This is a genomic window from Planctomyces sp. SH-PL62 (assembly GCF_001610895.1).
Taxonomy (GTDB): Bacteria; Planctomycetota; Planctomycetia; order Isosphaerales; family Isosphaeraceae; genus Paludisphaera.
In genome coordinates this window covers 1,959,964-2,017,634 of sequence record NZ_CP011273.1, presented here as the reverse complement: position 1 = coordinate 2,017,634, position 57,671 = coordinate 1,959,964, and the positions used below count along the sequence as shown (strand labels likewise).

Here is a 57,671-nt window from a genome sequence, read left to right as displayed (position 1 = left end):
GGGAAGACGACGCTGGCGAGGCTGGTCGCGGGGCCGAGCGGGGCGCGGTTCGTGCAACTTTCGGCCGTGCTCTCCGGCGTGAAGGAGCTGCGCGAGGCCGTCGCCGAGGCCCGCGCCCGACGTTCGCGAGGGGTCCGCACGGTCCTCTTCATCGACGAGATCCATCGCTACAACAAGTCGCAGCAGGACGCCCTCTTGCAGGCCGTCGAGGACGGGACCGTGATCCTGATCGGCGCGACGACCGAAAACCCGTCGTTCGAGGTCAATTCGGCGTTGCTTTCGCGGTCTCGGGTCGTGACGCTGAACCCGCTCACTCCCGAGGACGTGGCCGCGATCCTCCGCCGCGCGCTGACCGACCCCGAACGCGGGCTGGGCTCGCTGAGGCCCACGCTGGACGACGCTGAGCTGGAGCGGCTGGCGAAGGCTTCGGGGGGGGACGCGCGGGTCGCGCTGACGGCCCTGGAGACGGCGGTGCTGGCCACGCCGACGGCCGCCGACGGCACGCGCCCCGTCGAGGCCGAGACCCTGGCGGAAGCCCTCGGCCGCGCCCGGTACGCCTACGACAAGGGGGGCGAGGATCATTACAACCTGGCGTCAGCCCTGATCAAGAGCCTGCGCAACTCGGACGCGGACGCCGCACTCTACTGGCTCGCCAGGCTGATCGAAGGGGGGGCCGATCCGGTCTTCATCGCCCGCCGCCTCTGCATCCTGGCGTCGGAGGACGTGGGCCTGGCCGATCCCCAGGCGATCGTGCAGGCCTCGGCCGCGGCGCAGATCGTCCAGATGATCGGGCTGCCGGAAGGCCTGTATCCGCTCTCCCAGGCGACGATCTATCTGGCCCACGCGCCCAAATCGAACGCGATCAAGCGGGCCTACTTCGCCGCGGCGGCCGACGCCGCCGCCACGGCTCGCGAGCCGGTCCCGCTCCACCTCCGCAACGCCGTCACGTCGCTGATGAAGGCCTCGGGCTACGGCCAGGGATATCGCTACGTCCACGACGATCCGAACGCCAGGGGGGAGATGGCCTGCCTCCCCGAATCGCTCGCGGGCCGGGTCTACATCGAGCCCGGTGAAGCCCGAAACGCCCGCGACCGTTCCTAAAGCCGCCCGAGTGCCAGGGGCGAATCGGCCGCCCTCGGCGTGGGGGGCGGAGGACCCGACAGGCGGCCGCTCACCGCAGACGATCGGTCGGGTCGTTCGTCCCTTCCATCCGCTCGGTTCGGCCTGACGCTCCCCGAGCCGAGCAGAAGACTCCTCGGCTCGGGAATCGCCTGATGGATCGTGGGGGATGTCCGTCGAGGTGCGGCGTCAGAACGAGTCGGAGCCGACGACCTCGCCCCCCGCGACGGTGCCGAGCGCCCGCCACGTCGGCCCGGCGATCCCGTCTTTGATGAACCGGACGCTGCCGTCGCCGAACAAGGCGTTGACGCCGCCGGCGTGATGGCTCCGCGCGGTGATGGCGGCGAACGTCGGCCCCCCCTTCTTCTCCCTCTGACCGGTGATGTCGAGGTCGACCGGCTCGCCCGAAGGGGAGGATCCGACGGTCTTCTTGTTCGGCGTCCAGGCCGTCGTGAACCCCGTGTGGTGGGCCTGCCCATCGGACCACTCCGAATGGCCGGTCTTGAACTCGCAGCCGCCGCCCCCGTACTCCGGGACGACGTCGAGGGGGGCCTGTTCGGGGCCCGGGATCGCGGACGGATTCTTCACGAGCGAGAGGCCGCCGCAGTCCCGGTAGAGCGGCTGCTTGGCCTTGCCTTCGGCGGCGACGAGGGTGTTGCTCGCGCCGTCGACGAAGTCGCTCCACCGCCGACTGCGATTCGGGCCGAAGGCGCTGCGGTTCTCCGGTCCCTGGAAGCCGCCCCACACGAACCAGTCCCCCATGCAGAAGCCGTAATTCGTGACGTTGGAGATTCCCACGTTCGCGGTGGCCGGCCGGGCGTCGGGCTCGCTGGGACAGAGGAAGGCGGCGATGCTCAAGGCGGCCACCGTGATATTCTGCGGGCTCTCACCCGAATGATCGAAGTTGATGGCGTTGAAGGTCGCCCCGTTCTCCATCAGCGGCAGGATGCGCCCGTGGACGCTCCAGCCGATCCAGGTGGTCACGACGTTCCCCTTGCCGCTCAGGACCCCTGCGGGGGGGAGCGCCGCGGCGATGCTCTCGTAATTGTGGAGCCCCAGCCCCAGTTGCTTCAGGTTGTTCGTGCACTGGATGCGGCGGGCGGCCTCCCGGGCGGCCTGGACGGCGGGGAGCAGCAGGGCGATCAGCACCGCGATGATCGCGATGACGACCAGCAACTCGATCAGCGTGAAACCCGGACGAGCCGGACGGTTCTTTGTGGAATGAAGGTCGATCAGCGGAACATCCTCGGCTTGATGGTTGCGACTGGAGCACACCGAAGAAGGTCAGGATAACTCGTCACTCCCAGGATTTCATGAATCGGCCGGGAAGGTCGCGAGAAGCTCGGTGGCCGCCTGCCTCCGGTCCTTCGACTCGTCCCTTTGAATGAAGCCCCGGCTCAAGACTCGGACTGGGAACCGATTCAAACCATCGCGCACGAATTTGACCAGGGGGGATTTCGGGGATAGGTTCTACTTCGAGTCCACGTCGCCTCCTCGGCGGGTTGAGACTCCCACCCTGACGAGCCCCTCCGATCGACCCTCGGGAGCCCGCGCCCATGAATCCCCGCCTCCCCTGCCTGGTCGTCGGTCTCGCCCTCGCGGCCTCGTCGGCGACGAGCGGGCAGGCTGTGTCGAACCTCAGGCACAGCCGGATCGGGGATTCCTCCTGGGTCCGGCTCGACTGGACGGCCCAGGACGCCGGCGAGGAAGGTTACGAGATATGGCGACAGGTTCGGAAGCCGAATCAGGCCGTCCGCAAGGAACTCGTCGGCCGTACTTCCAGCAGCCGGCCGGACTCCCGCGTCTTTGTCGACCAGAGCGCGAAGGAGAAAGGGGTCAGCTATTTCTACACCGTCCGCGGCCTGCACGCCTCGGAGGAATCGGAGCCCCGCAAGGTCGAGTTGACTAGCATCCCGAGCAGCCGGCTGATCCGCTTCGAGGACTTTGACGCGGGAAGGCTGATGGAGCCCTTCGAGCCGCGCGAGATCCGGCTCGAAGCGGGAGCGACATCCGCGTGGGCCGTCCGCGACGGGAGGTTGGATTGGCTGCACGTCCCCAAGCTCTCCGACTCCTCCCGAATCTTCCTCGACGCAGACGGCTCGGCGACCCAGGTCACGGCCCGCATCGCCCTCCTCGAGTCCTCCGACGTCGCCGACCGCAAAGACGCGAAGGTAGGGATCGGGATCGCCTCGGCCGACGGCCTGCGCGTGTACTCGATCGTGGTCCGTGAGCGGCAGTCGGGCGAGTTCAAGGTCTCCCTCTTCGACGAGGATTTCACTGCGGGGGACGCCCCCGATCAACGCGCCTCCGTGGAGGTTCAGGAGGATCCTTCCGCCGTCGATCTGGTCGCCGCGTCCCCCCCCGTGCGATGGATCTGGCTCAAGCTCGCGATCACCGGCGATGGGAAGCTTCTGGGCAAATTCTGGATGGACTCGGAATCGGAAGACCCGTCCAACTGGCAGCTCGTCGATGAGGCGATCAACCTGACCGGATGGTCCCGGGGACGGGCCGTCCTGATCGGCGGCGGTCGCGGGATGCGGGCCGGCTTCGGCGAGGTGTACGTCGAGCAACACGGGACGCCCGTGCCGGCCGCCGAAACGCAGCCGGCGGCCCCCGCATCGCCATCGGCCCCCGCGCGGACCGAGCTCGCCTCGACGGACGACGAGAAGTGCAAGGTCCCCCTGGGGACGGCCTTTCAAGACCTCCCGACTGTGATCCGCCTGGTGCGCCGGGGGTCCTTAAGGCCTGACGAATCGACCGATTCGGATCACGAGGAGTTCCCCTATCTCGAACAGTGCGACACCTCGGCCCGGCCCTTCGATTTCGCCAAGCCCGCCCGGTTCGCGGTGCCGCGTTTCGACGCCTCAGGGTGCGAATTCGAGGATGAAGGCGCGGTGATCTATGAGGGGATGCGGTTCGTCGTCGCCCCCAGCGGGGCATATGAGCTGCGTTTCGTCGTCTCGACGCCCGCGATGCCCGTGACGCTCCGTCTTCAGTTGCACGTCCCCTGCTGGGATGGGACCGAGCACACCGTCACCATCCCCGCCATCGACCTCCCCCCCCACGCCAACGCACGGGGCCAGTTCGAACCCGCCGTCTGGAAGGTCCGTCACATCGGCGTCTCCCAGGTGCTCGTCAGGCCTGAACCGCGGCTGGGGGAATCGCTGGGGATCTGGGCGATGCGCACCCTCGTGAATCGATCCCGATCGTCCTTCTCGCAGCATTTCCCTCAGGAAGTCTACGACGGGCCGTTTGCGATCCGCCGCACCGGCACCGCCCGGTTCGGCTCCTACCCCCTCGTGGCCTACTGATCCGCCTCGGCCGTTTTCACGGCTCGCCTTGTGCTTTCCCTGGATCCCGCAAAATCGTCGATTTCGTTGAGGCCGGCAAAAACGTTTGAGCCCGATGGAGTAAGAGAACGCTTCGGTCGATAAACGGGATATTCGTGCGCTTGCGCCGTGCGATGTCCAGGCCCCTCTCGATCCCGGAGCGACCCGATGACAAGGATGTCTCGGCCTGATTCTGTAATAAAGCCGATCCTCTTTGTTTTCATGGCGTGTTGCCTGGTCGCCGGCTACTGGAAGTCGACGGGCGTTGTGGATTCGCGGAAGGCGACCGAGCCCATCCTGACGCAGTCGCCCGACCCGAAGCGCGACGAGGCCGTGACGCCGGCCGGCGGCATCGCTCCGGCGTTCCTGTCGGCCGCCGTGGTCGGAGAGCAGGGCTCGCCCGCGACCGAGGTTGAGGCGCGGACGTTCAAGGTCACCGGTCTACCGCCGAACGCGGACTCGGGTCTAGACGTCACGGTGACGCTGAAGACCGACGAGGGGCGTGCAATCGACCCGGCGGAGTACGAGTTCGAGCGCACCACTCCCCCGAGGCTGCCGGTCGCGATGGGAACGGCCTCGGGCGATTCCTTCACTGCGACCCTGCCTTCGAGCGGGAAGTACACGGTTCGTCGGCTCGGTCAAGCGACCCCCGATCAGCTTGTGATCCAGGTCGCGCCGATTCGGACCGTGCGGAAACCACGCATCGCAGGTTTCCAGGAGAAGATCCAGGGACCTGCGCTCTATCAGACGAGGTTGCCCATTCCGGGGGGCGGGGAGTTCCGCAACAATCCGGCCGCGATCCTCTCCGTCATCGTGACGGGACATGGAGGACGGCAACTTGTCGTGCTCGACGACGCCGACGACGTGCTGGGAAGTCTGCCCGCCGAGGATCCAGCCACCGCCCCTGCCGAAGTCGTGATTCCCCTGGATGCGAACGCCGGTGGAAGGCGACGGATCCGGGTCGTCGACGCCTGGGACTTGACCTCGGGCGACGGGACCGGCGTCCGCGTCCTGCTGCAGGATCCGCGTGGGGTCACCGCTCGGCCGACCGTTCGACGGGCCTCCCAAAACCTGTTCATCGAGCCGGTCGGGCCGATCTCCGGTTCCGACCCGATCGAGTCGGTCGATGGCTACCTGCGGCTCGCCGGTGCCACGGGCTCGGCCGAGACGCTGAAATTCGCCGTCTTCAACCCGACCGGAGACCAGGACGTCTTCATCAGGCGGGCCGACGACGCCAGGGCGAGGACGTGGCGGCGGTCCAGCAAGGGCGATTGGGACGTGGATCTCGACTTCGACGCGGGTGCTCCCCAGCCGGATCAGGTGACGTCCCACCTCTTCGCGATCGACGAGAGGCCCGACGGGCAGGCGTTCTCGCTGGCCGTGCCGGTGGAACGGACGGCGCTGGGCGACCCGGACCGAGTCCCGCCCACGCTGTCGAGCGTCGAGCCCGAGCCCACGTCCTCGGCAGGCTCCGACGGCGGGACTGCGGACCCCAGACACATCTTCACCGCGTCGAAGCGCGTCAAGATCGCGGGGGCGGGCGTGCCCGAGGCGGCCGTTCAGGCCGGGGCGGTCGTGGCGGTCTTCCACCAGGACTCCCAGGTGCCGATTGGCGTGACGGCCCCCGAGGACGACGGAACGTGGACCCTGACGACCGGCGACCTACCCGAGGGGGATTTCCTCCTCCGCGCTGAGATCATCCAGGGGGCCACGCGAAGCGACTTCCAGCGCACGCCGCGGACCGATGCCACCAAGCCCTACCAGCTCTCGATCCGCCGAAGCGGGCCGGTCATCCAGGAGTACGTCCCCTACGACTTCGGCGTCGTGGCCGGCGAGCAGACGCTCACGATCCGATTCCGGGGGAACAAACTACTCAAGTCGGCCGTCGAGGAGCCCACGAATTACAGCATCAGCCTCGCCGGGGCCGGAGGGAAGTACGCGCCGGTCGACCCCAGCAAGTACACCGTGAGTTATGAAGAACCGACGAACTCGATCCTGATCAAAATCTCGGATCTTATCGCGGGCAATTACCGCGTCGAGTTGACCGCCAGCGTGGCCGCGCTGCGAGACGTCTACGGCAATCCGATCCAGGGAGTCCAGGGCGATTCGGAACGGGGCCTGATCCGGATGTTCGAGCGTACGGCCGGAGGCGGCGCGGGGGGGACGTCTCGCGATCGGCTCGCCGCGCTGGAGCTGGCGCCGATCCCGCCGGCTCGCCAGGCGCCCTTCGTGGCTTACCCCGAATTCGTCTCGCCCCGGGACCCGACCAACGGGTTCAATCCGTCCGACAAGGTGGAGACCCGCGTCGTCCGGCTCTACTACAACCGCGATGCGCATCGAGTGGCGCAGATCGTCAACCGGCACGTCGAGTCGTACAACCGGGTGGCCGTCGATACCCGTCGCCGGCTGGCCACGGAGACCCGCCGCGAGGCCGACCGCCTGACGGACACCCGACGCATCCAGGAGATGACCGCCATCAAGGCCGCCGAGGAGGCCCGCGCCGCCGAGCGCGAGCTGGAGCAGGCCCAGCAAGCCCTGGGGACGATCCAGGCCCGGGGCGCGCAGGCCGTCGGCCGCATCCCCAGGCTTCGCGCGGATCTCACCGCCGCCCAGAACGAACTGACTGCGGCGAAGGCCGCCGATCCGGTCGGCACGGCCGAGCGGACCCTCCAGGCGCAGGCCCAGGTCGACGGCCTGAACATCGCCCTAGAGAAAGCGACCCGCGACGAGACAGAATCGGTCGACGGTCTGAGCGGGGCCCAGGACCGAGTCACCGCCGCTCGCAACCTCGTCCAGTCCCGTCGCGAGGCCGAGGCCGCCGCCCGGATCGAGTCCGCCCGCGAAGGGTTCGACGAGGACCGCGCCCGCGAGCAGCAGTTCCGCCTGGAGGTCGCCGCCGCCCACGAGGACCCGGACACCTTCGCCCCCGGCAACCCGAGGTCGATCGACCCCGTCGAACAGGTGTCGGTCGCCGTCGTCGGCGAGGCCCTCATCCAGCTTCGCGGGCCGATGAAGGGGGTCAACATCGTCCGCAAGATGATCAACGAGCTGGACGGCCCGGCCGGCCAGGTCCGCATCGCCATCCACACCGTCCAGATCAACGGCGAGCACGGCGACCGCATGGAGAAGGTGGCCTCGCGGATCAAGGATTACATCGACCACTCCCGCTTCCTGACGATGCAGTCCGGCCAGTACCTCCGCAACGCCGTGGTCAAGGTCGCCGCGCGTCGCGCGGTCGAGGCCGCCGCCGAGTGCCCCGAGGGGGCGAGCCAGGAGACCCGCGACCAGAAGTACATCGCCGCCTTCTTCGGCGAGGACTTCCTCCGCGAGCTGATCGAAATCGACAGCGAGTTCCTCAAATCCGGCAACAAGGTCCTCTCGCTGCACTCGATGGATTCCACCAGCCTCGCCTCGGCCCTGTTCCTGATGGCCCTCGCCAAGAACGAGACCCGCGTCGAGATTCTCGACGAGTTCCGCGCCAGCCTCGCCGCCGAACTCCCCGCCGCCGAGATGAACTACTACGAGGCCGGCGGCGACCGCGACCCCAAGAAGAAGCACGCCCATCCCCACAAGAAGAACGACGACTTCGTCTTCCTCGCGAACAACGCACGGTTCCAGTCGCTGATCGGCTACTTCGACCACCAGCTCGACGGCAACGACACTCTCAATCCCATCCAGCGCGAGTTCATCCGCCTCGCCCAGATCTTCAAGAGCCGCCTCGTCACCGAGATGCAGTTCAACCAGCGCGTCAAGGAACGCGCCATCATCGAGGAACGCTTGGGCAACCGCCTGGAAGAACTCCAGAAACAGAAGGACCGCCAGGAAGCCGCCGAGAAGGCCCTCGCCACCCAGCTCGAAGCCCTGAACCAGCAGCGGACCCGGATCCTCGCCGCGTTCGCCCCGCTCAGCGCCCAGATCGCGGGGATTCAAAATCGTATCGGCGAGAGCCAGGAGCTTTATGCGCAACTGGAGAACATCCGAATCCTGGCGAATGTCGACGACGCGCGTCGCATTAGGGCGGATGTGAATAACCAGGTCGCGCGTTACAGGGCGGCTTCGCCGGACGCAAGTTCCTCCAGGACCATACTTCGGGACCTTGAGAAGGCGCTCGAACAATATAAATCGGTGGTCAAGAAGTCCGAATCGAATATCAATATTCCCGAAATGAAGGATTTGATGAGCCAGGACGGCTTCTTGAATGCTCCTGATCAGAAGAACGATCAGCCATCCGAGGAGTTCACCGTCTCAGTTGGCAGGGCCAAGGTGAGGTTCCATTTCGTAGGAGATCTTCTGGAACTCGAGCCGGTCGGGGAGGTCGATGGCGATCAGGTCCTGGCCGAAGTCGGCGTGATGTTCGGCAAGTGGGTCGACCTTGCGGGGAATATGAACGACGCCCTGTTCAGTGAGTTCGCGCTCGATCCCTCGATGAATGCGAGGGTCAAGTCACAGGTCGAGACGTTGCGGAAATTAAGGGAGGTGCGGCCGGGCGAGAAGCTGAACTTTACACATTTCAGCCAATTGCATGCGCTCCTCTTCGCCTACAGGCCTGTGCTCGAACACATTCAGGCCGAGATGCAAGGCTTTATCGCCAAGTTCAATACGTTGAACGCGAATCTGGGCGACAGCGAGGTGGATCCGAAGGCGCTCCATCGTGAGGTGCAGCTCATCCGGGCGATCGTCGAGAACTGGGTGCAAGGCAGCCTCCGCGCCACGTCAGACGTCATCTTCAACGAGATCGAATTGAGCTTCCGGCCGCTGATGGAAGCCAACCTCCGCCGACAGTTCGCCGACAAGGCCCTCCGCGAGGCGCGCTCCGCCTTCGACCACAAGAAGCTGCTGGAGATGCACATCGACGACATGGAGGACAAGTACATCGAATTGCTGGAGGGGACGCGCTCGCACATCGCGGTGATGGACGGCTTCATCAAGGCGCTGGCGACGGCCCTGGACGACGACTTCAACACCCAGTATTACGACCCGGCCTTCCGCCGGATTCGCGAGGCCAGCCGGTTCTGGGACGTGCAGCTCGCGCAGATCGAGAAGACCAGCGTCCTGACCAACAACCGAGGCTTCGGAAAGGTCGACCCCACCGCGACGATGGAGTTCGACCTCCCCAAGCGCGACATCCTCATCACCGAGGCCATGAACGGCGCCAAGGCGCTGGTCGATGAGTACGGCGCGCTGCTGAACGACCCCACGTTCCTGTCGCTGACGAAGCTCCGCAGCGGCCAGCCGACCAGCTCTCTGGCCCAGGGGACGCTGGGGGGCGGCGCGAGCGCCGTGCGGAGCGTGCTGCCGGAACTGTCTCGCAACGACGACGAGGAGGTGCTCCGCCAGGCCGGCCCCGGACGCCGCGAGTTCGGGTCGGCCCTGGAGGCCCTCATCCCCGACCCGGCCGTCTACAAGTTCGAGACCGGAACCGGCTACGAGGTCCGCCCGGTCCTCCAGCCCGACGGCCAGGCCGTGACGTTCGATTTCAATTATATGTACACGACGAACGTCCGCGAGCCCGTCCGGGCCGACGAGAAGCACCTGGGTCGCGTCAAGCGCCACTTCATCCACACCCCCGTCCAGCTCACGAACTACGAGCTGCGCGAGGTGAGTACCTATCAGGTCGCGCTCAAGGCGTCGCGGACGAGTCGCGGGGTACCCCTCTTGGAGGATGTGCCGGGTCTCGGCGTACTCTTTCGGCCGCTACCGAACGCGGAATCGTCGCTCCAGGAGAACATCGTCATGGCCCACAGCGCCATCTTCCCGACGCTGTTCGACCTGATGGGCCTGCGCTGGGCGCCGGCCGTGGCCGATCTGGATACGCTCCGGCTCCGCAACGACGACTTCGTCGTCCGGGGCCGTCAGCGCGAGGTCTCCAACCGGGCGTTCGACAGCTCGTCGTCGCGCGTCGACGATTTCATCCGTACCCCGGCGGCCGAACGTCGGACCGATCTCTATCGCAGCCAGGAGACGATCCCGGACGTCCATCCCAACGGCTATCGCGGCCCCGGCCTGAACCTCAAGGACAGCCCGCTCCGCGAGGGATACGACCCCGAGGCCATGAACCCGCCGACCCCCTACGTCCCCAGCTCGTCGTCCAGCGACCTGGGCCTCCCCGCGGGCGACGTCGGCCTCCCCGTGGGCCCGGCGGAGGCTCTCATGCCGGAAGGGCGCCCTCTGGGAGGAGCCCCGATCATGCCGGAGCATGGGGGTCCCCCCCACGCAGGAGTCGCTCCTCCGAATCCACCCTTGCGAGGCTTCGATCGGCCCGACGCGGCAGAGCCCAGCCGGAGGAAACCGCCGCCGGGAGGAACCTCGCGGCTCCAGAACGAGGATTTGAAACCTGCACCGACGAGCGAGCGTTCGCCCTTTGAGAACGATGATCTGAAGTCCGCACCGCTCGACGAGCGTTCGCCGTTCACCCTCGATCCCTTGCCCGACGCGGCCCCGGCCCCGGCGCTCGTCCCGCCGGGCTCGGACGAGGGGGCCGCGCAGCGGACCCCGGCGGGGGGCGTCCCCACCAACTGGCGACGGCCGCCGGTCGCCCCGGCTCGCGCCGCATCAGACGCCCGGCCGAGCCCCGCCGCGACCCGAGCCGCGACGACACCCCCGGCTCGATCGCCGGCCTCGGCGCCTCGTCCGGCCTCGATCCCGCCGTCCGCCGCCCCGAGGACCTCCTCGATCCCCCGCCCCACGACGATCGTCGACCCGGCCGTGCGCCAGGCCTCGGCCGCGACGCTCGCCCCCGCGAATTCGGCGGGCGATGCATCCCCCGGCCCCCGCAAGAGCCTCCTCTCGCGGCTCCGGGGACGGTGAAGCGTCGAATGGGTATGTAGAAGAGTCAAACAGTGATTTTTCGGTCGATCCGGGCGAGGAGGTGACGGATGAGGCGCAGAGAGTGGATCACGATCTCGGCGGCCGGCCTGACGGTCGGGCTCGCCGCAGCGGCCGACGACCGCGTGCGGCTCCGCACTCGCGTGAAGTGCGTGCCCGGAATCCCGGCGCGGGATTATCAGTATCGCGACTTCTCGGCCACGGCCTTCGCCGTGAGCGCGGCGGCCGTCGCGCTCGCCCCTTTCCCGGCGGTCGCCCGGCTCCGGGCGTTCGAGTCCCGCGTGGTCGCCGCGAAGGGAGAGCCGTTCGTCGTGTCGGGCCTGGAGGCGGCCTCGGAGGCCTTCCCGGCCGTGCCGACACCCGGCGTCCGTGCGAACATGTTCCAGTTCATTGATCCGACCTCGCTCCGGATCGACCACTGCATGATCTCCGAGATGGCGGCGGTGATCGACGAGGAGGGCCAGTGGGTGGTCAGCCTCCGCGCCGACCAGAACCCGATCCTGGTCCGTCGCCGCGAGGGCCTCATCGATCAGGTCGTGGTGGACGACGTTCGCGAGTCGGTCCTCCAGACCAACCAGTTCCTTCGGAATCTGTTCCACGTTCGCGTCTTCGGCTACGCCGCGCCGGCGTCTCGCGCGGCGACCCCCGCCGTGGGCGTGACCGACCCGGCCGTGTTCGAGGCGACGATCCCCCCCTTCTGGGTCCAGCGAGGCCGCCCGCGTCGGATGCGCTGGACGGGCTCGATGGATGCGGTCCAGGCCGCGCGGGCTTACGGGCTGGTAGATCGGATCGGCGTCGAATTCTCCTATCAGATGCAGCCGGGACTCCGGGCGGATCGTCCTTGAGTCGGGTCGCGCGGGATCGTCGTCCCGGGAGGGAGCTCGTCATGGCTCGTCGCACGCTGGTCTGCGCCTTGTCGATCGCCTGCTGGTGGGGCGCGGCGTCGGGAGCGTCGGCGCAGTCGTTGCTCCGATCGTCGCTCGGGTCCGCCGGCCACGGCCCGCCGCGATCGGCCCCGGTGCCGCCCGGGCAGGAGATCGAGATGCTCGACCCCAACGCCGACCCGGTGGGGAATCCGGCCGTCGAGCTGACGCCTGGGCCGGACGGGCGCATGCTCGTCGACGTCCCGCGCCTGGTGCTGGTGCATCGCTACTACTATTCGGGCGACCGATCGTTCCAGTTCAAGATGATGCCGGGCGGCCCCTGCATCCTCGTCGTGAACCACCCGAGGACCGGCGAGCGGCTCTACCTTGAGGCCACCTTGCCGCCGGGCGCGCCTCGCGTCTATTACGACGCCGGCTCGATCGAGTACGACTATGGCCCGCAAGGGATCAAGATCTTCTTCGGCACGGGCAAGCACGGCCCGCCGAAGATCGTCTATCGCCAGGGGGCGAGGGGGGGCGTGATCGGCCGCCTGAGCGAAAGCGGCGCGACGCGGATGAAGGAGGCGGGCGCTCGCCAGCGGGACGAGGCCAACGGCGTGAACCGCATCGAGGGGGCCCCAGAGCCCGATCGTCGGCTGGGCGATCGGAGCCGTCGCCTCCTCGCCGGCGCGAGGCAGGGCCTCCGCGAAGCCCGTCGCACCGCGACCGACGGCGCCTCGCGGGCACTCCGCGCCACCCCGCTGGGCAGCCTCGCCGAGCAGGCCCACCAGGAGGGAGCCGCGCAGACCCAGGCCCGAGCCGAGGAGGCGAGGCTCACCGAACCTGCCGCCCTCGACGCGCAGCCGACCGTCCAACGGGAGAATTGAGCCGACCTCAACCCCGGCCGGCGAATCGCGGCGGCGCCGCCCGTCGGGGCTGAGGCCTGGCCTTCTGGTTGTTGATGAGCTTGGCGATGAAGTTGCCCCCGGGGACCCCGTCGCCCGACGGCAAGGCCCCGGTGAATTCGCCATCAAGCGCGTTCCCCGCCCGATCCACGACCCCTCCGGAACGGACCTGGAACATGTAGCGCCCGCGCGACCAACGTCGGCCCTCGCCACCGCCGAAGTCGAGCTGGATCGTGTACGCCGAGGCGTCGCTGTAGAATCCCGAAATCGCCGGCGACTGGAACGGATTCTGCCCTCCCCCGCGGCCCGGATGCACGCCGATGATCGTCGACGGTGGGATCACGGTGTAATTGGTCGGATCCTGCGCCGAGGACTCGTCCAGCCCGGCCCCGACGTCGCTTATGACGGTCGTGATCGTGCCGTTCTTGGGGTTGAACGCCAGTCCGTGGACCCTCGGACCGATCGTGTCGATCGTCAAGGAGTCGACCAGCACGACCGGCTGGCTCGGCGAGCCCTTGGAGGGGGTCTGCACGGCCGTCACCGAATAGACGCCGTCGGGCAGGAACGCCGAAGTGAGCGACCACGTCCCGTCGCCGCCGGCGATCGCCTGGCCGAGCAGCCGCGTCTCCGTGGGCCAGGACGACGCCCGCACGGCGTAAAGCTGCACGACCGCCCAGGGCGTCGACGAGCCCAGGAAGGTCGGCCTGCTGACGTTCGTCACCCCGTCCGAACCGGAAACGCCGCTGTCGCTGGACGGAGCCAGGCCGCCCGTCAACGGGGCGACGAGCCGGCCCACGCCGGCCGTCGCGAGCGAGACGACCGTCTGCTTGCGGATGCCGTCCTCGATGGTCACCCGGACGGGGAACTCCCCCGCGACGGCGTAGGTATGCGTGTCCTTGACCTCGAAGCTCCCCCCTTCAACCTCCTGGACCACGCCGTTCGTCTGGGCCGTCCCGTCGCCCCAATCGATCGTGGCGGTGAAGTCGGCGGCCTTCGCGCCGGGGGCCGTCGAGGTGAACCGGGCTACCGCCGGGGTCGCCGGTACGCCCGGCTGCGCGGCGAACGACGAGGCGGTCAGGCTGATCGAGGGGGTGCCGATCGTGGCGGTGGCGAGAACCCTGGCCGAGGTGTTGCGGACGTGGTCCACCACCGTCGTCGTAACGGGGTAGGAGCCGGCGACGGGATAGGTGTGAAAGCCGAGCACCTGGAAGCCCGAATCGCCGGCCGGCTGCACCACGGCCTCCTGAGTCGTCCCGTCGCCCCAATCGATCAGAGCGGTGAAATTCCCCGCCTGGACCTCGGCCGGAGGCGCGGTGGACTTGAAGGTGGCGACCGTGTCGTTGAACAAGCCGCCGGGCTCGGCGGTAATCGCCAAAGCGACGACCTCGATGGGCTGAGCGGCGATGGTCGCCGTGGCGAGCGAGGCCCCTGATATCCCAGTGCCGCCCGACACGGTCGTCCTGATTGCGTAGGAACCGGGGCCGGAATAGGAGTACGCGCCGACGACCTCGAATTCCCCGCCATCCGCCGCCCGGACGACGGCGTTGGTGGTCGTTCCGGGGCCCCAGTCGATCGTGGCGGTGAAGTCCGCGGCCCTGGCTTCGGGGTCGCTCGATTGGAACGTCGCGACCACGCCGTTGAACAGCCCTCCGGCCTTGGTGGAGACGTCCAGGCCCGTCACGCTGATCGTCGAGGAGGGGTCGAGGGCCGGGATGGCCCGGGGGAGCGCGACCCTCTCGACGACGCCGTGGGCGACGAGCCCGAACGCGGCCAGGAGCTCTCGACGCTCGACGCGTTCGGCGGTCGGCCGGAACCGCCGCGATCGTCGGCCTCGCCCCCCGCTCCGGCGAGCGGACGTGGCGGCGGCGCTGGCGGAATCGTTCGATCCGTCGTGACCGGAATGCATGGCGGCGTCTCCCTACGCGAACTCCAGGTGATCGCGCGCGCCGTCGCGCCCGGATCGAGGGGCCGGATCGTCGGCGGGCCGCTCCTCGGCGGTCGGCCCTCGGCGCCTCGTCGCAAATCTATCTCATGAACGCCGACGCCGACGGTCGAAAACCAGGAACGGGCGTCGCGATGCGCGGGTCGTGCGGAAAAGCATGACTCTGTGTGGATGCGGCCCGTGGGATGGATCGGGAACGTTCTGAGGAGGATGAGATGCGACGGACGCACCGACTGACCCCCACGCTCACGGAACCGCTCGAACCTCGGGTGGTCCTCAGCGGGGGGATCGCCATCGCGCCGGCGGCCGTCGCGCCCCTGAACCTCTCGGGGCGCGTGAGCAAGTTGAACGTGGCCGCCATCGAGCGGGTGAATCAGGCGTACGACTCGTTCGCGCAGGACTACCTCTCGGCCCTCGGCGCCTACTTCGACGACGGCTCCGGCGCGAACCCGGCCGAGGGTGGGGCCCTGGGCGCGACCTATTTCCGCCGCCTGGTCGAGCAGCGGATCAGCCTGCTCTCCGAGCAGTTGACCCAGGTTTTCGTCCAGCTGCCCAGGGCCACCAAGCAGGTCTCCTCGGGGGCGCCGCAAGGCTCGATCGCCCTCCAGTCGTTCCTCCGCTCTCGGGTCTCCGGGAACGGCGTCAGCTCCCTCCAGCGCAACCTCGTCGGCCCTCCGAATTCCACCAACGTGATCCCGCCCGCCGACTCGCCCCAGAACGTCGCCACCCTCTACACGGCCAGCTCCCTGAACGCGATCGAGACCGCTCGCGCGGCGACGGTCAACGCGACGGGCTACCTGATCCGCGGGACCTTCTCGCACGGCCGACGCTGATCCAGATTCCGCATCGGACGGGCGCAGCGACGAGGCCGGTGGGGCGTCGGGCAACGCATCCCACCGGCCTTCGATCGAAAGGGTTCCGCGATCACGGCCTGCGCTCAGCGCGGGGCGTTGCGGAGGGCCCGGTAGGCGATCGCTCGCCTCACGGCCGGGGGCTGGGGAGCGTCCGCGCCCTTGACGGCGTGCCAGAGGATCTCGTTCAGCTCGAAGTCGTCGATCCGGTCGTACTCGCTGAAGTCCATCTTCGACGACCGCTCGGCCCCGTAGGCGAGGGGCGAGTTCCGGGCTTCGAGGTCGATCCGGGCCGGCAGGTGGTCGTAAGGCGTGAGGTCGGCGACGTCGGTGAACGACTCGAACATCGGCCGCGCGGCCGCGTCGAACTGGCTCAGCGGGGGCAGGCCCAGGATCAGCTCCATGGTCCGGATCATGCTGACCGTCTGGTACTGGGTGCTGTCCAGGTGCTGGCGCTTGGTGTAGGGGCTGACGACCAGGCCGACGGTGCGGTGGGCGTCGACGTGGTCGGGGCCGTTCTGCGCGTCGTCCTCGATGACGAAGATGGCCGTCTCCTTCCAGTACCTCGACTTGCTCACCGCGTCGACGAGCCGGCCGAGGGCCAGGTCGTTGCTGGCCACGCAGGCCTCCGGCGTGAACGCGCCGGGGGTGGTCCCCGAGGTGTGATCCTCGCCCAGGCTCATGACGATGAACCGGGGTAGGCTGTCGTTCTTCTCGAACTCGCGGAATTCGCGGAGGAACTCCTCGACGTTGTCGGTGTCGCGGGCGCGGCCGCCCGGTTCCTTGGGGATGCCGAAATTGGGGGCCATGTGGCCGACGAGGCCCGGCACGGAGGCCTCGATCTTGACGGTCCCGTCCGGCTCGCTCACCCGCCGACCGGCTTCCCGATAGCTGCGATAAGTCAGCCCCGCGCGGGCGCAGGCGTCCCAGATGTAGCCCGAGGGGGCCTTCGTCAGGTTGCCCTCGTCGTCGTCGTCGATCCCCTCGCGGCGCGAGTAGGTGAGCATCCAGTCGCGGGCGACGTAGTCGGTGTTGTAGGCCATCGTCGACCAGGGGTGGCCGTCGCGCGAGACCTGGCCGTTGCAGTAGAGGTTGTCCAGCAGGACGAACTCCTCGGCCAGCTTGTGGTGGTTGGGTGTGACCTCGCGGCCGAACATCACCAGGTTGGGGTCGCCGTTGCCCTTCTCGATGTCGCCGAAGACCTGGTCGTACGTCCGGTTCTCCTTGATGATGTAGATGACGTGCTTGATCGGCGACGGGTCGCCGACCTTGGTCGGGATCGCCGTCTTGACCGGATGCGGGGCGTCGACCAGCAGCTCGTCGGAGTACGGGCAGTTCTTGTAGACCTGCTCGGTGTAGGCCGCGAGCGCCTTCTCGTCGGGGATCGGCACGACCGAGAGCGCGCCCGAGAGCGTGGTGCCGATGTAGGGGAAGCGCCGGCCTCTCCCCCCCTTGGGCTTGGCGGCGTCGGGCTCAGCGAAGAGCGGGTTGGCCCGGGTCTGGTTCCCCTTACCGACGCCGACGAGGAGACTCTCGCCGTCGGGGGTGACGGCGACGGCGGTCGGGTACCAGCCGGTCGGGATGAAGCCCTTGATCCCGCTCTTGCCCGGCACGGCGACGTCGACGACGGCCACGCAGTTGTTATCGGCGTTGGCGACGTAGAGGGTCTCGCCGTCGGGGCTGACGGCCACCGCGTCGGGCGTGCTCCCCTCGGGGGCCCGGGGGAACAGGCTCGTCATGATCGTCTCGACGACGTATCCCGCCTTCGTGTCGATCACCGAGACGCTGTTGCTGGATGCGCAGGCGACGAAGATCCGGTCGTCCTTGGGGTGGACGGCGATCTGGTTGGGATGCTCGCCGACGCCGATCCGGGCGACGACCCGGAGGTCGGACGGGTCGAGCGCCAGCACGGCGCGGCCGGCCCAGTCGGAGACGTAGAGCCGGGAGCCGTTGCGGGCGACGGCCACGTCGTAGGGCCGACCGCCGATCTCCGCGATGCGATCCGGGGCCTTGCCGGTGAGGTCCGCGGCCATGATCGTCCCGGCCTCGACGCCGAGCGTGTAAAGGACCTTGGCGGACGGGTCGAACGTGACCCCGCCCGTGAAGTCCTTGCGCCTCGCGAGCGCGTTTCGCTCCTGCTTGGTCAGGGCCGAGTCGTCGGGCTCGGCCGGGCTGGTTCGCTCCAACTCGCTCGCTTTCAGGTTGAAGGTGTGGAGAAGCCCGCTCCCGCCGCCGGCCCACCAGAGCCGGTCGGTGGCCGGGTCGTGCGCCAGGCCGAACCAGCTCTGGCGGACGTTCTGGCGGGCGACGACCTTCTTCTTCTCGAGGTCGATCAGGCTGAGGTCGTGGTCGTTGTATCCGCTGTTGGAGACCAGGACGCGCTTGCCGTCGGCCAGGGGTAGGATGTTGAGCGGCAGGTCGGGCAGTACCACCTGCTCGCCGGCGGGGGTGATGGTCCAGCCGTTGGGGAGCAGGTAGCCCCCCTCGACCGGCCCTGCGGTCCGGGGGGCCGTGACCTTGTCCTGGGCCGCCAGGAGGAGGGGAAGGGCCAGGACGGCCGTCGCGGAGAGCGCGGCGGCCAGGAGGCGCGAGGCGTGGGGCATGGAGTCTTCCTCGGCTCGATTGAGCGGCTTGGCGGAAGGTCGCCGGACGGCCGTCGCGGCCGGTCCGCATGGGGCGGCCGTCGACCGCCGACCTACGGGGCCGGGGGCGATCGCCCGCCGTTCGAAGTTACCGGGTTCTGGGCCGGGGCCGCGAGGGCTGCCCCTTCAGTTCGAAGTCGGGCAGGTCGTTCGACGCTTCGACGATCCTCGCTTGCAGTTCCGTGGTCTTCGGATTGGTGTAGCGGCCTCCGAGGCGATCGGGCTCCTCTTCGGCCTCGGAATCGCCCGACGGATCGACGCCAGGCCCTCCGGCGACGGCGACCGCATACTCGCCGGCTGGGGCCCCGTCGGACGTCTGGTACGTCGGGAGCTCGAAGGACCCGTCGGCGGCGGTGTACGCGGTCGGGCGGGGAAGGTTCGGCTCGCCGGCCCTGGGATGGAAGGCGACGAACGCCGCGTCGGCCGGCTTCCCGTCGACGAGGATCTTGCCCCTGGCCGCGTGCACGGGAAGGCGGGCGACTTCCCCCTCACCGCATCCCAGGCCGGCGAGGAGGGCCGGCGCGAGGAGCAGGAGGACGGCCCAGCCGTGCTCGACCCATTGGGCCTGCGGCAGCGTGTTGCCACCCCCGGCCACGTTGATGTTCAGCTTGAGGAAAGGGGCGTCGACGGCCGCCGGCGGAAGGAACGCGTTCGCCGACTCGAAATTGTGGATCCCCAGGCCGATCTGCTTCAGGTTGTTGGTGCACTGGGCGCGTCGGGCGGCCTCGCGCGCCGACTGCGCGGCCGGCAACAGCAGCGCGATCAGGACGGGGATGACGGCGATCACCACCGGAAGCTCGATCAACGTGAAGCCCGGGCTGGTCGGGCGGCGCCCTGGGAGATGAAGCTCGATCAGCGGAACGTCCTCGGCTGGGTGGTTGCGGCTGAATCATTTCGGAGAGGGTGCACGGTAACTCTTTTGGGCCTGGAGTTTCGTGAAGTGGAAATGAATGTTGCGGGAAGCGCTGGCCAGGCGCGCCTCGACCGCAACGGCCGACGGGAGCCTACTCAAGCCGGCCCGCAACCAAGCTCGGCCGCGGCCGTCGGCCCGCCGGGCGGCCGGATTTTCTGATGGACTGAGGATCATTGGTCGACATATCCTGGATCGCGTGGACCGCCCCGGCCCGAATCGGCCGGCAGCGGTCGCACGTCCCTGGACGGCCGGATTGCAGGATGGACGCGGCGTCGGCATTCGCCCCCGCGGCCCGGCGCCCTCACCCGAATGACCCTGGACACGAAGGACGAGAGCCGATGAGCGACCGTTATCCTTGCGGCACGTTGAAGCGTCGTGGCTTCCTGGGCGCGGCGGCCGCGGCCGCCGGGGCGGGCTGGCTGGGCGGGAAGTCGAGCCGCGCCGACGAGCCGAAGTCCGTCGTCGGCGCGACGGCCCACGGGCCGAAGGCCGCGCCCAGCAAGTTCGACCTGCCCGGCCTCTACCCCGGCCGCGTGGTCGAGGTCAAAAATCCGGCCATGATCCGCGAGGGCAAGAAGGACCGCGAGGCCATCAAGGTCAGCCTCGATCGCGGGCTCAAGGAACTGACCGGCGCGGACGACGCGGTCGAGGGCTGGCGCACCTTCTTCGAGCCCGGCGACGTCGTCGGCATCAAGGTCGTCCCCAACGGCTTCCCCCACGCCTACTCCTCGCACGAGCTGGTGCTGGAGACCATCGAGGGCCTCAAGGCGGCCGGCGTGAAGACCTCCGACATCTTCGTCTTCGAGCGGTTCCGCTCCGAGATGATGCAGGCCGGATACGACAAGATCCTCCCGGCCGGAATCCGCTGGGGCGGGCTGACCGCCACCGGGGCCCCCCAGATCGCGCTCGAATTCGAGGGCTTCAAGGACGATCCGGTCGCCGGCTACGACCGCGACGCCTTCATCCAGATGGACCTCGTCCACTACGGCGACGATCCCAAGGACGACCGCCAGTATCGCTCCCACCTGGGCAAGCTGCTGACCAAGGTCGTCAACAAGGTCGTGGCGATCCCCTGCCTCAAGGACCACCGCTCGGCGGGCGTCACCGGGGCCCTGAAGAACATCAGCCACGGCTCGGTCAACAACGTGGCGCGGTCGCACGCCAACAACTTCACCAACGTCTGCAACCAGTTCATCCCGCAGGTCGTCAGCCACCCGATCCTCAAGTCCAAGTTCGTCCTCCAGATCATGGACGGCGTGCGCGGGGTGTATCATGGCGGGCCGACCTCCGTGCAGGACGGCCGCTGGACCTGGGACAACAACGCCCTGCTCTTCGCCACCGACGCCGTGGCCATGGACCGGGTGGAGTGGAAGCTCATCGACGCCCGTCGCGCCGCCGAGAACCTGCCGCCGGTCGCCGCCTCGGGCAAGACGGCCCTCGACCCGACCGGCATCGAGGGGTTCGACGTCCGACAGCCCCAGCACATCGCCCTGGCGGCGACGCTCGGCCTCGGCACCTACCTCTTCGAAGGCAAGGGCCCCCTCATCCGCCACGACGTCGTCACGGTCTGATCGACGCCGACCCCGGCCTTCGCCTCAGCCGCGCCGGCAGGAACGCCAGCGCGGCGAGGCCCCCGGCCAGGGCCAGAAACAAGGGCGACCAACCCGACGCCGGCACGACCATGCCGGGGATGAAGACGGCCGTCTCCCCCGCCTTGCGGCTCCCCCGGTGGAAGATTTGCACCGGGCGGAGCGTCCCGTCCGGGATCCGTCGATCGCTCTGGTAGACCAGCGAGTAACCCGCCCCCAGCCGCTCGGCGATCGCCTCGTAGACCTTCCGCAATTCGTCGGATCGGCGCGAGGGGTAGTATTCCCCTCGGGTCTCCTTGGCCAGCTTCTCCAGCTCCCGGCCGGCGATCGCCTGCTCGTCGCCCAGTCCCAGGGTGTAGATCGGCAGGCCGAGCCGGCGCGCCTCGGTCGCGTTCTCGTCGAGCGTGGTCACGCTCGAGGTGTCCTGGCCGTCGGTCAGGGCGATCACCACGCGGCGCCCGGACTGCTCCTGGAGCAGGTCGAGGGCCATCGCGACCGCGTCGTAGAACCGCGTCGGCCCGTCGGCGAACAGGTCGTCGACCGCGCGGCGGATCTTCTCGCGATCGGTCGTGAACGGCCGGATCAGTTCGACCTGGCCGCTGAACGCCACCACGGCCACCTTCGAGCCCTGCGGCATCTTCTCGACGAACCGCTCGACGGCCCCCTTGAGCGAGGCCAGCCGCGCCTCCTCGTTCATGCTGCCGCTCCGGTCGACGACCAGGACGATCGTCGTCGGCACGTTCTCCTTGGTCAGCGGCGCCTGGAACTCCAGGATCGGCCGCTCCTTCCCCTCCTCCGTCACCCAGAACTCGTCCTTCTTCGCGTCGCGGACGAACGTCCCGTCCGGCTTGCGCAGCTCGAACTGCACGCCGATCTTCGGGAAGTCGTCCTGTCTCGCCCCGGTGACGACGACGTTCAGATCATCGGGAGTCCCGGGCTCGGCCGTCGGCTCCAGGTCCTGGGCGCGGGCGATGTTCAGACAGGTGACGGCGATCAGGAAGCCGGCGAGCCAGCCCCCCCGCCCCGATCGCGTTTCGATTCGGCTCGGGTGATCGATCATGGCCGCTCCTCCCTCCTCGGCGGGAATGCCAGGCACGAGACGCCCGCGAGGGCCAGCCCCAGGGCCAGGGCGGCGAAGAACGGCGAGCCGAAAATGGGCTCGACGCTGCGGATCGTCGCGAAGATCAAGGACGACGCCAGGACCCCGACCACCACGCCGGCGAACGTCGACGCGATCGCGTCGAGGAAGCCCCCGCGCGATCCGACGGCCCAGCCGATCATCCCTCCGACCAGCGCGGGCAGGGCCGAGGCCCCGACGAGCCGGAGCTCTCCCCCGCTCGCCAGGAACGGCAGCCGGTTCCCCAGCCCGATCAGGCCTCGGAGGATCAGCAGCGTCAGCGGGAACGTCCAGAGCCTCCGGGCGATGGAGAGCCCCTCCAGGCGCTCGCCGAGGGAGAGGATCGGCGACCAGCCCGGCCCGGACCCGACCGTCGCGTCGGGGCCTTCGGGGATTTTCTCGCTCCTCGGCCGCTCGACCCGGACCCCCACCCGTCGCGTCTTCCCACCGGCAACGACCACGATCGCGCCGAGCGTCACGTCGAAGGCGTCTTCGGGGGGCTCGATCTCCACGACGATCTCGGTCTCGTCGATGGTCAGGAGGGGCTTGGCTCGCCACTCGGGGGCCAGCCGGATCGCGTCGGGCATCCCGGCCGCAGGCTCGATCGCCACGGTCGGCCGGAGGATGCGATAGCCGACGTTGGCGATCCGAAGCGACCGTCGCACCATGCCGCCGACGGCGACGGCGGGGATGACCAAAGCGTCCGGGTGGACGTCCAGTTCCGGCGCGGACGGCCGCGTGGTCGGCAGTCGGCCGAGCCAGTCGTCGAGCGTCTCATCGGCCGTCCAGCCTGGCTCGCGACGCGGCAGGAGGTCTCCCCGGCCCGTCTTCCGAAGGTGCTCGCCCAGGCGGCCCGAGGCCAGCTCGTCGCGGATCATCGCCCATCGCTGGGAGGAGATCGTCAGGAAGTCGTCCCAGCTCCGGGATGTCGAGCCGTCAGGGAAGATGTAAGGCGCGGCGAGGGGGGCCGTGCGCGAGGCCGGCGGCCGGGCCGGTTCGGGCTTCGGCGGCTGCGGCGGGGGCGCGGCTTTCGCCCTGGGCCCGCTCGTCGTCGCCGTGGGCGCGGGAGGAGGCGCGGGCCGCGCCGGCTTCTCGGATTCGGGATTGCTCGCATGTTCATGCTTGATCACGAGCTGGACGGCGCCGACCTGGACGACGTCGCCGGGGGCGAGCGCCCGATCCTGGCCGCTGAACAGCCGCTGGCGGTTGACGAAGGTGCCGCCGGGGCTGTCGAGGTCGCGGATGGACAGGCCGTCTCGGGTCCGGTCGCGGACGATCGCGGCCTGGCGCACCGCCATCCGGCGCGGCGATTCGCCCTCCTGATCGGCGAGGCTCAGGTAGGCCGGGGCCCAGGGCCCGTTGCCGATCGTGGTCTCGTCGCGATCGAGGTCGTACCGCCGGCCGGGCTCGCGCCCCTTGGCGATCTCCAGGATCCATCGGGTCTTGGTGGCGGTCGTGGCCATGGGTTCCTATCGCCGTCGAAAGATCAAAGAGGTCTTCCCCAGCTCGATCCGGTCGCCGTCGCCCAGGCGGCGCTCGCCGGCGCAGGGGGCGCCGTTGACGCGGGTCACGCCGGAGCGGGAGAGGTTGCGGAGGACGTAACCGTCGCCGGAGCGGACGATCTCGGCGTGGGCCCGCTCGACGGCCGGGTCGCCGAACACCCCCACGTCGGCCTGTTCGTCCAGCCCCAGGCGGCAGGTCGGCCGGGCGAGCAGGTAGATCCGCCCCTCCTGCCGGCCGCTCGCGATCTGGACCCAGGCCCGCCGCAAGGCCTGCTCCACCAGGGCCAGGAACAGGCCCAGGCCGCCGCCCAGGATCACGATCCCGAGGGCCTGGCTGAGATCGTAGCGGTTCCCCAGCGCGATGCGGAGGGCTTCGAAGCAGAGCCCGCCGACGAACCCGCCGAGCCCGCCGCCGATCAGGCCGAACGTCAGGCGCTGGAACGACCGGTCGGCGATCCCCTGCCCCAGCCCGATCCCCAGGCCGAGCACCGCCCACGACGCCGCCCGGCCCAGGAGGCCCCCCTGGAACGCCCCGATGACGAACTCTCCGAGCACCAGTCCGAGCGCCCCGCCGAGCGCCGAGGCGGGCGCGGCCCTCGCCGCGGCGCGGGCCATCCGTCGCCACGAGCCGTCGCGCAGCGGGCCCCACGCGTTCAGGAAGAATCCGATCGTCCCCCCCAGGATCGCGCCGGCCCAGGCGTCCCGGACGTAGACCGATCTGGCGTCGACCGTCTCGACGTAAAGGTAGAGTCCGAACAGGCCGCCGAGCGCGCCCGCCAGCGCCAGGTCGTAGGCCTGGCGGGCGCTCGCCCCGAGTCGTCCGGTCCGGGCGGCTTCGGCCATCACGTGAGGGTTCGCGGGCGTGGCGGTGGTCATCGGCTCAGGACCCTCAAGGAACGGCCCCCCTCGGCGATCACGCGGGCGATGTGGCCGAACGTCCGCACCAGCTCGCCCCCCTTGACGAAGATCGAGGCGGCCTCGCTGCTGGCCAGTCGGCCGAGGTACTCGCGGTCGGCCGTCCCCATGCCGATCGCCACGATCTCGATCCCCTGCGCCCGCGCCGCCTCGGCCTGCTCCACGGCGGCCTCGGCGGCGTCGGGATAGCCGTCGGTGAGCAGGACGATGTACCGCCGAGCGTCGTCGGCGACCAGCTCGCCGCGGGCCAGCTCCAGGGCGTCGGCCAGGTTCGTGCTCCCCTCGGCCTCCAGGCGGTGGATCGCCGCGTGCAGCCGGCGGACGTTGTTGGTGGCGGGGGCCTGGAGCGTCACGAGCGTCGCGAACGAGATCAGGCCGACCTCGGTCGTCGTGAAGTCGCAGCGGTCCAGGAACTCGCGAGCCGCGTTCTGGGCCTCGGCCAGCGGGTCGCCCATCATGCTCGATGAGCCGTCGACCAGGAGCATGACGCGGATCTTGCCGCCGATCTCGTCCGTCGAGTGGACCTTCGGAGGGCCGGCGAGCCAGGAGAGGTCGTCGGGGACGGGCTCGACGGTCATCGCCAGGCGGTGGCCGCTGTCGCGCTGGGTCGCACGGACTTGCACCACGCCGTCGGCGTCGTAGGAGAGGCCCACGTCGACCGCGACCTCGGCGTCGGTCGCGGCGATGCCGTTGAAGACGTACTTCCCCAGGATGGTGCAATCCAGGGGTGTGACGCTCTCTCCCTGGGTCAGATAGACTTCGAGCTTCGTGTTCTCGCCGCCGTGGGTCGCGTGCAGGTAGGTGCGGACGTCCGCGGCGGGGATCGGTACGTTGCGGCGGATGACCAGGTCGTTGACGTACGACGAGCCGTCGGGCGAGACGGCGACGACCCCCAGGCTGTGCGACATCACGTCGACGACGCGGCGGACGGGGACGGGCGGGGGGCTCGCGGTCATGCCGAGCGTAAACTTCGGCAGGGCGTCGCCGATGGCCTCGCCGGCCTCCATCGCCGCCTGGACGGCCGCGCCGAGGGCGACCACCTCGTCGACGTTCACGCCGGTGCGGGGGGCCTTGCCCGCCATCCCGGCGACGTAAGTCCGCACCATCGGCATGCGTGTCGAGCCGCCGACGAGCAGGACGCCGTCGACCCGAGGCCACGCCAGGCCGGCCTCGCCGAGCGCCTCCTCGGTGAGCCTCCGCGTGCGGTCCATCAACGGGGCGGTCATCGCCTCGAACTCGTCGCGGGTGATCTCGAACGTCTTGCGCTCGGCGCCGAGCTGGAGCGTCACGCGGGCGGCGGCCCGCTCGGAGAGGGTCCACTTGGCCTGCTCGCTGCGGACGAGGACTTCGTTGAGGGCGACGGGGTCGTCGAGCGGGTCGAAGCCGGTCTCCTCGGCGAACTTCTCGGCGAGGAACGTGGCGATGCGATCGTCCCAGTTCTTGCCCCCCAGGTCGTGGTCGCCGGCCGTGGCGAGGACCGCGACGTCCTCCGGGGTGATCCGGGCCACGGTGACGTCGAACGTCCCGCCCCCCAGGTCGTAGATGAGGATCGTCTCGTCGACGTCGCTCGTGCGGCTCAGCCCGTAGGCGAGGCTGGCGGCGGTCGGCTCGTTGATGATCCGCATGACGCGGAGCCCGGCCGCCTCGCCCGCGGCGATCGTCGCCTTGCGCTGGGCGTCGCCGAAGTAGGCCGGCACGGTGACGACCGCGCGGTCCACCTCCTCGCCCATCGCGGCCTCGGCGTCCTCCTTGAGACGCCTCAAAACCAGGGCTGACAGGTCGGTCGCCGAGTAGGGCTTGCCGTGGAACTCCAGTTGATAGAGGGGGCTCCCCATGTGGGGCTTGAAGAAGCTGGCGATCTCGGCGTCCCCCAGCCGCGCCCACTCCTTCGCCTCCTGACCCACCGCCGGCGGGTCGACGCCGAAGTAGATCACCGACGGCGTGATGTTCGCCCCCTCGCGATTCGGCACCACCTCCGGCCGCCCGTACGCGTTGCGCCGCGCCACGACCGAATTCGTCGTCCCCAGGTCGATCCCCACGAACGCGGCCATGCCTCAGCCCTCCTGCCGGGGTGCGACGGTTTCGCGCAGCCGATCTCGGAATCCGATCGTCCAGGCCGTGTCGTCGCCGATCGTGTGGCCTTGCAGGAATCGAGGCATCTCGGCGAGGGGAGCGAGCGGTAGAACTCCGCTGCGGTCGACGCGGCGGTAACTCCCGGACTCGAGCCGCAAGATGTCGAGCCGTTCGCCGTCGAACCGCCAGACTTCGGGGATGCCCAGGCCGGCGTAGACGTCCATGCGGAGCGTCGAGTCGCTGGTGACGTCGATCTCGACGGCCAGATCCGGGGGGGGATCGACGCCCAGATCGATACGCGACCAATCGACGACCTTATCGGCGTTCGCGAAGTAATAGCACTGGTCCGGCTCGAGACCGCGCCGAACGTCCCGGCGATGGAACGTCGTCGAGCCTGCTGCAACCACTCTGACGCCCCATTCCATCGTCATGACGTCGATCATCCGGCCGATGAGCATCTTGTAGCGCTCGTGGATCGAGAGGGGCGTCGTGAGCTCCAGGGTTCCTCGGTCGTAAGTCAAGCGGAGGCGGCGGTCTGAGAAGAGCTCGAGGAGCGACTGATACTGCTCCCAGGGGACGTCGTACAGGACGAGCCTCCGGCCTTCGCTCTGGGATCGCTCGGCGGCGATGGACATGAGGTTCAACCCCCCGGGAGACTCTTGATGCGACCGGCCGTCGGGACGATTCCCGCTCACGACACCGTCAGCAGCCGCAGCGCGGTGGAGCGTTCCTCGACGGCTTCAGAGTCGGAGACGGCCTCGGTCTGGAAGTCGACCTCGATGGCGCCGCCGGCGGTCAGGTCGAGGGCGGTGACGTTCAGTCGGCCGTCGCGGGTGATGGCGAACTTGACGCGGATCGGGCTGTGGGCCGGGAGCCGCTCGGGGAGGTTCAGGGTCGCCACGCCGACCTCCTGGCAGTCGGTCGGCTCGGGGCTGTCGCGCTCGCCGGACATCACGCGGATGTCGACGGCGGCCTGATTGTCGGCGTCGGTGCCGAAATCCGTGGAGCGTTCGAACGGGACCTCGGTGTTGCGCGGGAGGAGATAGACGACGACTTCCTTGCGCCGATCGTCGAGCGCCACGACGCCGAGGCTCTTGGACAGGACGTTGACGATCTTGGTCCCGACCAGCTCGCGGACGGGGCCGGTGAGGGTGAAGCCGAGCTGGCGTTCCAGGCGGTCGAGGGCCTCGGCGACCTCCGCCTCCGGGACGTCGGCCAGGTCGATCGGGCTCCGGCCCTCGTCGGCCGACCCGTTCGTCGCGGCGTCGCCGGCGAGGATCCCCTGGACCCCTTGCTGGAGCGCCTCCTTCAGCCCGAAGAGCGCCGCGCCCTTGGCGACGGCCTCGTCGGGGTCGTAGGTCTCGGGCTCGACGCCGAACTCGGCGGCGATCCGGTCGCGGACCTGGGGCATGCGGGTGGCGCCGCCGACCAGGATGATCTTGTCGAAGGCGGCGGAGCCCTTGGCACGGGCGTCTTCGAGCATCTCGCGGGTCAGCTCGACGGTGCGGTCCAGGAGGTGCTTCGTGACCTCCTCGAACTTGGCCCGCTCCAGCTCGACGCGGGCCTGCTTGCCGGCGTGGGTGACGCGGAACGGGGCCTTGTCGCGCTGGGTGAGGGTCTTCTTGCCGCGCTCGGCCTGGAGGGTCAGGTCGTTGAGGACCTCGGGGTCGTCGAGCGGGTCGGACTCCTCGCCGGTCTGCTCGCGGAACTGCTCGGCGAGGTACATGACGACCGCCTCGTCCCACAGCGCGCCGCCGAGGCGGTGGTCGCCGCCGGTGCAGACGACGCGGATCAGGCGATCCTTGATCTCGATCATGGTGACGTCGAACGTGCCGCCGCCGAGGTCGTAGACCAGGACGGTCTGGTCCGACTCCTGTTCGAGCCCGTAGGCGATCGCGGCGGCCGTGGGCTCGTTGAGGATCGCGCGGACGTTCAGGCCGGCGAGCCGGCCGGCGTTGGCGGTGGCCTCGCGCTCGGGCGTGCCGAAGTAGGCCGGGCAGGTGATGACGACGTCGGTGACGGGCTCGCCCAGGGCGATCTCGGCGTCGCCGACGACCTTGCGAAGGATGAACGACGAGACGTCCTCGGAGTTGTACGTCTTTCCTTCGCTCTCGAAGACGAAATTCGGGTCGCCCATGTGCTGCTTGACCCGCGAGACGACCCGGTGGGGCTCGACCTTGGCCGACTCCTTGGCCGTGTCGCCGACGATCACCGAGTCGCCGTCGAACAGGACGACCGACGGGGTGATCCGCTCGCTCTCCTGGTTCGGGGCCACGACCGCCTTGCCGTGCTCGTCCACGTACGCGATCACCGAATAGGTCGTCCCCAGGTCGATCCCGAAGACGCGCTTCAAACCCTCGGCCTGAGACATGGATGCGCTCCGCATGGTTTCCGGATCGGCGATCGAGCAGGGGCGACGCCCGCCATCGCGACGGTCGGGAGGGCGACGACTCGGCGCGGGCGGCTTCGCCTCGTCGAGGTCTTCGTCCTCCCCGCGCGATTCTTCGCGCCCACGCCTATTATTCAGGTCGCGAACGCCGGTTGGAAGCCGTCGGCCCGGGATCGGCCGGCGAAGCGCGGCATTCCGGTCGCCGAGTTCGAACGCGGACCGCGATCGTTCGGAAAAAGCCGCGATCATCCGCAGCCGGATCTCGCAAGACGACGCGCGGCCTCTTCCGGTCCGACATTCGGCACTGGACGCCCGCCGGGCGAATCCCTACGCTAGAGGTGGCTCCGAAGCTCGGCCGCGACGGCTCATCGCTCGGAACCACCACGCCTCCCCGCTCGGGATCGGGCGTGCTTGAATAAGCGGTTCGGCGGGACGGATCGAAACATGGGCGTCGACGCGGCGGTCGCAGGAACACCAACCGGGACGGGACGACGATTCGGCTATGCATAAAGGCATCGGTGTCAGCCCTGGCGTGGTGGTCGGCGTGGCGTATCGGGTGGAGTCGGTCCTCGGCTCCGGCGAGCCGCAGACGCTGGACGATCCCGCGGCCATCCCCGACGAGATCGCCCGATTCGATCGCGCCGTGGAGGACACCGCGGCCGAGCTCGAGACGTTCGTCCAGCGGATCGCGCTGGAGTTGGGGACCCCCGCGGCCGAAATTTTCAAATCCCACCTCCAGATCGTCAACGACCCCGAGTTGGGCGCGCGGGTCCACGCGGCGATCCGCAAGCAGCGGCTGACCGCGTTCTCGGCGCTCCAGGTCGTGATGAACGCCTACGCGGCCCAGTTCGCGCGGATCGACCACGAGTACTTCCGCGAGCGGATCACCGACGTGCGCGACGTCATGACCCGGATCTGCTCGCACCTGACCCGCAAATCGGGCGGGACCGACAACGGGGCGACCGACTCCCAGCCCGGCGAAGAGCCGGTGATCCTGGTCGCGCATGAGATCCTCCCCAGCCAGGCGATGAACCTGGGAGACCTGCCGATCGCCGCCATCGTCACCGAGATCGGCGGCTCGACCAGCCACGCCGCCATCCTGGCGAGGAGCCGGGGCATCCCGGCCGTCTCCGGCGTCGAGGGGATCATGAACGACGTCGTCGCCGGCGACCTGATGGTCGTCGACGGCCGCGAAGGGCACGTCATCGTCCGCCCCGACCGCGAGGCCACCGCCGCCTACCGCAAGGTCCAGCGCGAGTTCTTCAACTTCAAGGACAGCCTGATCGCCAACCGCGACCAGCCCGCGGTGAGCTGCGACGGCACCCAGATCGAGCTCCTGGCCAACATCAACAACGTGGCCGACGCCCACGCCGCCGACACCGTGGGCGCCTCCGGCGTCGGCCTGCTCCGCACCGAGTACCTCTTCCTCACCCACCACGACGTCCCGGGTGAGGAGGAGCAGTACGAGTACTACCGCCAGATCGTCCTCAACGCGCCGAACAAGACCGCCACGATCCGCACCCTGGACCTCGGCGGCGACAAGACCGTCCCCTACCTCGGCCGCCGCAACGAGCCGAACCCGTTCATGGGCTGGCGGTCGGTGCGCATCTTCTTCGAAAACCCCAAGCTCCTGATCACCCAGATCCGCGCCATCCTCCGCGCCGGGAGGCACGGCAAGGTCTCCATGCTCTTCCCCATGGTCACCACCGTGGAGGAGCTGCGCCGGCTCAACACCATGGTCAAGGAGGCCCGGAGCAACCTCAAGCGCGAGGGGGTCCCGTTCGCCGAGGACGTCAAGACCGGGGTGATGGTCGAGGTCCCCGCCGCCGCCGTCTGCATCGACGCCCTGCTTCGCGAGACCGACTTCATCTCGATCGGCTCCAACGACCTGATCCAGTATCTGGTGGCCGCCGACCGCGACAATCCCAAGGTCGCCCACCTCTGCGAGCCCCTGAGCCCCTCGATCTTCCGCGTCATCCACATGGTGCTGGAGGCCTGCCAGCGCACCGGGACCCCCGTCACGGTTTGCGGCGAGATGGCCGGCCAGTCCCGCTCGGCCCTGGTCCTCTTCGGCATGGGCCTGCGGCGATTCAGCATGAGCCCGGCGTTCATCCCCCAGGTCAAGGCCTTGATCTCCTCGGTGACCACCGCCCAGGCCGAACGCTTCGCCCACCACGTGCTCCAGCTCTCCACCAGCGAGGAGATCCGCACGTACCTCTCCGACCGCCTCCGCGAGGTCTCCAGCCTGCTGGAGGCCCTCGACTCGGCGTGAGGCCGAATCCGGCAACCCCGCCCGCTCCCTCTCCCTGGAGACCACCGCGATGCTCCGATCCCTGGCCGCCGCCCTGCTCTTCCTGGGCCTCGCCTCCACCGTCACGGCCGCCGACGAGCCGTCTCGCGTCTTCGAGCTGCGGACCTATCACACGGCCGACGCCAAACTCGTCGATCTCCACAAGCGGTTCCGCGACCACACCTGCGAGCTTCTCAAGAAGCACGGCGCCGAGCTGGTCGGCTTCTGGACCCCCCTGGACGAGAAGGACGGCAAGTCGAAGACCCTGATCTACCTCGTCGCCTACCCCAACCGCGAGGCCGCCGCCGCGACCTGGAAAGCCTTCGGCGAGGACCCGGCCTGGCAGAAGGCCAAGGCCGAGAGCGAGATCAACGGCCGCCTCGTCGAGAAGGTCGACTCCGTCTACCTCGAACCGACCGACTACAGCGCGATGAAATGAGGTCCGAGCCTCCGGGGCGTCCTCCGGCCCCCACTCGAACGAGCGCCCGATCGCTGGTGAGTTGAACCGATCGGGGGCCGGTGATAGGCTGGAGGACGTCCGACGCCCCGCCCCGGCAAGCCGCCGACCGGCGCGCGGGCCGGGGCCTCGCGGTCGCTCGAAGACGGACCCGCGATCCCCGCTTTCCACCACGGATCGCCCGATCGCCCACCGCCGGACTTGACCGTACCGATGCGACGAGCCCTACGGCTCGGAACACCAGACATCCCGCCAGGACCGCCCGCGGTCCCCGGGAGCCAAACGGCCTGACCCGCCCCGGCATCGCGGTCGCGAGCGGAATGCGAGCGGGCGATTCGAGCCAGATAGGCCGGAAGCGAACGATGGCGACACGACCGAGCATCCAGGAGATTCTGAAAGCCGCCCGCCAAGGAGGACCGAGCCCTTCCCGGCCCGAAGCCCCCGCCCCACCCTCGAGCGAGGCCCCGCAACCAGCCCCGGCCGTTGGAGCCGAAGCCCCATCCGACGCTCCCGGCCCCCGGCTGACGCTCCAGGAGAAGCTCGAGAAAGCGCGCATCGAGCGCGAGGCCCGCGCCGCCGCCGGGTCGTCGCCCGCGACTCCCCAGGGAGGCCCCGGGGTCCGGCTGACCTTGCAGGAGAAGCTGGAGAAGGCCCGCGTCGAGCGCGAATCCCGCGCCGCCGGGACCGTCGCCGGGGCGTCGCTCGCCTCGTCTGAGGGCGGTCCCCGGCCCCGGCTGACGCTCCAGGAGAAGCTCGAGAAAGCGCGCATCGAGCGCGAGGCCCGCGCCGCCGGCGCGTCGTCGCCCGCACCTCCCCAGGGAGGCCCCGGGGTCCGGCTGACCTTGCAGGAGAAGCTGGAGAAGGCCCGAGTCGAGCGCGAGGCCCGCGCCGCCGGGGCCATCGCCGAATCGGCGCCCGCGCCGGTCGCGCCCACACCTCCCGCCAACGGCGAGGCTCCCCGGTTGACCTTGAAGGAGAAGCTCGCCGCGGCCCGGCGAAACGTCCCGTCCGCCCCGGCGGCCGCCCCCCCTCCCCCGGCGGCGGCTCCGTCGACGTCGCCTGCACCGGAAGCCGGTTCGTCCGGCGGTCGCCGGCTCACCCTCCAGGAGAAGCTCGCGGCCGCACGCACCGGAAAGGCGGCCGAACCGCCGACGCCCGCCCCCCCGGCCGCCCCATCCGCCTCGGCCCCGCCCGCCGCCGGTTCGGGCAAGGCGATGTCGGTGAAGGACAAGCTGGCCGCCGCCCGTTCGGGGGCCTCCGCGCCTCCGCCGCCAGCGATGCAGCCGTCGGCCCCCGACCCCGGGGCTGCCGGTTCGGGCAAGGCGATGTCGGTGAAGGACAAGTTGGCCGCGGCTCGTTCGGGGGGCTCCGCGCCTCCGCCGACGCAGCAGCCGTCGGCCCCGCCCGCCGCCGCCGCCGCCGCGCCGGGTAAGGTGATGTCGGTGAAGGACAAGCTGGCCGCCGCGCGCGGCCAGGCGGTCGAGCCCGACGCTGCGATGCCGGTCCCGCAGGCGACGCCCTCGCAATCCTCGGCTACGGCACCCGCCGTCGCCGCCGGGTCCGAGCGCGTCTTGCCGCCGCTGGCCGAGATGACCGATCCCAGGGATCTCGCCGAGGCCCTCCGGCGCACCGGGGCGAGGAAGGCCGCGGAGTCCGCCGCCGCGCCGTCGTCCGCGAAGCCCGCCGGACGGCCCGCGACGTTCCAGCCTCCCGCGCCTCCCAACCGCCCGGAGGGCGAGAAAGCGGCGATCGAGCGGCCGTCGCGGTCCCAGGTGCGGGTCGATCGTCGGGGCCTGCTCGTCTACGCCTCGTGGTGGGTCATCGTGGCCTGGGCCGCGCTGGCCGCCGTGGCCGCCCTGCTTTCGATGATGGTCGTTCGGTTCCTCTTCCCGAACGCCAGCCCCGAACCGCCGAGCACCGTCAAGGTGGGCTTTCCCACCGACTACGAGCCCGGCGACGTCAGCGAGCGGTACAAGGATCTGTGGGGCTTCTGGGTCGTCCGCGATCGGGACCCCAAGGGCGTGGAAATCATCTACGCCCTCCAGACCTACTGCACCCACCTGGGCTGCCCCCCGAGCTGGCTCGCCGGCGAGCAGAAGTTCAAGTGCCCCTGCCACGGCAGCGGATTCTACAAGGACGGGGTGAACTTCGAAGGCCCCGCCCCCCGCCCCCTGGAACGCTACAAGATCAGCCTCGCCGACGACGGCTCGATCGTCGTGGACAAGAGCCAGACGTTCCGCAAGGACCTGGACCAGTGGTCCGACCCGGACAGCTTCGTCGCCGTCTGAGCCGAGGCGCCCCCCAGCCGCCGAGATTCTCATGCCGATCCTGGATCGCCTCACCAAGACTCAGGTCTGGAAGAGCCTTTTCCGCCACCCGATGCCGACCGACCGTCGCAATCGGATGCAGGTGATGCTCACCAATTTCTTCCTGCACCTGCACCCGGTCAGCGTCCGCAAGCAGGGGATCGCCCTCAGCTATACGTGGTGCATGGGGGGGGCGACGTTCTTCCTGTTCCTCGTCGAGGTCGTCACCGGCGTCCTCCTGATGTTCTACTACCGGCCGACGCTGGAACACGCGTACAACGACATCCTCGCCCTGCGCGACGTGACCACGCTGGGGGTGCTCCGCGAGCTTCACCGCTGGGGCGCGCACGCGATGGTCATCGCCGTCTGGCTCCACATGTACCGGGTCTTCCTGACCGGCAGTTACAAGCCCCCGCGCGAGTTCAACTGGGTGATCGGCGTCCTGCTCCTGGTGCTGACGCTCCTGCTCTCGTTCACCGGCTACCTGCTGCCGTGGGACCAGCTCGCCGTCTGGGCGATCACGGTGGGGTCGAACATGGCGAGGGCCACGCCCGTCCTGGGGCTGGAAGGCCCCGGCGCGGACTTCTTCACGCTCAACGGCGTCAAGATGATCACGCCCGCCTCGGACGCCAAGTACGTGCTCCTGGGGGGCGGGAGCGTGGGCGAAGGGGCGCTGAACCGGTTCTACGTGCTGCACTGCGTGGCGATCCCGCTGGCCGCGTCGCTGCTCATCATGATCCACTTCTGGCGAGTCCGGAAGGACGGCGGGATCAGCGGCCCCCTGTGACGTGAACGCGAGCGCGAGATGCCCAACGACGCCGATCCCGCCGTGCTGGCCGTCCTGGCCTGGTACTACCTGCTGGCCTCCGCGCTGAACGCGGCGGCCGCGGGCTACGTCGCCTACATGGAGATGGTCTCCGAGGGCACCTCGCGCGAGGGCTACGCGCCCCGGACGCGACGGCTCCCCGACTGGCTGGCCCTGGCGGTGATCGGGCTTTACGGCCTCGCGCTGGCCTCGGTCCTCGGCCGCGGCCTCCTGCCGGGCGACCTGGCGCTCGCCTACGGGCTCGCCGCCCTGGCCAACGGCCTGCTCGCGCTGACGGCCGGGGCCGACGCGGCGCATTTCGCCGAGGTCCGGGCCTCGGCCGGCACCCACGCCGACGAGCTGGAAGGTCGGCCCACGCTGGACGACCACGTCCCGGCCTTCGGGCTCGGCGGGCCGATCAACCGGACCCTCTGGACCCTGGTCTACAGCGTCGTCGCGGTCGTCTTCCAGGCGATCGGGCTGACCTATTTCTTCCAGGGCGAGATCGTCCTGCCGAGCTTCGTACGCGCGGGGGTGGACTGGGCGGCCCGGCCGACCACGTTCTTCCTGGGGGCGACGCTCCTGCTCACGGCCCTCTTCGCCTTCCGCCGAATCTTCGCCGGCGCGCTCGTCGCCTTCGGGATCGTGAACCTGTCGCTCCTCGCCTTCGGCCTGAGCCTCACCGACGCCGACTTCCGGGTGATCGTCGCCAAGCCCGACAACGTCCCGATCGTCGGCATGATCGTCCTGGTGTCCGGCTTCACCTGGCTGGCCCTCCGTCGGGCCGTGATCAACGACGCCCGCCGCGAGGCCGACCTCCCGGTGCTGGAGGAGCTGGAGCCCGGCAAGGTGCTGACCTGGCCCGACCTGGTGTACACCGAGCTGATCTGCATGATCGGCCTGACCCTCTTCCTGATCGTCTGGGCGGTGGCCCTCCCCGCCCCCCTGGAGCAGCCGGCCAAGGCGACCGAGGCCCCGAACCCGTCGAAGGCGCCCTGGTACTTCCTCGGGCTCCAGGAGATGCTCGTCTACTTCGACCCCTGGCTGGCGGGCGTCGCGTTCCCGGTCCTGATCATCGTCGGCCTGTGCGCGATCCCGTACCTGGACTCGAACAAGGAAGGCGCGGGATACTATACGATCGCGGCCCGGCCGTTCGCCTACGTCGTCTTCCAGTACGGCTTCCTGGTCCTCTGGATCGTCCTGATCGTGCTCGGGACGTTCCTCCGGGGTCCGAACTGGAACTTCTTCGGCCCCTTCGAGCGGTGGGACCCCCACAAGGTCGACCCCCTCAACAACGTGGACCTGTCGGACCTCGTATGGGTGCGGGGCCTTGGACGGGCGAAGCCCTCGTGGGCGCTCGTGCGGGAGGCCCCCGGGCTCTTGATCCTGGCCCTGTACCTGCTGGCCCTGCCGCCGCTGCTGCTGCGGACGGTCTTCAAGAGCTACACCGAGAAGTCCGGCCGGACGCGGGCGGTGGTGATGGTCGTCCTGCTTCTGCTGATGGCCGGACTGCCGCTCAAGATGATTCTCCGCTGGACTCTGAATCTCAAATACCTGATCGCCATCCCCGGATTCAACATCTGACGCGAAGCCGCGAAGCCCTCCTCTCCTCCGCCCCCCCGCGACGCCGCGACCGCCGACGTCCGAAGGAAGCCCCGCCATGCCTTCCGCCGACGAAACCTACCGCAGCCAGCCCACGCTCCACCGCATCTTCGCGGTCACGTCCGTGGGCCTGCTCGCCGCCGTCGTCTGGATGATCGCGGCCGACCACGACCGCCCCTGGAAGCGCGTGCAGCGCGACTTCCAGCGGCTGGAGTCCTCCAAGCTCAAGGCGCTCGAGGCCGAGAAGCTCGCGGGCCGGACCGACGAGCGGAAGGCCGAGATCGAGCAGGTCCGGGCGAAGCTCCGCGAGGCCGAGGAGGAATCCCGCCGCCGCGCGTCCGAGCTGGTCGCGGCCGACGACGAGTTGAAGCGTCTGGGCGGCAAGGCCGAGCGCTCCAGCCAGGCCAGGCGATTCAAGCAGGCCGAGTTGGACAGCCTCCGCACGGTCTACGACGGCATGATCGAACGCGGCGAGTCCCGCCGGGCTCGCGACTTCCTCGACGCCGAGGTCGCCGAGGCGGAGCGCCGGCTCGCCGACCTGGCGCGCGAGGACCAGGAGGCGCAGGCCGCCCTCGCGACCGCGCAGGCCGCGCGCGAGGCCCTCGGCGGGAATATCGAGTCGCTCAAGCTGGAGCAGGCCCGGCTCACCCGCGAGGTGGACCGCATCCGCCGCGTGATCGAGCAGAAGGAGGCCCGCAACTTCGGCGTTCAGGCCTGGCTGCGCGGCCTGCCGGGCGTCGACATGGCCGCCTCGCCGACGAAGATCGAGCAGATCACCCTCCCCCAGCTCACGATCGATTACAACTTCAAGGACGTCCCCCGCCAGGACCGTTGCACCACCTGCCACCAGGGGATCGACCGCCCCGGATACGATCTCGACGCCGAAGGCCGTCCCACCCCGCCTGTCTTCGCGTCCCATCCGTCGCTCGACCACGGGGCGACGGCCGTCGACGGCCGGGGCAAGCCCGTGAAGGCGGGGCTCTTCCTCGACCCCAACGGCCCCCACCCCATCCACGAATTCGGCTGCACCATCTGCCACGGCGGCCAGGGCTCGGGCGTCGATTTCGCGAACGCCGCCCACACCCCGGACGACCCCGCCGAGGCCGCCCGCTGGCGCAAGGATCACGGCTGGGCGCACGCGGAACACTGGGATTTTCCCATGCTCCCCTCGCGGTTCGCGGAGTCGAGCTGTCTCAAGTGCCACCAGGACGTCACCGACGTCCCCGAGGCGTCCAGGCTCCAGGCCGGGCGTCGGCGGATCGCCAGCTACGGCTGCTTCGGCTGTCATGAGATCGGCGGCGGCGAATCGCCCGGCCCGAACTTCGCCGACGAATCCAGGGTCGGCCCGAGCCTCCGCAAGCTGGCCTCCAAGGTCTCGCCCGACTGGCTCTTCCGCTGGATCAAGGACCCCCACGCCTTCCGCCCCGACACCCGCATGCCGCGCTACTACGGGCTCTCCGAGGACCTGCCCGGCGACGCCGCGAAGGCCGACGCCGAGGTCCACGGCATGGTCCGCTACCTGCTCGCGAAGAGCGAATCCGCCGTCGAGACCCCCACTCCCGCCGAGGAGCCCGACCCCGATCGCGGCAAGGAGACGTTCCTCCAGAAGGGCTGCCTCGCCTGCCACCAGCATCGCCCGTATCGCACCGAGGGCCCCGACAACGAAGTCGCCCTCCGCGATCGCAAGGCCGTCGACCCGACCTACAAACCGGACGTCGACCAGACGTTCGACCCCTCCATCTTTCCCGAGTCCGCGCGATCGCACGCGATGGCCGAACTGGGGCCGAACCTGGTCAACGTCGCCGCCAAGTTCCCCTCGGACGAACAAGGCCAGGCGTGGCTCGCGAGCTGGCTGATCGACCCCGGCGCCCACGACCCCGAGAGCCTCATGCCCGACTTGCAGCTCTCGGTGCAGGAGGCGGCCGACGTCGCCGCCTGGCTCCAGTCAGTCCCCGGCGGCTGGCCCGCCAAGGTCGAAGCCCCGCCGGCCGACGCACCCCCGGTGCGCGACGCCGTCGACGAACTGGTCCGGCTGTACGTCAAGAAAGGGGGCTACCTCAAGGACGGCAAGGCCGTCGGCGTACCGCTCGGCGAGGTCGAGTCGTTCGTCGCCGGGCTGCCGGCCGACGACAAGCTGCTGTTCCTCGGCGAGAAGACCATCGGCCGCCTGGGCTGCTTCGGCTGCCACGACGTCCCCGGCTTCGAGGACGCCAAGCCGATCGGCGTCGCCCTCAGCGACTGGGGCTCCAAGAGCCTCGCCCAGCTCGATTTCGGCCACGTCGACGACTTCCTCCAGGACCATCGCGCCGACGCCTTGGGCCGTCGCGACGGCGTGGACCCCTTCTACCAGGACCAGATCGCCGAGCGCTCCCGCGTCGGCTTCCTGTTCCAGAAGCTCCACCGGCCCCGGAGCTACGACCACCTGAAGCGGGACCCGCTCTACAAGGCGTGGGATGATCGCCTGCGGATGCCCCAGTTCGCCTGGGCCGACGACCCCGAGGCCGTCGAGGAGGTGATGACGTTCGTCCTCGGCCTCACCGGCGAGCGCGTCCACCCGAGGTACGTCGCGCGGACGCACTACGACGAGGCCCAGATCGCCCGCGCCGAGGGGGTCAAGATCCTCGACCGCTATCAGTGCGCCGGCTGCCACGTCATGGAGATGCCGAGGTACCGGATCGCCGCCGGTACGGCCGTCGCCGACGCCCTCCCCGCCTTCCGCACCAACCTGCGGGCCTCCTACAACGCCCGAGCCTCCGACTTCTCGCCCGACCTGCTCGTCGCCACCACTCACGACCCGGCGCTGAAGCTCGACGACGAGTCCATCGAGGCCTCGCTGGCGGTCGGCCCGGACGACGGCTCGGCCGTGGAGGTCGAGGCCATGCCGGTGGACGAGCTGGACGACGAGATCAGCGTGCAGGTCTGGAAGCCGGTCGTCATACGGGGCTACACCTTCAACGTCGGCGACATCCTGACGTTCGACCGGACCCGGATCCAGGTCGAGCCGGCCCGCGGCGGCGGCTTCGCCTGGCTCTACGCGGCCTATCAGGCCGAGGAGACCGGCAAGCCGTTCGACTCCTTCTGGAACCGTCTTCCCCCCCCTCTGATCCGCGAGGGGCTCAAGGTCCAGACCTCCTGGACGTCGCTCTACCTGAAGGACCCCTATGCGATCCGGCCCGCCGCCCAGCTGCGGATGCCCCGCTACCACTACCGGAGCGTCGGCCGCGAGACCGAGCAGCTGGCGAACTACTTCGCCGCGGTCGACGGGGTGGAATTCCCCTACCAGACGATCCTGCACCAGCTCCAGGGCTACGTCGTCGAGCGCGAGAAGGTCCACCCGAACTACCTGGACGCGGGCTACGCGATGATGGCCGCGAAGGGCTCGCCCTGCATCCAGTGCCACGCCGTCGGCCCGTACAAGCCGGACGAGAGCGCCGTCGACGTCGTCCACGGCCCGGAGCTCCGGCAGGTCGCCAACCGCTTCCGCCCCGAGTACCTGAGGCACTGGATCGCCAACCCGCGGCGGCTGGTCCCCTACACCGGGATGCCCCAGAACCTCGCGCCCACGGGGCCCGCGCAGATGCCCCCGCCGCCGACGTTTGAAAATCAGCCGCTGGAGATGATCCGGGCGATGCGGGACGCCCTCCTCAACTACGCGAACGTCGTCGAGCGTCGGCTCGTCGAGACGGCCCCGGCCGACCCCCCGGCCCCCGAGCCGGCCGCCGCCGCCCCTCCTCTCCCCAAGGCGGACGCGCCGGCCGCGGAACCCGAGGAGGCTTCCCCCTGATCGTCGGGGGCCCTTCGATCCGATAAAATGGCTGGGAAGGGAGGCCCAGCCGATGACCATGGACGACCCGACGCGCGAGGTCCAGACGCTCCGCGCCGAAATCGAGCGACACAACCGGCTCTATTACCTGGAAGCCGCGCCCGAGATCAGCGACCGGGATTACGACCGCTTGATGGAGCGGCTGATCGCGATCGAATCCGCGCATCCCGAACTGGTCTCGGAGGATAGCCCGACCCAGCGCGTCGGCGGGGCGCCCCTGTCCCAGTTCGCGACGGTCGTCCACGCCGCGCCGATGCTCTCGATCGACAACACCTACAGCTTCGACGAGGTCCGCGAGTGGGACGCGCGGGTCCGTCGCGGGCTGAACGCCGACGAGGTCGTCCGCTACCTCGTCGAGCTGAAGGTCGACGGGGTGGCCGTCTCGGTCCGCTATGAGCACGGGCGGTTCGTCCTGGGGGCGACCCGAGGCGACGGCGAGCGCGGGGACGACGTTTCCGCCAACCTTCGCACCGTCCGCGAAATCCCCCTGACCCTCAAGGGCGAGGCCCCCGAGATCCTGGAGGTCCGGGGCGAGGTCTACATGACCAACGCCGAGCTGGCCCGCCTCAACGAGATCCGCAAGGCGGCCGGCGACAAGCCGTTCGAGAATCCCCGGAACTCGACCGCCGGTTCGCTCAAGCTGCTGGATTCCCGCCTCTGCGCCCAGCGTCGGCTGCGGTTCATCGGCCACGGCCTGGGGGAATCCCGAGGGTTCGTGGAGACCTCGTTCTACGACGTGTTCAAGCGTCTGGAGGCCCTGGGCTTCCCCGTCAGCCCGCACATCGCCAGGTACGACTCGATCGACGAGGTGATCGAGCACGCCCGAGTCTGGGAGAGCCGTCGCAACACGCTGGATTTCCAGACCGACGGCCTCGTCGTCAAGGTCGACGACCTCGGCCAGCGCAATCGGCTAGGCGCGCGGAGCAAGTCGCCCCGCTGGGCGATCGCCTTCAAGTACGAGGCCGAGCAGGCGATCACGAAGGTCACCAAGATCACCGTGCAGGTCGGCAAGACCGGCAAGCTCACCCCCGTCGCCGAGCTGGAGCCCGTCCGCCTCGCCGGCACGACCGTCAAGCGGGCCACCCTCCACAACGCCGACGAGATCCGCCGCAAGGACGTGCGCGAGGGGGATACGGTCGTCGTCCAGAAGGCGGGCGAGATCATCCCCCAGGTCGTCCGCGTCGAGGTCGAGGCCCGTACCGGCGAGGAGGTCGAATACGTCTTCCCCGACCACTGCCCGAGCTGCGAGGCCCCGGTCGTCCGCGATCCCGGCGAGGTCGACTACCGTTGCTCGAACAAGCCCTCCGCCTGCTCGAAGCAGATCGAACGACGGCTCCGCCAGTACGCCCACCGCGACTCGCTCGACATCGAAGGGCTCGGCGACAAGCTCGTCGACCAGCTCGTGACCCAGAACCTGGTGCGGAGCCTCCCCGACCTCTACCGGCTCGACGCGGCCACCCTCGCCGAGCTCGAACGCATGGGGGAGAAATCGGCCGAGAACCTGACCGCCGCCGTCGAGCAGAGCAAGCGCAAGACCCTCGACCGCCTCATCAACGGCCTGGCGATCCGACACGTCGGCGTGCGGACCTCGGAAGTCCTCGCGACCCGATTCCGCACCCTGGACGACCTTCGAAACGCCAGCCTCGCCGACCTGGAAGCCGTCCCCGAGGTCGGCGCCGTCGTCGCCGCCAGCGTCCACGAGTTCTTCCAGGACCCCGACCACCAGCGCCTGCTCGACGAGCTGACGGCGCTCGGCGTCGACCCCCAGCCCTACACGCCGGTCGCGGCGACCTCGAACGACCTCCCGTTCCTGGGCAAGTCGTTCGTCCTGACCGGCACCCTGCCGAAGCGATCGCGCGCGGAGGCCGAGACCCTCATCAAGAGCCTGGGAGGCAAGGTGACGGGCTCCGTCTCCAAGTCCACCGGCTTCGTCCTCGCCGGCGCCGACCCCGGGAGCAAGATCGACAAGGCCCGCACCCTCGGCGTCCCCATCCTCGACGAGGACGAGTTCGAACGCCTCGCGGGCGTCGCCTGAATCGGGCGGGCGCAGGGAGCGGCCCAGAGCCCGTCACACCAGGTCGACGGGCCGGACTTCCCACGCTTTCTCCCATCGGAATTCGCGATCCGGCCGCTTGAAAGTCCGACAGTCCTGGTGCTCGTCCCCCCCTCATCAGGCCCTGCGGGCCACCTTCCCCCGCCAGGGGGGAAAAACGTTACGGCTCGGACTCGGATCGCCGACGGCCTCCTCTACGGTCTTCCCCCCTCGCGGGGGAAGACAGACGCCGAAGGCGTCAGATGAGGGGGAGGCCAGCACGAGAGCCGCCGGGATCCGCGATCCGGCCGCTTGAAACGCCGACGGCTGTGTTGCGTGTCTTCCGGCCCTTCGGGCCACCTTCCCGAGCCAGGGGCGAAGGGCATCGTTCGGTCTCGCCGACGGCCCGATTGGGCAGGCGCTCAGCCTTTCTTCTTCGGCGTCACCAGGCCCATGGCTCGCATGAGCATTTGCAGGTCTTCCCAGGCGTCCTTCTTGGCGGCGGGGGTGCGGAGGAGGTAGGCGGGGTGGTAGGTCGCGACGGCGGGGATGCCGAAGACCCGGTGCCAGCGGCCCCGGAGGCGGCCCATGCTGAGCGCGGTGTTCAGCAGCGTACCGGCGGCGACCCGGCCCAGCAGGCAGAGGTATTCGGGCCGGACGATCTCGATCTGGCGTTCCAGGTACGGGAAGCAGTTCGACGATTCCTGGGGCGTGGGGTCGCGGTTCTCGGGCGGGCGGCACTTGAGGATGTTGGCGATGTAGACGTCCTCCCGTCGCAGGCCCATCCCCTTGGTGATCATGTCCGTGAGGAGCTGCCCGGCCTTGCCGACGAACGGGACGCCGAGACGGTCCTCGTCGGCTCCCGGGGCCTCGCCGATGAACATCAGGCGCGCGGTGGGGCTGCCGTCGGCGAACACGGTCTGGGTCCGGGAGGCCGCCAGGCTCGGGCACCGGACGCACCCCGCGACCTCCGCCGCTAGCACCGCGAGCGCCTCGGCGCGATCCGCCGGCTCGACGTAGGGCGACTTGAATTCGACCGCCCCGAACAGCGATCCCACCGCCGCGATCGGCTGCTGCGGAACCGAGGCGGGCGAGGGCTTCGGCCTGGTCGTCGGCGTCGCCTTCGGTTTCGACGAGGGCTCGGGTCGGGCTTCGACCGGGGGCGGCGTCGGGGCGGCCGGGGCCGGCGCCTCGACCTTGACCTCGACCACCGGCCGGGGGGCGGCGACGGCGGCTTCCGCGACCACCGGGCGCGGGACGGGCGCGCGCTCCGGGGATCTGGGCATCGTCTCGACCCCGGCGCGCGACAGCGACTCCAGCCGCTGGCGGACCTCGCGGATCAGGCGGAGTCGCTCGGCGTCATAGTCGGAATCCGTCCCCGCGTCCGCGTCCACCTCGATCAACGCCGCCTCCCTCGTCCCTGAATCCTCGCCCGGATGGTACTCCGGGGCCGCCGATCGATCAAGTCACGGCTGGGGGACGCGGCGGGCGGGGGCGGGGCGAGGGTTGAAGGATCGGGCGACCCACGACCGCCATCGCGGGACGTCGTACTCGAAGTCCTGGCCGGTGAGCCGGTTGAGGGCCGCGAGGACCTCGACGTTCCGCGAGGTGAACGTCATCAGCGCGGGCTGCGGGCCCCGGTCCGCCCCGACCGTGCCGCTGTACCCCAGGCCGTTCCCCGCGCTGATCGGCGCGCCGCCGTTGAACGGGTCGAGCCCGATGGTGTTCGGGACGACGTAAGCCCCGTACGCCACCGCGCCCGGCCCGACGACCGGCCCCGTCATGTACGCGGCCGAACTGCCGTTGTAGGCGATCAGCGGGTTGTAGCCGGTGTTGGGATAGGTTGGGCCGGCCGGGGGGACCAGGACCATCCGTTCCTCCGACGTGATCAGCACGTCCAGCAGTTTCGGGACGGCCGCATAGACGTCGAGCCTCCCCAGCGCCCAGGCGGCGCGATTGATCACCCGGACGTCGGACGACCGGAGCGCCCGGGCCAGCCGCTTGGGGACGATCGGCTCCTCACGGGGCTTGAGGCGTTCGAGCACCACGTCCCGCACGGCGTCCTCGGATTCGCCCAGGAGCTGATCCACGAGCGCCCGCGCGGCGGCCTCGCCGGGGATCTCGCCCAGGACTTGAGCCAGGAGGGTGCGGAGGTCGTCGGCCTCGGAGCCCAGCACCTTGACCAGCGGGCCGACGGCCTCCGGGTCGCGCAGCTCCAGGAGCTGGCCCTCGGCCTCGCGGCGGCGGGCCGGGTCGTCGGACCGCACGCCCTGCACGAGCAGCTTGATCCGGCGCACCCATGAGGCGTACCCGGCCGAGTTCTGGGCCTGCTCGTCGTCCCTCGCCTTCTCGTCCTCCGGCACCCACCGCCCTTTGTGCAGGACCAGCCCCTGCTCCTTGCGTTGCTCGTCGGGCGAGAGCCATCGGCCGTCCCGCTCGACGTGGCCGAGCTTCACGCGGGCGTCGGCGAAATCCGGGTCGCGGAGGAGCGCGGCTTCGTAGTGGACTTCGGCCAGGTCGGGCAATTCGTGGCCCTCGCACCAGGCGCCCAGGTCGTACTCCGCCTGGGCGGTCGCCGCGAGCTTCTCGCGCCTCGCCGCGTATTCGTCGAGCGGGCCGGGCCTGGGATGGACTTCCAGGATCTGGTCCTTGCGAAGCGCCAGCGGCGTCTTCCCTTTCGGCAGGACCACCAGCACGCGCTCCCCCTTCTTCGCGTCCGGGTCCGGAACGACCTTGCCCTGAACCTGGCCGCCCCCCCGCAGAACGATCACGTCGGCCCGGACGGACCCGATCGCCGCCGAGAGGAGGAGCGAGAGACCGACACCCAGCGTTCCGCGACCCATGTCGACCTCGCTTTCCTTCGACGACCGCGCCGACCCTCCCCACGCCCGAACTTTCCTTATTGTAGAGGCGGTCGTTACGCCTCGGCAACCTTCGATGCGATCCTCGTCGAGCCTTCGTTCAGGCTTCTGCTTCACAGCGGGCAAGCTGGGGCGACGGCGAGGGGGAGGCGTCGCCTCGCCGCGCCGCCCGTCCGTTGCGGGCTGGAGGGATGTTGAATACAATTTGGACATGACCTATGGACGACCCGACGCCTCAGGATTCAGAGGGCGAGCCATGACCGCCGATCGGCTGAAGGTCCTCGCCTGGGCGGGCCTCGTACTGGCCCTGACCGCGAGCCCCGCCCGGGGGGACGACGTCTTCGAGACCGAGATCCGCCCCCTGCTGGTCGAGCGCTGCCAGTCTTGCCACGGCCCCGAGAAGCAGAAGGGGAGCCTGCGGCTCGACGCCCGCGCGGCGCTGATCGAAGGGGGCGACACCGGCCCGGCCGTCGTCCCCGGCGATCCCGGCGAGAGCCTGCTGATCGAGGCCGTCCGGCAGACGGGCGATCTCAAGATGCCCCCCAAGGGGAAGCTCCCCCCCGAGGCGATCGCCGCGCTGGAGCGTTGGATCGCCGCCGGCGCGCCCTGGCCGGAGGCCGGATCGCCGGCCGTGGCGACCCGCCAGGAAACCTGGGCGCGGCACTGGGCGTTCCAGCCCGTCGTCGACCCGCCGGTCCCGGCCGCCCCCGACCCGGACCGGGTCCGCACCCCGGTCGACGCCTTCATCCAGGCCGGGCTCGACGCCGCGTCGATCGCGACGGCCCCCGAGGCCGACCGCCGCACCCTGATCCGCCGCCTCTCCTACGACCTGACCGGCCTGCCGCCGACGATCGAGGAGGTCGAGGCGTTCGCCGCCGACCCCGACCCCGACGCCTACGAAAAGCTCGTCGACCGCCTGCTGGCCTCGAAGCGGTACGGCGAGCAGTGGGGGCGGCTCTGGCTGGACGTCGCGCGGTACTCGGACACGAAGGGCTACGTCTACGCCCGCGAGGAGCGGTTCCTGGTCCAGGCGCCCGCGTATCGCGATTGGGTCGTCAAGGCGTTCAACGACGACATGCCGTACGACCGCTTCCTCGTCGCGCAGATCGCGGCCGACCAGCAGGCCGAGTCCGACGGCGACCCCGCGCTCGCGGCCATGGGATTCCTGACGGTCGGTCGGCGGTTCCTCGGCGTGGCCCGCGACGTGATCGACGACCGCATCGACGTCGTCACCCGGGGGACGATGGGCCTGACCGTCGCCTGCTCGCGGTGTCACGACCACAAGTTCGACCCGATCCCCACCGCCGATTATTACTCGCTCTACGGCGTCTTCATGAACTGCACCGAGCGGCTGGCGCGGATCGGCGAGCCGTCGCTCGAGGGCGCGGAGCGCGAGGCGTTCGAGGCCGAGCTGAACAAGCGTCGGGACGCCCTCCGCGACGGCATGGCCGCCAGCCGTGCGACGGCCTCGGAACGGGCACGGGGGAAGGTCGCCGACTACCTCCTCGTGCAGCTCGACATGGCGAGCGTCCCCCAGGAAGGCTTCGACGTGATCGTCGGCAAGGACGACATCGTGCCCGCCTTCGCCCGACGCTGGGAGACGTTCCTGGCAGGCCGGGCCAAGGCCGACGATCCGATCTTCCGCCCCTGGCGACGCCTGGCCGCGATCCCCGAAGCCGACTTCACCGCCGAGGCCCCTGGCGTCCTCGCCGAATTGAGCAGTCCCGGCGCTGTGGGGCTGAACGCCCGCGTCGCGTCGGCCTTCGCCGCACCCCCTGCGACGATCCGCGAGGCCGCCGAACGCTACGCCCGGCTGTTCGCCGAGGTCGACGCCGAGTGGCGGGCGGCCCTCCAGGCTTCCCCCGGCGCGACCGCCCTGCCCGACGCCGATTCCGAGGCCCTCCGACGAGTCCTCCACGCCGACGACTCCCCGTGCGTCGTGCCCGACGAGCCGATCGTCTCCACGGAGTTCTTTTTCGACACCGGCACGATCGACGCGATGTGGAAGCTTCAGGGCGACGTCGACCGCTGGTTGATCCGGCCCGCCGCCCCGCCGTTCGCCGTCGCGGTGGTCGACCGCGACGAGATCGCCGAGCCTCACATCTTCCGCCGGGGCAATCCGGCGACCCTCGGCGATCAGGTCCCGCGGCGGTTCCTCAAGGTCGTCGCCGGCCCGGATGCGAAGCCGTTCACGCAGGGGGGCGGACGGCTCGAACTTGCGAAGGCGATCGTCGACCCGTCCAACCCCCTGACCGCTCGGGTCTGGGTGAACCGGATCTGGGCGCGGCATTTCGGTGCCGGCCTGGTGCGCACCCCCAGCGACTTCGGCATCCGCGCCGAGCCCCCCAGCCACCCCGAGCTGCTCGACTGGCTGGCGAGCCGCCTCGTCGAACGAGGCTGGAGCACCAAGGCCGTCCATCGCCTGATCCTCGTCTCATCCGCCTACCGTCGCCGCTCCGACGGGCCCGCCGACCCCGAGTCCCTCGCGCGAGCCCAGTTGACGGATCCGGAGAACCGGCTCCTCTGGCGGACGAACCCGCACCGGCTCACCTTCGAGGAGTTCCGCGATTCCCTGCTGACGGCCTCCGGCGAGTTGGAAGACCGAATGGGGGGCCGGGCCGCTGCGCTGTTCGACGGCCCGCCGAACCGGCGCCGGACGCTCTACGGCCTGGTCGACCGCCAGTTCCTCCCCGAGGTCTTCCGGACGTTCGACTTCGCGAACCCGGACCTCCACACGCCGACCCGCAGCGAGACCACGGTGGCCCAACAGGCCCTCTTCGCCCTCAACCACCCGTTCGTCGCCGACCGCGCCCGAGCTATCGCCGCGAAGCTGCCCAAGGACGGCCCCGAGGCCGCCGTGCGGGCGCTCTACCGTCGCCTCTACCAGCGCGATCCAACGCCCGAGCAGGGGGCCGCGGCCGTCGCCTTCATCGCATCGTCGTCAGACGACGCCTCCCCCGCGCCGGCCCCCGAGACGCTCGCCTGGAGCTACGGCTACGGCCCGGTCGATCCCGCGTCGGGGCCGAACGTGAAGGCTTTCACCCCCCTGCCCCACTTCGACGGCGCAGGCTGGGGGGGCGGGCCTTCCTGGCCCGACGCCAAACTCGGCTGGGCCCGGATCACCGCCGAAGGGGGCCACCCCGGCGACGACCTCGCCCGTTCGATCTTCCGGCGCTGGACCTCGCCGATCCGCGGCGAGGTCGCTGTGTCGTCGACGTTGGTCCACGAGAAGACGGTGGGCGACGGCGTGCGGGGCTGGATCGTCCACGGCCGACAGGGCGTGATCAAGACGGCCACCGCCCACGGCCGCTCCGAAGATTTCTCGGTCCCTTCGCTGACCGTCGAGCCGGGCGATACGATCGACTTCGTGGTCGACGTCCGCGACATCCTGAACAGCGACGACCACCTCTGGGCCCCCTCGATCCGCGTCGTCCGCGCCGAGCCCCCGACGGCGACCGCCGACTGGAGCGCCAGTCGTGATTTCACCCGCCAGGCCGTCCGTGAGCTCGGCCCCTGGGAGCAACTGGCCCAGGTCCTCCTGATGTCCAACGAGTTCGCCTTCGTCGATTGAGAGGAGACCACCGATGAGTGACGAACTTCGCCAGGGTCCGCTGTTCAGCCGACGCTCCCTCCTCCAGCGCTCCGCGCTGGGGCTCGGGGCGCTGGGGCTCGGGGGCGTCCTGTCCGACGACGGGGCGCTCGCCGCCGACGCCGCGCCGGGCGGGTTCCTGGCTTCGAAGGCGCCGCACTTCCCCGGCAAGGCCAGGCGCGTCATCCACTTCTTCCTCAACGGCGGCCCCAGCCAGGTCGACACCTTCGACCCCAAGCCGGCCCTCGCGCGATACGACGGCAAGCCGATCCCGATCAACCTGACGACCGAGCGCAAGACCGGCGCGGCGTTCCCCTCGCCGTTCAAGTTCCGCCGGTACGGCGAGAGCGGCCTGGAAATCTCCGAGCTGTTCGCCAGGACGGCCGAGCACGCCGACGACATCGCCGTGATCCGCTCGATGGTCGCGCAGGTTCCGAACCATGAGCCCTCCTTGATGCTCATGAACTGCGGCGACTCGGTCATGGCGCGGCCGAGCGTCGGGGCGTGGGTGCTCTACGGCCTGGGGACGGAGAATCAGAACCTCCCCGGGTTCATCGCCATGTGCCCCAACGGCTACCCGATCAAGGACGCCGAGAACTGGGGCTCCGGCTTCCTCCCCGGCGTCTACCAGGGGACGTTCATCGACCCCAAGCACCGCGACGTCGACAAGCTCATCGAGAACGTCCGCAGCCCGCACGCCTCGCGCGAGGCCCAGCGCCGGCAGCTCGACCTGCTCAAGACCCTCGACGCCGAGCACCACCGCCAGCGGCCCGACCCCCGGCTCGACGCCCGCATCCAGTCGTTCGAGACCGCCTTCCGCATGCAGATGGAGGCCGCCGACGCCTTCGACGTGAACCGCGAGCCGCCCTACGTCCGCGAGATGTACGGCGACACCGTCCACGGCCGGCAGACCCTCATCGCCCGCCGTCTGCTGGAGCGCGGCGTCCGCTACGTCCAGCTCTGGCACGGCGCCGGCCAGCCCTGGGACGACCACGCCGACATCGCGACCAACCACCGCAGCCACGCCAACGACATCGACCAGCCCATCGCCGCCCTGATCGCCGACCTCAAGCAGCGCGGGATGTTCGAGGACACCCTGGTCGTGTGGGGGGGCGAGTTCGGCCGGACGCCGACCGTCGAGTTGAACGCCGGCGGCAAGGCCGCCCTCGGCCGCGACCACAACCACTACGGATTCTCCGTCTGGATGGCCGGCGGCGGCGTCAAGGGGGGGACGGTCCACGGCGCGACCGACGAGTTCGGCTTCAAGGCCGTCGAGGACCCGGTGAGCGTGCACGACCTCCACGCCACGATCCTCCACCTCCTCGGCTTTGACCACGAGCGGCTGACCTATCGCTACGCCGGCAGGGACTTCCGCCTCACCGACGTCCACGGCCAGGTCGTCCGGCCGATCCTCGCCTGAACCGACCCGCCCGGACGCATCAAGGAAGATCGCAATGAGCATCAGCCCGTCCGTCGCCGAGCATCGGGCCGACGCGCCGTCCTCGCTGAACCTGGCCGTGCTGACCGTGTCGGACACGCGGACGACTGCCACGGATTCCTCGGGCGCGCTGATCGTGCAACTGGCGGAGGCGGCCGGGCACCGAATCATCGCCCGCGCGATCGTCCCCGACGAACCCGAGGACCAGCGCGCCTTCTTCGAGGCCCAGTCGCGGCCGGGGCCCGGCGAGCCCGACGTCCACGCGATCCTCGTCACCGGCGGCACCGGGATCAGCCCGCGCGACCGGACGTTCGAGACCGTCTCCGCCCTCCTGACCAGGCCCTTGCCCGGCTTCGGCGAGCTGTTCCGCATGCTCAGCTACGCCGAGATCGGCCCCGCCTGCATTCTCAGCCGCGCCGTGGGGGGGCTGATGGGCCGCACGGTCCTCCTCGTCATGCCCGGCTCACGCGCGGCCGTCGAGCTGGCCATGACGAAGATCATCCTCCCGGAACTCCCCCACCTCGTCCACGAGGCGCGCAAAGCCTGAGCGCGACCCGCAGGCTTCAACCTCGCGCCCGTCGCGACCAGGCGTAGAGGGCGATGGCGGTCGCCGTGGCGGCGTTGAGGGATTCGACGCCCTCCGCGATCGGGATGCGGCGTTTGGGGCCGCGACGCAGGGACTCGGGCAGGCCGGGGCCTTCGACGCCCACCACCAGGCCGAAGGTCTCCGGGAACGGCTCGGCGTCCAGTTCCTCGCCGGTCGCGTCGAGAGCGATCAAGGGGTGCGTCGTCGAGGTCAGGTCGCGGATCGACGGCCCCGCCGTCAGCTCGGTCTGGAACAGGGCCGGGCCCGCGGCGCGGCTGGCGCGGGGGTGGAACGGGTGCGCGGCCTCTTGCAGCAGGACGACGCGAGCGACGCCGAACGCCGCCGCAGAGCGGATCACCGCGCCGACGTTCTCCGGGTCCTGGAACGGCACGAACAAGTTGCAGCCCTTGGGCCAGGGCTCGGCGTCGGACCAGGGCGCGATTCCGGGCGCCTCCACCAGCAAGAGGGGGGCGTGCGTGCCGGCCACGTCCAGAGTCTTGAACAGGGGGCCGGAAAGGCGGTGCCAGGTCCAGGAGGAATCGGCCGGAGGCGCCCCTTCGGCGTCGGTGATCCAGCCGACGACGCGGTCGGGGAACCGCTCGGCGACCTCGGCCGTGATCCTCGGCCCCGACAGGATCGCCTGGCCGTGCTTGCGGACGCCACGGCCGGTGAGCAGGTCGGAAAGCTGGCGGAACGTGGCGTTGGATTCGCTGGTGATCTCGCGGACGACCCCTTCGAAGGCCCTCGCGGCACGCGCCGGGGCATCCTTCGCGGAGAGGGGCGGGTCGGCGTCGGTCCGCTCGTAGACGACCAGGCGGCGGTCGTGGGTGGTGCCGGGGATCGTGTAGGCGTGGTCGGCTTTGAGCCGGAACTGGGCCTTCCAGTCGCGCCCGGCCTCCTCGATCTCGGGGTCGCAGCCGGGCCCCTTCATGAAGATCATCCGGCCGCCGGGCTCGATGCACGCGGCGACCCGCTCGAAGGTCTCCGGGATCGACGCCACCGCGCGGGTGATGACGCCCTTCACCTGCCCGGGGTAGTCCGGCCCCAGCTTGTGCGCATAGACTTCCGTCCCCTGCAAGTCGAGCCGTTCGCAGACTTCCCGCAGGAACTCGGCGCGGGCCGATCGGGGCTCGCAGAGGATCATGTGGACGTCCGGTCGGGCGAGTTTCAGCGGCACGCCGGGGAGCCCGGGTCCCGTCCCCATGTCGATCAGGGGCGAGGAGAGGTCGACGAAGTCCAGCACCAGCAGGCTGTCGACGTAGTGCTTCAGGACCATGTTCTCGAAGTTGTGGATCCGCGTCATATTCAGGGCCGGATTCGCCGCGCGGAGCATCTGGTGGTAAGTCCAGAGCGCATCGAGCGGCTCCGACTTCAGTTCCACGCCGCAATCGCGCAGGATCGCTTCCAGGCCGTCACGTCCAGGTCTCAACGACGCCTCCCCAACCTCTCGAACCGACCGAAGGATGCCCGTCGCACCACGGGCTCGCATCCATCGTACCCGCCCCCCGGCCCGACGACGACGCCAAGCCCCCGCGATTCGACGGCCCCGCCGCCCGCTTTGACGCCCTCGCTACAATGAAGCGGTCGGGCCGGGCCCGCCTGTCGCAGCCCGCCATCCCCGACGAACCGCAGGAGCCGCAGCCCATGGCCGCCGATACCTCCGCCCCCCGGATGCCGGTCCTGTTCATCCCCCACGGCGGCGGCCCCTGTTTCTTCATGGACTGGACGATGGGACCACGCGACACCTGGGACCGCCTGGCGGCCTGGCTGCGGAGCGTCCCGGAGCGGGTCGGCGTCCGTCCCCGGGCCATCCTGATCGTCTCCGGCCACTGGGAGACGGCCGGCTTCCGCGCGTCGGGCGGCAGGCGGCCGGACCTGATCTACGATTACTCCGGATTCCCGCCCCACACCTATCAGCTGACCTACCCCGCGCCCGGCGACCCGACGCTCGCCGCGAGGGTCGTCGAGTTGATTTCCGGGGCGGGCCTGCCGGCGGCCGTCGACCCCGATCGGGGGTTCGACCACGGCGTCTTCGTCCCGCTGAAGGTGGCGTTCCCGGACGCCGACGTGCCGGTCGTCGCGCTGTCGCTGGACCGCTCGCTCGACCCCGACCTCCACGCCCGCGTCGGCGCGGCGATCGCGCCTTTGCGCGACGAGGGAGTCCTGATCGTCGGCAGCGGGATGAGCTTCCACAACCTCCGGGCGTTCTTCGCAGGCGGCGGGGAGGAGGATTCGGCCCGCTTCGACACGTGGCTGACCGAGGCCGTCGAGGCCCCCTCGGCCGACGAGCGCCGGAGCCGGCTCGACGCCTGGGCGACCGCCCCCGGCGGCCGGTTCTCCCACCCCCGCGAGGAGCATCTGATCCCGCTGATGGTCGCCGCCGGAGCCGCGGGCGACGACCTCGGCCGGAAGGCGTTCTCGGACCTCGTCATGGGGCATCCCTGCTCGGCCTTCGCGTTCGGCTCGGCCTCCGCCGCCGCTACCCCCTGACCTTTCGCCCGATCTTCGCTACAATTCCAGAAGTGCCCGTCGGTCGACGTCGCCCGCTGCGCCCGAATCGGTCGTGTCGGGACGGGTGTCCCCCGGTAGTATCCTTCGCGCCGCCTTGATTCAATAGAGTGAGACCGCATGGAGAACCGACCTCAGCAGCAGGAGCCCCCGCGCCGGCCGTCGCCGCCGCCCGCGCGCAAGCCCAACGGCGCCGGCGGGCCCCCGACGCCCCCCTGGCTCTGGGTGATTCTCCTCGGGGGATTCGCCTTTATCTTCTGGCAGTTCATCCCCAAGCCGGAGACCTCCGTCGTCTACAATCCCTGGTTTCTGGACCAGGTCGATCAGGACAACATCAAGTCCGTCTCGCTCATGGGGACCGAGGTGCGCGGGGAGCTGCGCGAGGCCCGAGAGTACCAGCCCTCCCCGACGTCGACCACGGCGGTCGAGGTCCGGAAGTTCATCACCTACTTCCCGTCGGAAGACTCCATCCAGCCGGTGGTCGAGAAGCTCCGCAAGGGGGGGAAGACCCCGGCCGAGCGGGTGCGGATCGAGCCCAGCCCGGCGAACCAGGCCACCGGCGTGGTCTGGCTGATGCTCCTGCTCCCCACCTTCCTGATCCTCGGCTTCATCTATCTGATGATGCGGCGGGCGCGCGACCAGTTCGACGGCGGCATCCTCGGCAGCTTCGTCAAGAGCCCCGCCAAGCGGCACGACAAGTCCAAGCAGCGGACGACCTTCGAGGAGGTCGCCGGGCTTGAGAACGCCAAGGCCGAACTCCAGGAGATCGTCGAGTTCCTCAAGAACCCGGAGAAGTTCCAGCGCCTCGGCGGGCGGATCCCCAAGGGGGTGCTCCTGGTCGGCCCTCCGGGCACCGGCAAGACCCTGCTGGGCCGCGCGGTGGCCGGCGAGGCGGGCGTGCCGTTCTACTCGATCTCGGGGTCCGAGTTCATCCAGATGTTCGTCGGCGTGGGCGCCAGCCGCGTCCGCGACATGTTCAAGACGGCCAAGGAGAACTCCCCCTGCATCCTGTTCATCGACGAGATCGACGCCGTCGGCCGGGTCCGCGGCGCGGGCCTCGGCGGCGGGCATGACGAGCGCGAGCAGACCCTCAACCAGATCCTCACCGAGATGGACGGGTTTTCCCCCAGCGAGAGCGTCATCGTCCTGGCCGCCACCAACCGGCCCGACGTCCTCGACCCCGCCCTGCTCCGCCCCGGCCGGTTCGACCGCCACGTCACCGTCGACCTGCCGACCAAGAAGGGCCGGCTGGAGATCCTCAAGGTCCACGCCCGCAACGTCCCCCTGGCCGAGGACGTCGACCTGGAGCGGATCGCGCGGAACACCGTGGGCATGAGCGGCGCCGACCTGGCCAACCTCGTCAACGAGGCCGCCCTGCTCGCCACCCGCGAGGACAAGGCGGCCGTCGACGACAAGGACCTGGAAGCCGCGCTCGACAAGGTCATCCTCGGCGCCAAGCGCGAGGAGGTCATCACCGACCGCGACAAGCGGGCCACCGCCTACCACGAGGTCGGCCACGCCCTCGTCGGCTGGCTCACCCCCCGCTCCGACCCGGTGCACAAGGTGACCATCATCCCCCGAGGCCGCTCGCTGGGCGTCACCCAGTTCCTCCCCGAGGAGGACCGCGTGAGCTACAACGAGAGCCAGATCAAGGCCCGCATCTACACGATGATGGGCGGCCGCGCCGCCGAACGCCTGGTCTACGACGACCTCAGCACCGGCGCCGCGCAGGACCTGGACCAGGCCACCCGGCTCGTCCGCAAGATGGTCTCCCAGTGGGGCATGAGCGAACGCGTCGGCCCGGTCTCGTTCCGGTCCAGCTCGGAGAACCCGTTCCTGGGCCGCGAGATGTCCGAGCCTCGCGACCACTCGGAGCACATGCAGCAGATCATCGACGAGGAAGTCGCCCGGATCCTCCGCGAGGCCGAGGAACACGCCTACGGCCTCCTGGAGCAACACCGCGACGAACTCGAACGCCTGACCGAGGCCCTCATCGAGAAGGAAGTCCTCACCGAGGCGGAGATCACCCAGCTCATCGGCAAGCGCTCCGGCCACGTCGAGCCCGAGGCCGCCAAGGCCCCGGAAGGCGACGAGGTCGTGGCGTCGCTCGACAACCCGAGCTGACGCCGATTCGCGAACCCTTCGCCCCTCAAGCCGCCTCGCCGGGGACGCCCCGCCGAGGCGGTTTTTTTTGGACCTTCCGCCGTCCCCCCCTCGCGGGTCGGGCAAGGGCTTTGCACGGCGAGTACGAGATCGGTACGTTGAGGGTATGGCGGCTTCGGGCGAACATGGCCTGCTTGCACCTGCGGGCCGGTCAAGCACCCACGAGCACGCAGGTTTTCTCTCGAAACGCCAAGGGCTGCGGGGCCGGGGGATCATCGGATGAACGACTGGCCCTTCCCGGACCCGCCGAATGTCGCCGCCCTTACGGTCCGGCAGATCATCCACGAGGACGAGCCCATCCTGCTCGTCTGCCGCGACGCCGAGGACGGATCCTGGCAATTCCTCGCCGGCGGCCCCTTCGAGGTGGCCGACGGCCTGCTGGTGAGCTTGCGGACTTTGGTGGAGAGGGATCCACGCCTCGCCGAACTGGCCGACCTACCTCCAGGCTGGCAAGCGTGGCGTCCCCGGCCGGATTCGCCCTGGGAGCGAGAACTCGCGGAGCCTGATGAAGATCACGACGATCAAGAGTAGCCTGACACGCAATCGGGCCCAGCGAGAAGCCTCCCTTTTCGGCCCCCCTCCGGGAGCCTCCCAACGATCCGAGAGATGCGTCGCGATGGCCCACGTCGTCCTGCTCGGCGATTCGATCTTCGACAACGCCCGGTACGTCCCCGACGGCCCCTCGGTCCTCGACCACCTGCGTCGGACGCTACCCGACGGCTGGGAGGCGTCGCTGCGGGCCGTCGACGGCTCGATCGCCTCCGACGTCGCCCGGCAGCTCGAAACCCTGCCGAAAGACGCCTCCCACCTCGTCGTGAGCGCCGGGGGCAATGACGCGCTCAGCCATGCCGGCCTGCTCCGTCGCGTGCCCGTGGCCTCCGTCTCGGAGGCCCTGGATCGGCTGGCCGAGGCGGCCGACGCGTTCCAGCAAGCGTATCGGGACATGCTGGAAGGCGTGCTCGCACGCGGCCTGCCGACCGCCGTCTGCACCGTGTACGACGCGATCCCGGGGCTCGAGCGCGGCGACCGGACGGGCCTGCGGCTGTTCAACGAGATCATCCTGCGCGAGGCGTTCCGAGCCGGCCTGACGGTGATCGACCTCCGTCTGATCTGCACCGAGGCGTCGGATTTCTCGATCCTGTCGCCCATCGAGCCTTCCGGCCGTGGGGGCGCCAAGGTTGCCGGGGCGGTGGCCCGAGCCCTGGCCGAACCGATCGGGTCCGGGGCGGCCCGCCGAGTCGTGGTCTGACCTCCGACGATCGCGGGGCGACGGGTCGCGCCTTGCGGCGGACGCTTCGGCTGGTATCGTGGAACCGCCCTCGACGCCCCTCGGCGGCGTGGAGGACGACGTATCCCGCGCCTCCCGACGAGGGGCCGCAACTTTCCGCCCTCCTTCCCAGGGGTCTCCAGCCGTGTCGACGTCCGCCGCCCCCGCGCCCCGCCCCCCCGTCGTCTCCGCCGGGATGGTCCTGGTAGACCACCTCACGCCGCCGATCTCGCACATGCCGAAGCCCGGCGAGCTGATCGCGGTCGACCAGCTCTATCTGAACATCGGCGGCGGCGCAGCCAACACGAGCATGGCGCTCGGTCGGCTGGGCGTGCCGGTCTCGGTCTCCGCCCGGATCGGCGACGACGCCTTCGGCCGGTTCATCGTCGAGTCGCTCGAATCCGGCGGCGTCGGCACCGGCGACATCAAGGTCGACCCCGAGCGCGAGACCAGCCAGACGCTCATCGTCAACGTCCAGGGCGAGGACCGACGGTTCATCCACACCCTGGGCGCCAACCGGGGCTACGTCCCCGCCGACATGGACGACGCCATCGCCGTCCCCCCCCGCGTCCTGCACATCGGCTACTTCCTGATCGTCCCCCAGCTCGACGGCGAGGGGCTGGCCCTGCGCCTCGACCGCGTCCAGAAGGCCGGCGGCCACACGATCCTCGACGTCGTCACTCCCGGCCCGGGAGATTACGTCGAGCCGCTCCGCAAGGTCCTCCCCTTCACCGACGTCTTCGTCCCCAACACCGACGAGGCGGCCCTGATCCTGGGCGAGACCGACCCGATCCGCCAGGCCCGCGCCTTCCGCGAGATGGGCGCCCGCCGCGTGGTGGTGACGATGGGCGACCGCGGCCTGGTCTCGATCTCGGAAGAGAACGAGGTCCGCCTCGGCTCCTTCCCCGTCACCTTCGTCGACGGCACCGGCGGCGGCGACGCCTTCAACGCCGGCTACATCGTCGGGCTG

General features: G+C 69.9%; 34 protein-coding genes and 1 pseudogene (2 of these 35 only partly in view). 22 read left to right on the top strand and 13 right to left on the bottom strand.

Annotated elements, in window-relative coordinates; all coding sequences use genetic code 11:
* On the top strand, nucleotides 1-1,101 hold the 3' portion of the coding sequence (locus VT85_RS07685) for a replication-associated recombination protein A (protein WP_082858430.1). 234 nt of this gene lie to the left of the window's left edge; only the last 1,101 of its 1,335 coding nucleotides appear in the window; its start codon lies beyond the left edge, outside the window; the stop codon is at nucleotides 1,099-1,101.
* A 207-nt stretch (nucleotides 1,102-1,308) separates the two neighbouring features.
* Here the strand turns inward: VT85_RS07685 and VT85_RS07680 are convergent, their stop codons facing one another.
* Entirely contained in the window at nucleotides 1,309-2,352 is a 1,044-nt protein-coding gene (locus tag VT85_RS07680) for a DUF1559 domain-containing protein (protein ID WP_068421616.1), read from the bottom strand.
* A 323-nt stretch (nucleotides 2,353-2,675) separates the two neighbouring features.
* Between VT85_RS07680 and VT85_RS07675 the strand changes: the two genes are divergently transcribed.
* From VT85_RS07675 to VT85_RS27445, 4 genes are all read left to right on the top strand, one after another.
* Entirely contained in the window at nucleotides 2,676-4,430 is a 1,755-nt protein-coding gene (locus tag VT85_RS07675) for a hypothetical protein (protein WP_068412871.1), read from the top strand.
* A gap of 240 nt (nucleotides 4,431-4,670) precedes the next feature.
* Entirely contained in the window at nucleotides 4,671-11,255 is a 6,585-nt protein-coding gene (locus VT85_RS07670; RefSeq protein WP_068412863.1) for a hypothetical protein, read from the top strand.
* Between the two features lie 68 nt (nucleotides 11,256-11,323).
* Entirely contained in the window at nucleotides 11,324-12,118 is a 795-nt protein-coding gene (locus VT85_RS07665) for a hypothetical protein (RefSeq protein ID WP_068412861.1), read from the top strand.
* 41 nt (nucleotides 12,119-12,159) lie between these two features.
* A complete protein-coding gene (locus VT85_RS27445) occupies nucleotides 12,160-13,023 on the top strand; it encodes a hypothetical protein (RefSeq protein WP_068412859.1) in 864 nt (287 codons plus the stop codon).
* A gap of 7 nt (nucleotides 13,024-13,030) precedes the next feature.
* Here the strand turns inward: VT85_RS27445 and VT85_RS07655 are convergent, their stop codons facing one another.
* Complete coding sequence (locus tag VT85_RS07655) at nucleotides 13,031-14,947, bottom strand: Ig-like domain-containing protein (protein ID WP_068412857.1); 1,917 nt, start codon at nucleotides 14,945-14,947, stop codon at nucleotides 13,031-13,033.
* A 251-nt stretch (nucleotides 14,948-15,198) separates the two neighbouring features.
* Between VT85_RS07655 and VT85_RS07650 the strand changes: the two genes are divergently transcribed.
* Nucleotides 15,199-15,816 (top strand): hypothetical protein, encoded by a 618-nt coding sequence (locus VT85_RS07650; RefSeq protein WP_156512731.1) that lies wholly within the window; start codon nucleotides 15,199-15,201, stop codon nucleotides 15,814-15,816.
* Nucleotides 15,817-15,920: 104 nt separating this feature from the next.
* On the opposite strand, the gene VT85_RS07645 is transcribed toward VT85_RS07650, so the two are convergent.
* Together VT85_RS07645 and VT85_RS27440 are read right to left on the bottom strand one after the other, a co-directional pair.
* On the bottom strand, nucleotides 15,921-18,437 hold the full coding sequence (locus VT85_RS07645; protein ID WP_068412851.1) for a bifunctional YncE family protein/alkaline phosphatase family protein: 2,517 nt from the start codon (nucleotides 18,435-18,437) through the stop codon (nucleotides 15,921-15,923).
* A gap of 583 nt (nucleotides 18,438-19,020) precedes the next feature.
* Nucleotides 19,021-19,329: pseudogene (locus tag VT85_RS27440) on the bottom strand (type II secretion system protein); the annotation flags it as partial.
* A gap of 398 nt (nucleotides 19,330-19,727) precedes the next feature.
* On the opposite strand from VT85_RS27440, the gene VT85_RS07635 reads away from it, so the two are divergent.
* Nucleotides 19,728-20,960, top strand: coding sequence for a DUF362 domain-containing protein (locus VT85_RS07635; protein ID WP_068412842.1), 1,233 nt, complete (start codon nucleotides 19,728-19,730; stop codon nucleotides 20,958-20,960).
* Here VT85_RS07635 and VT85_RS07630 read toward each other — a convergent pair.
* The 6 genes from VT85_RS07630 to VT85_RS07605 are packed head-to-tail and all read right to left on the bottom strand — an operon-like array spanning nucleotide 20,950 to nucleotide 28,956.
* Nucleotides 20,950-22,038 (bottom strand): vWA domain-containing protein, encoded by a 1,089-nt coding sequence (locus VT85_RS07630; RefSeq protein ID WP_068412840.1) that lies wholly within the window; start codon nucleotides 22,036-22,038, stop codon nucleotides 20,950-20,952. The two genes, VT85_RS07635 and VT85_RS07630, sit on opposite strands and share 11 nt — an antisense overlap.
* Nucleotides 22,035-23,558 carry an FHA domain-containing protein gene (locus VT85_RS07625; RefSeq protein WP_068412838.1) on the bottom strand — a complete coding sequence of 508 codons (1,524 nt, stop codon included), beginning with the start codon at nucleotides 23,556-23,558 and terminating at the stop codon, nucleotides 22,035-22,037. The genes VT85_RS07630 and VT85_RS07625 overlap by 4 nt, the downstream gene beginning before the upstream one ends.
* 6 nt (nucleotides 23,559-23,564) lie before the next feature.
* On the bottom strand, nucleotides 23,565-24,473 hold the full coding sequence (locus tag VT85_RS07620) for an FHA domain-containing protein (protein ID WP_197491157.1): 909 nt from the start codon (nucleotides 24,471-24,473) through the stop codon (nucleotides 23,565-23,567).
* On the bottom strand, nucleotides 24,470-26,563 hold the full coding sequence (locus VT85_RS07615; protein WP_068412832.1) for an Hsp70 family protein: 2,094 nt from the start codon (nucleotides 26,561-26,563) through the stop codon (nucleotides 24,470-24,472). The genes VT85_RS07620 and VT85_RS07615 overlap by 4 nt, the downstream gene beginning before the upstream one ends.
* Before the next feature lie 3 nt (nucleotides 26,564-26,566).
* Complete coding sequence (locus VT85_RS07610) at nucleotides 26,567-27,220, bottom strand: Uma2 family endonuclease (protein WP_068412830.1); 654 nt, start codon at nucleotides 27,218-27,220, stop codon at nucleotides 26,567-26,569.
* Between the two features lie 56 nt (nucleotides 27,221-27,276).
* Complete coding sequence (locus VT85_RS07605) at nucleotides 27,277-28,956, bottom strand: Hsp70 family protein (RefSeq protein ID WP_068421605.1); 1,680 nt, start codon at nucleotides 28,954-28,956, stop codon at nucleotides 27,277-27,279.
* A 520-nt stretch (nucleotides 28,957-29,476) separates the two neighbouring features.
* Between VT85_RS07605 and ptsP the strand changes: the two genes are divergently transcribed.
* The 7 genes from ptsP to ligA all read left to right on the top strand — a co-directional run bounded on the left by ptsP (nucleotide 29,477) and on the right by ligA (nucleotide 42,292).
* Nucleotides 29,477-31,246, top strand: coding sequence for a phosphoenolpyruvate--protein phosphotransferase (gene ptsP / locus VT85_RS07600; RefSeq protein WP_068412828.1), 1,770 nt, complete (start codon nucleotides 29,477-29,479; stop codon nucleotides 31,244-31,246).
* A 49-nt stretch (nucleotides 31,247-31,295) separates the two neighbouring features.
* Nucleotides 31,296-31,703 (top strand): NIPSNAP family protein, encoded by a 408-nt coding sequence (locus tag VT85_RS07595; protein ID WP_068412825.1) that lies wholly within the window; start codon nucleotides 31,296-31,298, stop codon nucleotides 31,701-31,703.
* Between the two features lie 380 nt (nucleotides 31,704-32,083).
* The gene (locus tag VT85_RS28310; RefSeq protein WP_197491156.1) at nucleotides 32,084-34,009 is read left to right on the top strand and encodes a Rieske 2Fe-2S domain-containing protein; all 1,926 of its coding nucleotides are present in this window, start codon (nucleotides 32,084-32,086) and stop codon (nucleotides 34,007-34,009) included.
* 31 nt (nucleotides 34,010-34,040) lie between these two features.
* Nucleotides 34,041-34,814 carry a cytochrome b N-terminal domain-containing protein gene (locus VT85_RS07585; RefSeq protein ID WP_068412822.1) on the top strand — a complete coding sequence of 258 codons (774 nt, stop codon included), beginning with the start codon at nucleotides 34,041-34,043 and terminating at the stop codon, nucleotides 34,812-34,814.
* 18 nt (nucleotides 34,815-34,832) lie between these two features.
* Complete coding sequence (locus VT85_RS07580; RefSeq protein WP_068412821.1) at nucleotides 34,833-36,416, top strand: hypothetical protein; 1,584 nt, start codon at nucleotides 34,833-34,835, stop codon at nucleotides 36,414-36,416.
* Between the two features lie 76 nt (nucleotides 36,417-36,492).
* Nucleotides 36,493-40,218, top strand: coding sequence for a c-type cytochrome (locus VT85_RS07575; protein ID WP_068412817.1), 3,726 nt, complete (start codon nucleotides 36,493-36,495; stop codon nucleotides 40,216-40,218).
* Between the two features lie 52 nt (nucleotides 40,219-40,270).
* On the top strand, nucleotides 40,271-42,292 hold the full coding sequence (ligA, locus tag VT85_RS07570) for an NAD-dependent DNA ligase LigA (protein ID WP_068412814.1): 2,022 nt from the start codon (nucleotides 40,271-40,273) through the stop codon (nucleotides 42,290-42,292).
* Between the two features lie 419 nt (nucleotides 42,293-42,711).
* Here the strand turns inward: ligA and VT85_RS07565 are convergent, their stop codons facing one another.
* Nucleotides 42,712-43,683, bottom strand: a complete 972-nt coding sequence (locus VT85_RS07565; RefSeq protein ID WP_068421602.1) for a uracil-DNA glycosylase — start codon at nucleotides 43,681-43,683, stop codon at nucleotides 42,712-42,714.
* 72 nt (nucleotides 43,684-43,755) lie between these two features.
* Complete coding sequence (locus tag VT85_RS07560; protein ID WP_068412811.1) at nucleotides 43,756-45,132, bottom strand: HEAT repeat domain-containing protein; 1,377 nt, start codon at nucleotides 45,130-45,132, stop codon at nucleotides 43,756-43,758.
* Nucleotides 45,133-45,406: 274 nt separating this feature from the next.
* On the opposite strand from VT85_RS07560, the gene VT85_RS07555 reads away from it, so the two are divergent.
* From VT85_RS07555 to VT85_RS07545, 3 genes are read left to right on the top strand one after another with little or no spacing between them, the layout of a single operon-like run.
* Nucleotides 45,407-48,721, top strand: coding sequence for a PSD1 and planctomycete cytochrome C domain-containing protein (locus tag VT85_RS07555; RefSeq protein ID WP_068412807.1), 3,315 nt, complete (start codon nucleotides 45,407-45,409; stop codon nucleotides 48,719-48,721).
* Nucleotides 48,722-48,734: 13 nt separating this feature from the next.
* Nucleotides 48,735-50,159, top strand: a complete 1,425-nt coding sequence (locus tag VT85_RS07550) for a DUF1501 domain-containing protein (protein ID WP_068412804.1) — start codon at nucleotides 48,735-48,737, stop codon at nucleotides 50,157-50,159.
* Between the two features lie 34 nt (nucleotides 50,160-50,193).
* Nucleotides 50,194-50,724 (top strand): molybdenum cofactor biosynthesis protein B, encoded by a 531-nt coding sequence (locus tag VT85_RS07545; protein ID WP_197491154.1) that lies wholly within the window; start codon nucleotides 50,194-50,196, stop codon nucleotides 50,722-50,724.
* Nucleotides 50,725-50,740: 16 nt separating this feature from the next.
* Here the strand turns inward: VT85_RS07545 and rsmG are convergent, their stop codons facing one another.
* Entirely contained in the window at nucleotides 50,741-52,192 is a 1,452-nt protein-coding gene (gene rsmG, locus VT85_RS07540) for a 16S rRNA (guanine(527)-N(7))-methyltransferase RsmG (RefSeq protein WP_068412802.1), read from the bottom strand.
* Between the two features lie 215 nt (nucleotides 52,193-52,407).
* Here rsmG and VT85_RS07535 point away from each other — a divergent pair, with 215 nt between their 5' ends.
* From VT85_RS07535 to VT85_RS07515, 5 genes are all read left to right on the top strand, one after another.
* Nucleotides 52,408-53,253 carry a DODA-type extradiol aromatic ring-opening family dioxygenase gene (locus VT85_RS07535; RefSeq protein ID WP_068421592.1) on the top strand — a complete coding sequence of 282 codons (846 nt, stop codon included), beginning with the start codon at nucleotides 52,408-52,410 and terminating at the stop codon, nucleotides 53,251-53,253.
* A gap of 138 nt (nucleotides 53,254-53,391) precedes the next feature.
* Complete coding sequence (gene ftsH / locus VT85_RS07530; RefSeq protein ID WP_068412799.1) at nucleotides 53,392-55,395, top strand: ATP-dependent zinc metalloprotease FtsH; 2,004 nt, start codon at nucleotides 53,392-53,394, stop codon at nucleotides 55,393-55,395.
* A 258-nt stretch (nucleotides 55,396-55,653) separates the two neighbouring features.
* On the top strand, nucleotides 55,654-55,965 hold the full coding sequence (locus VT85_RS07525) for a hypothetical protein (protein ID WP_068412794.1): 312 nt from the start codon (nucleotides 55,654-55,656) through the stop codon (nucleotides 55,963-55,965).
* Nucleotides 55,966-56,050: 85 nt separating this feature from the next.
* Nucleotides 56,051-56,683: an SGNH/GDSL hydrolase family protein gene (locus VT85_RS07520; RefSeq protein ID WP_068412792.1), complete on the top strand. Its 633-nt coding sequence runs from the start codon at nucleotides 56,051-56,053 to the stop codon at nucleotides 56,681-56,683.
* Between the two features lie 163 nt (nucleotides 56,684-56,846).
* Nucleotides 56,847-57,671, top strand: partial view of a carbohydrate kinase family protein gene (locus VT85_RS07515; protein ID WP_197491153.1) — the 5' portion only. 156 nt of this gene lie beyond the right edge of the window; only the first 825 of its 981 coding nucleotides appear in the window; the start codon lies at nucleotides 56,847-56,849; its stop codon lies beyond the right edge, outside the window.

Coding starts and splice junctions, on each gene's coding strand:
- VT85_RS07580 (WP_068412821.1), top strand. CDS start 34,833: ATGCCCAACGACGCCGATCCCGCCGTGCTGGCCGTCCTGGCCTGGTAC.
- VT85_RS07535 (WP_068421592.1), top strand. CDS start 52,408: ATGGCCGCCGATACCTCCGCCCCCCGGATGCCGGTCCTGTTCATCCCC.
- VT85_RS07610 (WP_068412830.1), bottom strand. CDS start 27,220: ATGTCCATCGCCGCCGAGCGATCCCAGAGCGAAGGCCGGAGGCTCGTC.
- ftsH (WP_068412799.1), top strand. CDS start 53,392: ATGGAGAACCGACCTCAGCAGCAGGAGCCCCCGCGCCGGCCGTCGCCG.
- VT85_RS07545 (WP_197491154.1), top strand. CDS start 50,194: ATGAGCATCAGCCCGTCCGTCGCCGAGCATCGGGCCGACGCGCCGTCC.
- VT85_RS07605 (WP_068421605.1), bottom strand. CDS start 28,956: ATGTCTCAGGCCGAGGGTTTGAAGCGCGTCTTCGGGATCGACCTGGGG.
- VT85_RS07595 (WP_068412825.1), top strand. CDS start 31,296: ATGCTCCGATCCCTGGCCGCCGCCCTGCTCTTCCTGGGCCTCGCCTCC.
- VT85_RS28310 (WP_197491156.1), top strand. CDS start 32,084: ATGGCGACACGACCGAGCATCCAGGAGATTCTGAAAGCCGCCCGCCAA.
- ligA (WP_068412814.1), top strand. CDS start 40,271: ATGACCATGGACGACCCGACGCGCGAGGTCCAGACGCTCCGCGCCGAA.
- ptsP (WP_068412828.1), top strand. CDS start 29,477: ATGCATAAAGGCATCGGTGTCAGCCCTGGCGTGGTGGTCGGCGTGGCG.
- VT85_RS07645 (WP_068412851.1), bottom strand. CDS start 18,437: ATGCCCCACGCCTCGCGCCTCCTGGCCGCCGCGCTCTCCGCGACGGCC.
- VT85_RS07630 (WP_068412840.1), bottom strand. CDS start 22,038: ATGATCGATCACCCGAGCCGAATCGAAACGCGATCGGGGCGGGGGGGC.
- VT85_RS07520 (WP_068412792.1), top strand. CDS start 56,051: ATGGCCCACGTCGTCCTGCTCGGCGATTCGATCTTCGACAACGCCCGG.
- VT85_RS07665 (WP_068412861.1), top strand. CDS start 11,324: ATGAGGCGCAGAGAGTGGATCACGATCTCGGCGGCCGGCCTGACGGTC.
- VT85_RS07615 (WP_068412832.1), bottom strand. CDS start 26,563: ATGGCCGCGTTCGTGGGGATCGACCTGGGGACGACGAATTCGGTCGTG.
- VT85_RS07675 (WP_068412871.1), top strand. CDS start 2,676: ATGAATCCCCGCCTCCCCTGCCTGGTCGTCGGTCTCGCCCTCGCGGCC.
- VT85_RS07555 (WP_068412807.1), top strand. CDS start 45,407: ATGACCGCCGATCGGCTGAAGGTCCTCGCCTGGGCGGGCCTCGTACTG.
- VT85_RS07670 (WP_068412863.1), top strand. CDS start 4,671: ATGGCGTGTTGCCTGGTCGCCGGCTACTGGAAGTCGACGGGCGTTGTG.
- VT85_RS07625 (WP_068412838.1), bottom strand. CDS start 23,558: ATGGCCACGACCGCCACCAAGACCCGATGGATCCTGGAGATCGCCAAG.
- VT85_RS07620 (WP_197491157.1), bottom strand. CDS start 24,473: ATGACCACCGCCACGCCCGCGAACCCTCACGTGATGGCCGAAGCCGCC.
- VT85_RS07585 (WP_068412822.1), top strand. CDS start 34,041: ATGCCGATCCTGGATCGCCTCACCAAGACTCAGGTCTGGAAGAGCCTT.
- VT85_RS07635 (WP_068412842.1), top strand. CDS start 19,728: ATGAGCGACCGTTATCCTTGCGGCACGTTGAAGCGTCGTGGCTTCCTG.
- VT85_RS07650 (WP_156512731.1), top strand. CDS start 15,199: ATGCGACGGACGCACCGACTGACCCCCACGCTCACGGAACCGCTCGAA.
- VT85_RS07525 (WP_068412794.1), top strand. CDS start 55,654: ATGAACGACTGGCCCTTCCCGGACCCGCCGAATGTCGCCGCCCTTACG.
- VT85_RS07550 (WP_068412804.1), top strand. CDS start 48,735: ATGAGTGACGAACTTCGCCAGGGTCCGCTGTTCAGCCGACGCTCCCTC.
- VT85_RS07655 (WP_068412857.1), bottom strand. CDS start 14,947: ATGCATTCCGGTCACGACGGATCGAACGATTCCGCCAGCGCCGCCGCC.
- VT85_RS27445 (WP_068412859.1), top strand. CDS start 12,160: ATGGCTCGTCGCACGCTGGTCTGCGCCTTGTCGATCGCCTGCTGGTGG.
- VT85_RS07560 (WP_068412811.1), bottom strand. CDS start 45,132: ATGGGTCGCGGAACGCTGGGTGTCGGTCTCTCGCTCCTCCTCTCGGCG.
- VT85_RS07575 (WP_068412817.1), top strand. CDS start 36,493: ATGCCTTCCGCCGACGAAACCTACCGCAGCCAGCCCACGCTCCACCGC.